The sequence below is a fragment of the Streptomyces blastmyceticus genome (assembly GCF_039521185.1).
In the GTDB taxonomy this organism is placed as follows: domain Bacteria; phylum Actinomycetota; class Actinomycetes; order Streptomycetales; family Streptomycetaceae; genus Streptomyces; species Streptomyces blastmyceticus.
The window spans coordinates 115,343-172,359 of sequence record NZ_BAAABW010000022.1 but is presented as its reverse complement, the minus strand read 5'-3'; the positions used below and the strand labels follow the sequence as shown (position 1 = coordinate 172,359).

Below are 57,017 nucleotides of genomic sequence, written 5' to 3'. Positions count from 1 at the left end.
GACGACCTGCTCGGCCGTGCGCCGGTTCAGCTGGGCCTGGGCGGTGGGCAGCAGCCGGTGCGCGAGCACCGCCACGGCCAGGGCCTGCACGTCGTCGGGGAGGACGAACTCGCGGCCGGCCATGGCCGCCGCCGCCTTCGCCGCCCGCACCAGGTGCAGCGTCGCTCTCGGCGAGGCGCCGAGTCTCAGATCGGGGTGGTGCCGGGTCGCGGTGACCAGATCCACCGCATACCGCCGCACGGGGTCGGAGACGTGCATGCCGCGGACCGCGTCGACGAGCTTGACGATGTCGTGGGCGTGCGCGACGGGCTGGAGGTCGTCGAGCGGGGGCACCACGCCGTGCGTGTCGAGCATCCGCAGCTCGGCCTCCGGGCTCGGATAACCCATCGAGACCCGGGCCATGAAGCGGTCGCGCTGCGCCTCGGGCAGCGGATAGGTGCCCTCCATCTCGACCGGGTTCTGCGTGGCCACCACCATGAAGGGGCTGGGCAGCTCATAGGTGTGCCCGTCGACGGTGACCTGCCGCTCCTCCATCGACTCCAGCAGCGCCGACTGGGTCTTGGGGGAGGCGCGGTTGATCTCGTCGCCGATCACGATCTGCGCGAAGATCGCGCCCGGCTTGAACTCGAAGTCCCGCCGCTGCTGGTCGAAGACGCTCACGCCCGTGATGTCGGACGGGAGCAGGTCCGGCGTGAACTGGATGCGCCGCACCGAGCAGTCGATCGACCGGGCCAGCGCCTTGGCGAGCATGGTCTTGCCCACCCCCGGCACATCCTCGATCAGCAGATGCCCCTCGGCGAGCAGCACGGTCAGCGAGAGCCGTACGACCTCGGGCTTGCCCTCGATCACACCCTCGACCGCCCGGTGCACCCGCTCGGCGGTGGCGGTCAGATCGCTGAGGCTCGCTCGCTCTTCATAGGTCGTCACCCGGCCCTCCTCGGCCCGTCCCGTGGGCCGCGTCCGACCACGGACCCGGCCCACCCCGACATACGGACACCGCGCCCCGCGGTGGCGGAGGCGGCTTCCACCTACGCATTCTCGCCGCCCGGGCGGCGATCCGTCACCGCCTGTGGATAACTCAGTGCCGTGGGTCGATCTCGCGCAGCAGACCCGTCGTCACATCGAAGACGAAGCCCCGCACGTCGTCGGTGTGGGGGAGGAACGGCGAGGTCCGTACCCGTTGCATGGACTGGCGGACGTCCTGGTCCAGGTCCTTGAACGCCTCCACCGCCCACGCCGGACGCTGGCCGACCTCGGCCTCGATCTCGTGCCGGAAGTCCTCGGTGAGGGTCAGCAGGCCGCAGCCGGTGTGGTGGATCAGCACCACCGAGCGGGTGCCGAGCGCCCGCTGGCTGATCGTCAGCGAGCGGATGATGTCGTCGGTGACCACGCCGCCGGCGTTGCGGATGGTGTGGCAGTCGCCGAGCTCCAGGCCGAGCGCGGCGTGCAGGTCGAGGCGGGCGTCCATGCAGGCGACGACGGCGACCTTGAGGACGGGACGGGCGTCCATCCCGGGATCGGTGAAGGCGGAGGCGTACTCGGCGTTGGCCTGAACGAGACGGTCGGTGACGGTGCCCGGTTCGAGGGCACGGGCCCCGGTGGAGCTCCGGGGCGTCGGCTGGGACGCGGATATCGACATATGAACGAAGGTAGTCGGCCGGGGGCCCGACGGCCCGTCCCGCCATGGTAAAAACGCCGCTGACATGCCCTTCTGTGAGGTAAGCCACAAGGTCGCGGCCCATGCCGCCATACGGGTGAGAGGGGCGTGGTCCATGATCGGCCGGCCCCTCCCCGCCGCCCGCGCACCGCTGCCGGGACGCGCTGGCCGGTTGGTTGACCAGGGGGACGAGTGGACTAAAGTGGCGCGAAGTGGGAGGCCTGACGCTCCCCTTGGAACCGAATACCCGCAACGGCGCGACGCGTACGTACCTCTCGGCCTCCTCCCGCTCCCCGGTCGCCCGGCGCCACTTCCCCGGTGCCGGATCCGGCCGCTTCCCCTTGGGGCGGGCGGGGACCCGGCGGTGCGTACGCCCGTGCCCGCACCCGGGCCCGCCGAATTTTCAGAAGGGCGCATGAGCAGCAACGCGCGACACGTCCCCGTCATGCTCCAGCGCTGCCTGGACATGCTCGCTCCCGCCCTCACCGAGCCCGGCGCCGTCGTCGTCGACTGCACCCTGGGCGCCGGCGGGCACAGCGAGGCGCTGCTCGCGCGGTTCCCCGGGGCCCGGCTCGTCGCCCTCGACCGCGACCCCACCGCCCTCGCCCTCGCCGGGGAGCGGCTGGCCCCCTACGGCGACCGCGCCACCCTGGTCCGCGCCGTCTACCACGAGCTGCCCGACGTGCTGGAACGGCTCGGCATCCCCAAGGTCCAGGGCGTCCTCTTCGACCTCGGCGTCTCCTCCATGCAGCTCGACGAGGCCGACCGCGGCTTCGCCTACGCGCAGGACGCGCCGCTGGACATGCGCATGGACCAGACGGCCGGCATCAGCGCCGCCGAGGTCCTCAACACCTACGCGCCCGGCGAACTGGTGCGCATCCTGCGCGCGTACGGCGAGGAGAAGCAGGCCAAGCGGATCGTCTCGGCCATCGTCCGGGAGCGTGAGAAGGAGCCGTTCAGCAACAGCGCCCGGCTCGTCGAGCTGATCCGCGACTCGCTGCCGCAGGCCGCCAAGCGCACCGGCGGCAACCCCGCCAAGCGCACCTTCCAGGCCCTGCGGATCGAGGTCAACGCCGAGCTGGCCAGCGTCGAACAGGCCATCCCGGCCGCCGTCGCGGCCCTCGCGGTCGGCGGCCGGATCGCCGTGCTCTCCTACCAGTCGCTGGAGGACCGGATCGTCAAGCAGGTCTTCGCGGCCGGCGCCGCCAACACTGCGCCCCCCGGGCTGCCCGTGGTCCCCGAGCGCTACCAGCCCCGCCTGAAGCTGCTCACCCGCGGCGCGGAGCTGCCGACCGAGGAGGAGGTCGCCGAGAACCGGCGGGCCGCCCCCGCCCGGCTGCGGGGCGCCGAACGCATCCGGGAGGACGCCCCGTGACGCCCGCCGCCCGCGGCCGGGGCACCCGGCTCGGCCGGCTGCGGGCAGCGGGCCCGGCCGGGGCGAAGCGCACCCCGTTCGTCTTCCTCGTGGTGGTGCTGCTCGGCTCCGGGCTGATCTCGCTGCTGGTGCTCAACTCCGCGCTCAACCAGGGCTCCTTCGAGCTCACCAAGCTCCAGCGCAAGACCACCGAGCTCACCGACGAGCAGCAGGCGCTCCAGCAGGAGGTCGACCGGCTCGCCGCCCCGGACGCCCTGGAGCGCCAGGCCCGCAAGCTCGGCTTGATCCCCGGCGGCACCCCCGCCTTCCTCAGCCCCGACGGCACCGTCCGCGGCTCGCCGGCCCCGGCCGGCCAGGAGGACACCGCGAACCTCGCCGCGCAGCTGGCCCCCGCGCCCCGGCCCGCACCGGCCGCCGTCCCCGCTCCCGGCCTGCCGCCCGGCCCCGGTGTCCCGGCCACCCCGGCCCCCGGCCCGGACGCGCTGCCGCACGTCCCGTATCCCCCCGGCACCGGGCCCCTGCTCGTGCCCCCCGCCCGTACGGCAGAGAAGACCGCTCCGACCACCGGCAGGTGACGCTGTGCCGCTTTCCTCCGGGGCCCTGCCCCCGAGCCTCCCGCGCCTCCCGCGGGCCCGAGCCGCGGCCGGTGCGTCATGACCGCCCCCAAGGCCCCCAGACCGCCCCGGCAGTCGGGCGCCGCCCGCCGCAGCGTGCCCGGCCCCGCCCGGCCCGCCGCCCGCCCCGGGGCGCAGTCCCTGCGGCTCGGCAGCCCGCGGCCCCGGCTGCGGCTGGTCGGCTTCGGGCTCACCCTCGTCCTGCTGGCCTTCACCGTCCGGCTCCTGCAGGTGCAGGCCGTCGACGCGAGCGCGTACGCGGCCCGGGCCAATGTCAATCGCTACATCCCGGTCACCCTCGCCGCCGAGCGCGGCACCATCACCGACCGCACCGGGGTGGACCTGGCCACCACCGTCGACGCGTACGACATCACCGCCGCCCCCGACCTGCTGACCCCCGAGCGGATCAAGGCCGACGGCGCCGCCCGGAAGGCCGCCGGGCTGCTCGCCCCCGTCCTCGACGAGCGGCCCGCCGTCCTGGAGCAGAAGCTCACCGCCAACCCCCGCTCGAAGTACGTCGTCCTCGCCCGCCAGCAGAGCCCCCAGGTCTGGAACCGGATCAAGGAGCTGAAGAAGACCTCCGCGCAGAAGGCGGCGAAGAAGAAGGGCGCCGACGTCCTCGCGGGCATCAACCGCGAACCCCACAGCAAGCGCGTCTACCCCAACGGCGACCTCGCCGCCGGGATACTGGGCTTCGTCAACTCCGAGGGCCGGGGCGGCGGCGGTGTCGAGGCACAGCTCGACAAGGCGCTCGCGGGCCGGGACGGCAAGCTCGTCTACGCCCAGTCCGGCGGCCGCCAGGTGCCCACCGGGGACGTCAAGGAACAGCCCGCCGTGCCCGGCTCCGACATCGAGCTGACCATCGACCGGGACATCCAGTGGGCCGCCCAGAGCGCCATCACCCAGCAGGTGCAGGAGTCGCAGGCGGACCGCGGCTACGTCGTCGTCCAGGACACCCGCACCGGCGAGGTCCTGGCCATGGCCAACGCCCCCGGCTACGACCCCAACGACCTCGCCCACGCCGACAGCGGCGCCCTCGGCAACGCCGCGCTCCAGGACGCCTACGAACCGGGCAGCGTCAGCAAGGTGATGACCATGGCGGCCGTCCTGGAGGAGGGCAAGGCCACCCCGGAGACCGGGGTGGAGGTCCCGAACCGGCTGCTGCGCGCCGACCGGTCCTTCGCCGACGACATCGACCACGCCACCTGGCACCTCACCCTCAACGGGGTGCTCGCCAAGTCCAGCAACATCGGCACGATCCTCGCCGCCGAGCGGCTCGGCGCCACCCGGCCGCAGGCCAACGAGGTCCTCGACTCCTACCTGCGGAAGTTCGGCATCGGGGCGCCCACCGGGCTCGGCTTCCCCGGCGAGACCCCGGGAATCCTGGCGAAGCCGGGCAAGTGGAGCGAATCCCAGCAGTACACGATCCCCTTCGGCCAGGGCCTGTCCCTGAACGCCGTGCAGGCCGCCTCCGTCTACTCCACGATCGCGGGCGGCGGCCAGCGCGTCCAGCCCACCCTCGTCCGCGGCACCAAGGGCCCCGACGGCCGCTTCGCCCCCGCACCGGCCCCGCAGCGGACCCGCGTCGTCAGCGAGAAGACCGCCCGGGAGCTCTCCACCATGCTGGAGTCCGTCGTCGACGACCGGGAGGGCACCGGAACCAAGGCGAAGATCCCCGGCTACCGCGTCGCGGGCAAGACCGGCACCTCCAACCGGGTGGACCCGCACACCGGCCGCTACCACGGCTACACCGCCTCCTTCGCCGGCTTCGCCCCCGCCGACCAGCCCCGGATCACCGTCTACTGCGCCATCCAGAACCCCACCAAGGGCAGTTACTTCGGCGGCCAGATCTGCGGCCCCGTCTTCAAGCAGGTCATGGAGTTCGCGCTCAAGACCCTCCAGGTACCGCCGTCCGGCACCGAGCCCCCTCGGCTGCCGGTGAGCTACGACGGCCAGTGACCCGGGGCAGGCCGTGACGACGATCACTCCGGATCCCGGGAACCGCGGCGCGGTGCGCCCCTCGCTTCGCGACGGGGCGGGTGCGCCCGGTACGCTCACGGCCGTGCCCCACGCTGATCAGTCCCACACCAGCCCCAAGGACGCCCCCGCCGTACAGCCCGTACAGCCGGGAGCGCCCCGCCCCACCCAGGTCCGCCCCGTGTCCCTCGCGGAGCTGGCCGGTCAGCTGGGCATCCCCGCTCCCGAGGTCCAGGGCGGCGCCGTCACCGGCATCACCCACGACTCGCGGGCCGTACGGCAGGGCGACGTCTACGCCGCCCTGCCCGGCGCCCGCTTCCACGGCGCGGACTTCGCCGTCCAGGCCGCCGGCCTCGGCGCCGCCGCGGTACTGACCGACCCGGCGGGCGCCGGGCGCGCCGCCGCCACCGGCCTGCCCGTCCTCACCGTGGACGACCCGCGCGGCCGGATGGGTGAGCTCGCGGCCACGATCTACGGACAACCCGGCCACGACCTGCTCCAGATCGGGATCACCGGCACCTCGGGCAAGACCACCACCGCGTACCTCATCGAGGGCGGCCTCAAGGCCCTCGGCGGCCTCACCGGCCTCATCGGCACGGTCGAGTCCCGCATCGGCGACGAGCGCATCAAGTCCGAGCGCACCACGCCCGAGGCCACCGACCTCCAGGCGCTCTTCGCGGTGATGCGCGAGCGCGGCGTCCGCTCGGTCGCCATGGAGGTCTCCAGCCACGCGCTGCGGCTCGGCCGGGTCGACGGCTGCGTCTTCGACGTCGCGGTCTTCAACAACCTCAGCCCGGAGCACATGGAGTTCCACTCCGGCATGGAGGACTACTTCCAGGCCAAGGCGGAGCTCTTCACCAAGGCCCGCAGCCGCGCCGGCGTCGTCAACCTCGACGACGAGTACGGCCGCAGGCTCGCCGAGGGCGCCTCCGAGGTGCCCGTCGTCACCTTCTCCGCCGAGGGCCACCCTGACGCCGACTGGCGCGCGGCGGACGTCGAGATCGGCCCCTTCGACTCGGTCTTCACCGTCCTCGGCCCGAACGGCGAGTCCGTACGGGCCCGGTCCCCGCTGGCCGGCCCGTTCAACGTCGCCAACGCCCTCGCCGCCGTCACCGCCCTCGTCGCCGCCGGGGTCGGCCCGCAGGCCGCCGCCGACGGCGTCGCCGCCGTCCCCGGCGTCCCCGGCCGCCTGGAGCGCGTCGACGCGGGCCAGCCCTACCTCGCCGTCGTCGACTACGCGCACAAGACGGACGCCGTCGAATCGGTTCTCCGCGCCCTGCGCAAGGTCGGCACCGGCCGCGTCCACGCCGTGCTCGGCTGCGGCGGCGACCGCGACACCACCAAGCGCGCCCCCATGGGCGCCGCACTGGCCCGGCTCGCCGACACCGCCGTGCTGACCTCCGACAACCCCCGCTCCGAGGATCCCCTCGCGATCCTCGCCACCATGCTCGCGGGCGCCGCCGAGGTGCCCGCCCACGAGCGCGGCACGGTCCTCCTCGCGGAGGAGCGGGCCGACGCCATCGCCGCCGCGGTCGCCCGGGCCGAACCCGGCGACACCGTCGTCGTCCTCGGCAAGGGCCACGAACAGGGCCAGGACATCGCCGGAGTCGTCCGCCCCTTCGACGACCGCCTGGTGCTGCGAGAGGCCATCGAGCGCCGCCACGCGGCCCCCACGCACCGGAACGACCAGGGATGACAGACCGCCATGCGCGCACAACCCTCCCCCCGGCAGCACTCCCGAACGGACGGAGGTAATTCCCAGTGATCGCTCTGTCCCTCGCCGAGATCGCCGCCATTGTCGGCGGGCAGCAGCACGACATACCGGACCCGGGCCGCACGGCCGACGGCCCGGTCGTGATCGACTCCCGTGAGGTACGGCCCGGCAGCCTCTTCGCCGCCCTGCCCGGGGACAACGTCGACGGCCACGACTTCGCCGAGCGCGCCGTCGCCGCGGGCGCCGCGGCCGTGCTGGCCGCCCGGCCCGTCGGCGTCCCCGCCATCGTCGTCGACGACGTGGTCGCCGCCCTGGGCACGCTCGCGCGCGCCGTCGTCGAGCGCCTCGACGCCACCGTCGTCGCGCTCACCGGCTCCGCGGGCAAGACCAGCACCAAGGACCTGATCGCACAGCTCCTGGAGCGCCTCGGCCCCACCATCGGCCCGCCCGGCAACTTCAACAACGAGATCGGCCTGCCCCTCACCGCGCTGCGCGCGGACGAGGACACCCGCCACCTCGTCCTGGAGATGGGCGCCCGCGGCATCGGCCACATCCGCTACCTCGCCGAGCTCACCCCGCCGCGCATCGGACTCGTCCTGAACGTCGGCACCGCCCACATCGGCGAGTTCGGCGGCCGCGAGCAGATCGCCCAGGCCAAGGGCGAGCTGGTCGAGGTGCTGCCGTCGGCCGAGGAGGGCGGCGTCGCCGTGCTCAACGCCGACGACCCGCTGGTGCGCGCCATGAGCAGCCGCACCAAGGCCCGCGTCGTCCTCTTCGGCGAGGCCGCCGACGCGGACATCCGCGCCGAGGACGTCCGCCTCACCGCCACCGGACAGCCCGCCTTCACGCTTCACACACCCACCGGGTGCGGGGACGTGACCATGCGGCTGTACGGTGAGCACCACGTGTCGAACGCGCTCGCCGCCGCCGCCGTCGCCCATGAGCTGGGCATGCCCGCACAGGAGATCGCCACCGCGCTCTCCGGGGCGGGCCAGCTCTCCCGCTGGCGGATGGAGGTCACCGAGCGTGCGGACGGCGTGACGATCGTCAACGACGCCTACAACGCGAACCCCGAATCCATGCGAGCCGCGCTGCGCGCGCTGGCCGCCATGGGGCAGGCCGCCACGGCGAAGGGGGGCCGCACGTGGGCCGTGCTCGGTCAGATGGCCGAGCTCGGTGACGACGCGCTCGCCGAGCACGACGCGGTCGGACGGCTCGCCGTCCGGCTCAACGTCAGCAAGCTCGTGGCAGTCGGGGGCAGGGAAGCGGCCTGGCTGCAGATGGGCGCCTATAACGAGGGTTCGTGGGGTGAGGAGTCGGTGCACGTGTCCGACGTGCAGGCGGCGGTCGACCTGTTGCGCAGCGAGCTGCGTCCGGGTGATGTCGTGCTGTTGAAGGCGTCCAGGTCGGCCGGACTGGAGCGGGTCGCCCAAGCGCTGCTCGCGGGCGACGGCGAGGGTGCCCGCTGATGAACCAGATCCTCTTCGCGGGTGTCATCGGTCTCGTCCTGACCCTGGTCGGCACCCCGCTGCTGATCAAGTTCCTGGCCCGCAAGGGCTACGGCCAGTTCATCCGTGACGACGGCCCGCGCGGCCACGCCGGGAAGAAGGGCACACCCACCATGGGTGGCATCGCCTTCATCCTGGCCACGCTCATCGCGTACGCCGTCACCAAGGTCATCACCAGCAAGGAGCCGACGACGTCGGGCCTGCTGGTGCTGTTCCTGACGGCGGGCATGGGCCTCGTCGGCTTCCTCGACGACTACATCAAGATCGTCAAGCAGCGGAGCCTGGGCCTGCGCGCCAAGGCGAAGATGGCCGGACAGCTGATCGTCGGCATCGCCTTCGCCGTGCTGGCGCTCCAGTTCGCGGACACCCGCGGCCAGACCCCGGCCTCCACCCGGCTCTCCTTCACCCAGGACTTCGGCTGGTCGGTCGGCCCGGTCATCTTCGTCGTCTGGGCGCTGTTCATGATCCTCGCGATGTCGAACGGCGTGAACCTCACCGACGGCCTCGACGGCCTCGCCACCGGCGCGTCCGTGATGGTCTTCGGCGCCTACGTCTTCATCGGCACCTGGCAGCACGGCCAGTCCTGCGGCAACCCGCTGACGGCAGGCGCCGCCTGCTACGAGGTGCGCGACCCGCTCGACCTCGCCGTGGTCGCCTCGGCCCTGATGGGCTCCTGCTTCGGCTTCCTGTGGTGGAACACCTCGCCCGCCAAGATCTTCATGGGCGACACCGGCTCGCTCGCCCTCGGCGGCGCGCTGGCGGGACTGGCCATCTGCTCCCGCACCGAGCTGCTGCTGGCCCTCCTCGGCGGCCTGTTCGTCCTGATCACCATGTCCGTGGTCATCCAGGTCGGCTCCTTCCGCATGACCGGTAAGCGTGTCTTCCGGATGGCCCCGCTCCAGCACCACTTCGAACTCAAGGGGTGGAGCGAGGTCCTTGTGGTGGTCCGGTTCTGGATCATCCAGGGCCTGTGCGTCGCCGTCGGACTCGGAATCTTCTACGCCGGATGGTTGGCCATCAAGTGACCCCCGCCCCGAACAGCACGGCCTGGACCGGCAGGCACATCACCGTCGCCGGCCTCGGCGTGAGCGGCGTCAGCGCCGCCCGCGCCCTGGCCGGCCTCGGCGCCCTGGTGACCGTCGTGGACGGCGGCGACAGCGAGGCGCTGCGCGAGCGCGCCGCCTCCCTCCGGGCGGAGGGCATCACCGTCCGCCTCGGCGACGCCACCACCCTGCCCGAGGGCACCGCACTGGTCGTCACCTCGCCCGGCTGGAAGCCCGACAGCCCGCTCTTCACGGCCGCGGCCGGGGCGGGCGTCGACGTGGTCGGCGACGTCGAGATCGCCTGGCGGCTGCGCGGCGAGGGCGCCGCGCCGTGGCTCGCCGTCACGGGCACCAACGGCAAGACCACGACCGTCCAGATGCTCGCCTCCATCCTGGAGGCCGCCGGACTGCGCACCGCCGCCGTCGGCAACATCGGCACGCCGATCATCGACGTCGTGCTCTCCGACGAGCCCTACGACGTCCTCGCCGTCGAGCTCTCCAGCTACCAGCTGCACTGGGCGCCCTCCGTGCGCGCCCACTCCGCGGTTGTCCTCAACCTCGCGCCCGACCACCTCGACTGGCACGGCTCCATGCAGGCGTACGCCGCCGACAAGGGCCGCATCTACGAGGGCAACCAGGTCGCCTGCGTCTACAACGTCTCCGACGCCCGCACCGAGCACCTGGTGCGCGAGGCGGATGTCGAGGAGGGCTGCCGCGCGATCGGCTTCACCCTCGGCCCGCCCGGTCTGTCCATGCTCGGCGTCGTCGACGGCATCCTCGTCGACCGGGCCTTCGTCGCGGACCGGCAGAAGAACGCCCAGGAGCTCGCCGAGGTCTCCGACATCAAGCCGGCGGCCCCGCACAACATCGCCAACGCCCTCGCGGCCGCCGCCCTCGCCCGCGCCTTCGGCGTCCAGCCCGCGGCCGTACGGGACGGGCTGCGCGCCTTCCGGCCGGACGCCCACCGCATCGCCCACGTCGCGGACGTCGACGGCGTCGCCTACGTGGACGACTCCAAGGCCACCAACACCCACGCCGCCCAGGCGTCCCTGGCGGCCTACGACTCGATCGTGTGGATCGCGGGCGGCCTCGCCAAGGGCGCCACCTTCGACGACCTCGTGGCCAAGTCCGCGAAGCGGCTGCGCGGAGTCGTCCTCATCGGCGCCGACCGGGCCCTGATCGCCCAAGCGCTGGCGCGACACGCCCCGGATGTCCCGGTGGTCGACCTCGACCGGACCGACACTGGGGCGATGGCCGCGGCGGTGCAGGAGGCCGCGCGGCTCGCCGGCCCGGGGGACACCGTACTCATGGCCCCGGCCTGCGCCTCGATGGATATGTTCGTCAACTACAACAAGCGCGGCGAGGCATTCGCCGAGGCGGTCCGGGCCCTGGCCGGGCCGGAGCCGGGCAGCGGCACGGACGAGTAGCCGCACGGTCCCCTCGGTCCTCGGCGATCTCCCGGACGTCACCGGAAGATCCCGGCGGCGCGACCGGGCGGCGCGGGAGACCAGCGAAGGGGACACCCGGATGCACGCGGATCACATCGCGAGGCCGCCCGGCGCGTGGACGGCGCTGCGCGGCCCCGTCGCGCGCTCCCGGCCCGCGGGGACGGCCCGCCCCCGCCCCTCGGCGGGCCGTGGGCGCACGGGCGGCCCCGGCGGACCCCGGCGGCCGCGGGGCACCCTGCTGGGCGGCCTGCGGACCCTCCACGGCCGCGCCAGGCGCGCCTGGGACCGCCCCCTGACGGCGTACTACCTCGTCCTGGGCGGCTCCCTGCTGATCATCGTCCTCGGCCTGGTGATGGTCTACTCCGCCTCCCAGATCAAGGCGCTGCAGAACGGCCTGCCCCCCAGCTTCTTCTTCCGCAAGCAGCTGCTCGCCGCCGCCATCGGCGCCGTGCTGCTGCTCGCGGCCGCGCGGATGCCCGTGCGGCTGCTGCGGGCCTTCGCCTACCCCGCGCTCGCCGGGTCGCTCTTCCTGCTCTGCCTGGTGCAGGTGCCCGGCATCGGGGAGACCATCAACGGCAACACCAACTGGATCGCCCTGGGCGGGCCCTTCCAGATGCAGCCCAGCGAGTTCGCCAAGCTGGCGCTGGTGCTGTGGGGCGCCGACCTGCTCGCCCGCAAACAGGCCAAGAAGCTGCTCACTCAGTGGAAGCACCTGCTCGTGCCCCTGGTGCCCGTCACCTTCGTGCTGCTCGGGCTCATCATGCTGGGCGGTGACATGGGGACCACCGTCGTCCTCACCGCGGTGCTGCTGGGTCTGCTGTGGATCGCGGGCGCCCCCACCCGGCTCTTCTCCGGGGTGTTCGGCGTCACCGCCCTGCTCGCGGTGCTGTTCATCAAGACCAGTGCCAACCGGATGTCCCGCCTCGCCTGCATCGGCGCCACCGACCCCGGCACCAACGACCAGTGCTGGCAGGCCGTGCACGGAATCTACGCGCTGGCCAACGGAGGCTGGTTCGGTGCCGGCCTCGGTGCGAGTGTGGAGAAATGGGGCGAACTACCGGAACCCCACACCGACTTCATCTTCGCGATCACCGGCGAGGAGCTCGGTCTGGCGGGGACGCTGTCCGTACTCGCCCTCTTCGCGGCTCTAGGCTATGCGGGTATCCGCGTGGCCGGACGCACGGAGGACCCCTTCGTGAGGTATGCCGCGGGAGGTGTGACCACCTGGATCATGGCTCAGGCCGTGGTCAACATCGGTGCGGTGCTCGGCCTGCTGCCGATCGCCGGTGTCCCCCTGCCGCTGTTCTCCTACGGAGGGTCCGCCCTGCTGCCGACCATGTTCGCCATCGGACTGCTGATCGCCTTCGCGCGCGACGAACCCGGTGCGCGGGCGGCACTGGCCATGCGGCAGCCTGGGGTGAGATGGAAGACGATGAGACGGCGCGTCAAGAAGCGACCGTCCGGAGAGCGGTGAATTTCGGTGCATGTCGTACTCGCCGGCGGGGGGACCGCCGGCCACATCGAGCCCGCGCTCGCCCTCGCGGACGCCCTGCGCAGGCAGGACCCGACCGTGGGGATCACGGCGCTCGGCACGGAGCGGGGTCTGGAGACCCGGCTCGTGCCCGAGCGGGGCTATGAGCTGGGCCTGATCCCCGCCGTACCCCTGCCGCGCAAGCCCACACCAGAGCTGATCACCGTCCCCGGGCGGCTGCGCGGCACGATCAAGGCCGCCGAGCAGATCCTCGAGCGCACCAAGGCGGACTGCGTGGTCGGCTTCGGCGGCTATGTGGCGCTGCCCGGCTACCTGGCCGCCAAGCGGCTCGGCGTGCCGATCATCGTGCACGAGGCCAACGCGCGCCCCGGCCTCGCCAACAAGATCGGCTCGCGCTACGCCGCCGGGGTCGCGGTGTCCACGCCGGACAGCAAGCTGCGCAACGCCCGCTATGTGGGCATCCCGCTGCGCCGCACCATCGCCACCCTCGACCGCGGCGCCGCCCGGCCGGAGGCGCGGGCGTACTTCGGCCTCGACCCCAGCCTGCCGACACTGCTGGTCTCCGGCGGTTCGCAGGGCGCCCGCAGGCTCAACGAGGTCGTCCAGGCCGTCGCCCCGGCGCTCCAGCGCTCCGGCATCCAGATCCTGCACGCGGTCGGTCCGAAGAACGACCTGCCGCATGTGGACAACATGCCCGGTATGCCGCCCTATGTCCCGGTACCGTACGTGGACCGGATGGATCTCGCGTACGCCGCGGCCGACATGATGCTCTGCCGCGCGGGTGCGATGACCGTCGCCGAGCTGTCCGCCGTCGGGCTCCCGGCCGCCTATGTCCCGCTGCCCATCGGCAACGGCGAACAGCGGCTCAACGCCCAGCCGGTGGTCAAGGCGGGCGGCGGCCTGCTGGTCGACGACGCCGAGCTGAGCCCCGAATGGGTGCAGAGCCAGGTGCTCCCGGTGCTCGCCGACCCGCACCGGCTGTACGAGATGTCCCGCGCCGCCTCCGAGTTCGGGCGGCGCGACGCCGACGAGCTGCTCGTCGGCATGGTCTATGAGGCGATTGCCGCACGCAGGGCGGGCTGAGGGCCCGCGGGAGCAGGAGGCTGGGGAGCGTGGCCGGACCGACGACCGCTCAGCGCGGTGGCTCGAAGAGCAAGAACGCGAAGAGCGGGAAATCGGCGCGGTCCGGCCCCTCCCGGCCCGCCGCCGGGCGCGCCCCGCGCCGCCCCCGGCCCACGCGCCGCCGCCGCATCGTCTTCTGGGTGGTCGTCATCACGCTCACCGGCTCAGCCGTCGGCTGGGCGTTCTACGGCTCCAGCTGGCTGCGCGCGACGCAGGTGGACGTCAGCGGCGCGCGCGTGCTGACCCCCGAAGAGGTACGGGCGGCGGCCGCCGCCCCCCTCGGCGAGCCCCTCGTCTCGGTGGACACCGACGCCATCGCGGACCGGCTGCGCAAGGCGCTGCCGAGGATCGACACCGTCTCCGTCGAACGGTCCTGGCCGCACACGATCGATCTGAAAGTGGTCGAGCGACAGCCCAGGGCGATCGTCGAAAAGGGCGGAAAGTTCATCGAAATCGACGGTACGGGCGTGCGGTTCGCCACAGTCGACCGCGCCCCGCAGAACGTCCCGCGGCTGTCCGTGGAGGCCGCCGACTCGCCGAGCCTGCGCCGCTTCGGCACCGGGCGCCTGGAGCGGGAGGGCGTACGGGTGGCCGAGTCGCTGCCCGACGGGGTGCGCGCGGACACCCGCGTCATCCACGTACGCTCGTACGACTCCATCACCCTCGATCTGACGGGTGGTCGGACGGTGGTCTGGGGGAGCGGTGAGCGGGGCGACGCGAAAGCCCGTACGCTCACGGCATTGCTGAAAGCGGCGCGGGGTGCCGATCGGTTCGATGTGAGCGCCCCCAGCGCTCCGGCGGTGTCGGGGAGTTGACGGGCCGAAGGGTCGGGCAGCACCCTGACTGGCTACGGCTATGGGTGATCACATAGGGTGAAAAGAAAAACGGGAGGTTCGGCGTGTTCGTTGAACACGCGCCACTTGTCGACTTAGTGTCCTGTTCGGAGAACCCCGGCGAACAGCGGCACCGGTAACCCTAAACTTCACGTTGAGGGTTCGGGTCGGCATGAGAACCGTCCCCCAGGCATACGTAACTCGAGGCGAGAGGCCTTCGACGTGGCAGCACCGCAGAACTACCTCGCAGTCATCAAGGTCGTCGGTATCGGCGGCGGTGGCGTGAACGCCATCAACCGGATGATCGAGGTCGGTCTCAAGGGCGTCGAGTTCATCGCGATCAATACCGATGCGCAGGCCCTGCTGATGAGCGACGCCGACGTCAAGCTGGACGTCGGCCGTGAGCTCACCCGCGGCCTCGGCGCCGGCGCCAACCCCGATGTCGGCCGCAAGGCGGCCGAAGACCACCGCGAGGAGATCGAGGAGGTCCTCAAGGGGGCCGACATGGTCTTCGTGACCGCGGGCGAGGGCGGCGGCACCGGCACCGGTGGCGCCCCCGTCGTCGCCAACATCGCCCGCTCGCTGGGCGCCCTGACGATCGGTGTGGTCACCCGGCCGTTCACCTTCGAGGGCCGCCGTCGGGCGAACCAGGCGGAGGACGGCATCGCGGGTCTGCGCGACGAGGTCGACACCCTCATCGTGATCCCGAACGACCGACTCCTGTCCATCTCGGACCGTCAGGTGAGCGTGCTCGACGCGTTCAAGTCCGCGGACCAGGTGCTGCTGTCGGGTGTCCAGGGCATCACCGACCTCATCACCACCCCCGGCCTGATCAACCTCGACTTCGCCGACGTCAAGTCCGTGATGTCCGAGGCCGGATCGGCGCTCATGGGGATCGGCTCCGCCCGCGGCGACGACCGCGCGGTGGCCGCCGCGGAGATGGCGATCTCCTCGCCGCTCCTGGAGGCGTCCATCGACGGCGCCCGTGGCGTGCTGCTCTCCATCTCCGGCGGCTCCGACCTCGGTCTCTTCGAGATCAACGAGGCGGCGCAGCTGGTCAGCGAGGCGGCTCACCCCGAAGCCAACATCATCTTCGGCGCCGTCATCGACGACGCCCTCGGTGACGAGGTCCGGGTCACGGTCATCGCGGCCGGCTTCGACGGCGGGCAGCCGCCGGCCAAGGGCAGCCGCGACAAGGTGCTCGGCTCCTCCTACGGCAACGGCCGCGAGGAGAGCACCGCGTCGGCCGCGGCCCCGCGCCAGACCCCCCAGGCCGAGCCGGTCCGCTCCTCCTTCGGCGGTCTCGGCAGCGTGACCCCGCGCACCGAGGAGCCCTCGGCCGCCGAGTCGCCGGTCGGCGAGGTCCCCCCGCCGCCGGTGTCCTCCCCGCAGGTCCCGCCGGCCCGGCCCTACCAGGACTCGACGGCCGAGGAGCTCGACGTCCCGGACTTCCTCAAGTAGGACCCGCGACCGAGCGGCCCAAAGTGATAGGGCATCAACACGCAGTGACATCCGAACAGCACGCGAGCGGCGCGCACTTCGCCTTCACCGACAGGTGGGGCGGGGTGAGCGCCGCTCCGTATGACGAGCTCAACCTGGGCGGCGCGGTCGGTGACGACCCCGCCGCCGTGCGCACCAACCGGGAGCGGACCGCGAAGTCGCTCGGCCTCGACCCGGCGGCGGTCGTCTGGATGAACCAGGTGCACGGCCGGGACGTGGCCGTGGTCGACGGACCGTGGGGCACCGGCGGCACCGAGGAAATTCCCGCGGTCGACGGAGTGGTGACGGCCCGTCGCGGCCTGGCCCTCGCGGTGCTCACCGCGGACTGCACCCCGGTCCTGCTCGCCGACCCGGTCGCCGGGATCACGGGCGCGGCCCACGCCGGCCGCCCGGGACTGGTCGCCGGAGTCGTCCCCGCCACCATCGAGGCGATGATCGCGCTGGGCGCCGACCCCGCCCGGATCGTCGCCCACACCGGCCCCTCCGTCTGCGGCTTCTGCTACGAGGTGCCCGAGACGATGCGCGCCGAGGTCACCGCGGCCGTGCCGGAGGCCTGGGCCACCACCCGCAAGGGCACCCCGGCGGTGGATGTCGCCGCGGGGGTTTGTGCCCAACTGCACCGACTTGGCGTGAATATCAGCGGACAATCTCACATTTGTACGCTGGAGTCGGCAGACCACTTCTCGTACCGACGCGAGCACGTCACCGGGCGGCTCGCGAGCTATGTCTGGTTGGACGCTGAGCTGTGACGGACCGCAGAACGGAACTGGCCGCCAATCTGGCGCGCGTGGAGGAACGTATCTCCGCAGCGTGCGCCGCGGCCGGACGCAAGCGTGAAGAAGTGACCCTCATCGTGGTCACCAAGACCTACCCCGCGAGCGATGTGCGCCTCCTCTCGGAACTGGGGGTCCGGCACGTCGCGGAGAACCGCGACCAGGACGCCGCCCCCAAGGCCGCCGAGTGCGCGGATCTGCCACTGACCTGGCACTTCGTCGGGCAATTGCAGACGAACAAGGTCCGCTCGGTGGTGAGTTATGCCGATGTGGTGCACTCTGTCGACCGAATCAGACTGGTCACCGCCCTCTCCGCCGCGGCTGTTCGAGCCGGACGCGAGCTGGACTGCCTGATCCAGGTGGCTCTTGACGCGGAGTCGGGAGAGCGGGGCGACCGGGGCGGCGTCGCGCCGGACGGGGTCGCCGTCCTCGCGGACGCGATCACCGCCGCCGAAGGCCTGCGCCCCGCCGGTCTGATGACGGTTGCTCCGCTCGCCGGCCCTTACGCGGGACGGCCCCGGGCGGCATTCGACCGGCTGATGGAAATCTCAACGGGCCTGCGCGCGGCCCATCCTGCTGCGAACATGGTGTCAGCAGGGATGAGCGCGGACCTGGATGACGCCGTGGCAGCCGGGGCGACACATGTACGTGTCGGATCGGCGGTACTCGGAGTCCGACCCGGGCTCGGGTAACGTCGCCAAGAAGTCGGACCACAGCAGAAAATATGGTCAATCCCACCAGAAGGTGGGCAGACCAAGTGGATCCAAGGCGCCGTTGACGGAGCCGATCCACCACAGAGCGGAGGACGCAGAGAATGGCCGGCGCGATGCGCAAGATGGCGGTCTACCTCGGCCTCGTGGAGGACGATGGGTACGACGGCCCGGGGTTCGACCCCGATGACGAGTTCGAGCCCGAGCCGGAGCCCGACCGACGCAGGCAGCAGCATCAGTCCCAACAGACGCAACCGGACGAACCGGTTCGAGTCGCCCAGCCGCCGGCACAGCGCGAACCCGCTCCGCTCGTAGCGGAAACGGGACGACCCGCCCGAATCGCCCCCGTGGCGTCCATCACACCCGAACGCCACTCTCTGGAGAAGAACGCACCGGTGATCATGCCCAAGGTTGTGTCCGAGCGGGAGCCCTACCGCATCACGACATTGCACCCCCGGACCTACAACGAGGCCCGTACCATCGGGGAACACTTCCGCGAGGGCACCCCCGTGATCATGAATCTCACGGAGATGGACGACACGGATGCGAAGCGACTTGTCGACTTTGCCGCCGGTCTGGTCTTCGGACTCCACGGCAGCATCGAGCGGGTGACGCAGAAGGTGTTCCTGCTGTCTCCTGCTAACGTCGATGTCACGGCGGAGGACAAGGCCCGCATCGCAGAGGGTGGGTTCTTCAATCAGAGCTGAGACGCAAAACCGGTCAATGCCGGATGAATGACGGCCCGACAGGCCGGGTACGAGCAAGGGGAGAGGGAAGCGCGAGATGGGCATCGCACTACAGGTGATCTACATCGCGTTGTACTGCTTCCTGTTCGTGCTGATCTTCCGGCTGGTGATGGATTACGTCTTCCAGTTCGCACGCTCATGGCAACCCGGTAAGGCGATGGTGGTCGTCCTTGAGGCCACCTACACTGTCACCGATCCGCCACTCAAGCTTCTGCGGCGGGTCATCCCGCCGCTGCGTCTCGGGGGCGTGGCGCTCGACCTGTCCTTCTTCGTACTGATGATCATCGTCTACATCCTGATCACCGTCGTGAGCCGGCTGTGAACGCGGCTGTGAACGATACGGTCTTGCCGATTGCCGACGACTACGTTGAGGTGAAGAAGAGATGCCGTTGACCCCCGAGGACGTGCGGAACAAGCAGTTCACGACCGTCCGTCTCCGAGAAGGCTATGACGAGGACGAGGTCGATGCCTTTCTGGACGAGGTCGAGGCCGAACTGACCCGACTGCTCCGGGAGAACGAGGACCTGCGCGCCAAGCTGGCCGCCGCCACGCGTGCCGCCGCGCAGAACCAGCAGCAGGGAATGCGCAAGCCCGAGCCGCAGGACCAACGGCCCGGCGCTCCGGTGCCCGCCGCCATATCCGGACCGCAGCCGGTGCCGCAGCAACAGCAGATGGGCGGCCCGCCGCAGCTGCCGGGCGGTGCCCCGCAGCTTCCGGCAGGCCCCGGCGGTCACGGCCACGGTCCCCAGGGCCCGCACGGTCCCGGCCCGATGGGACAGAACGGTCCGATGGGTGGCCCGATGGGCGGCCCCATGGGACAGAACGGCCCGATGGGCCAGAACGGCATGGGTCAGAACGGGATGGGGCAGAACGGCCCCATGGGTCAGAACGCCATGGGCCAGAACGGTCCGATGGGTGGCCCCGGCCCGCAGCTGCCCCAGCCGGGTCAGGGACCGGGCGGTGACAGCGCCGCTCGTGTGCTGTCGCTCGCTCAGCAGACCGCCGACCAGGCGATCGCGGAGGCCCGTTCCGAGGCCAACAAGATCGTCGGCGAGGCGCGCAGCCGGGCCGAGGGTCTGGAGCGGGACGCCCGCGCCAAGGCCGACGCCCTGGAGCGGGACGCGCAGGAGAAGCACCGTGTCGCGATGGGCTCCCTGGAGTCCGCCCGCGCCACGCTGGAGCGCAAGGTCGAGGACCTGCGCGGCTTCGAGCGTGAGTACCGCACGCGTCTGAAGTCCTACCTGGAGAGCCAGCTGCGTCAGCTGGAGAACCAGGCGGACGACTCGCTGGCCCCGCCGCGCAACCCCAACACCCCGTCGCTGCCCGCGGCCCCGTCGATGAGCGGGTCCATGGCCTCGGCAGGTGCGGGCATGGGTGGCCACAGCATGGGCGGCAACCCGTCCATGGGCGGTAACACCTCCATGGGTGGCAACACCTCGATGGGTGCCCCGTCGTACGGCGGTCAGCAGCAGATGTCCCCGGCGATGACCCAGCCGATGGCACCGGTCCGGCCGCAGGGCCAGCAGCCGATGCAGCAGGCGCCGTCGCCGATGCGCGGCTTCCTGATCGACGAGGACGACAACTAAGCCGCGGCGCCGCCGTCGGCAATCAGCGGGCCGGGCCCGGGACATCTGTCCCGGGCCCGGCCCGTTTTCCCGTATGTCCCCCATTGGGTGGAACAAACCGGTGGAAGACAGCAAAGAGCCGGTTGTCCGGGAGTGTGCAACTCCCGGACGACCGGCTCTTGTGGGTTCGTTACGCCTTGCGGAGGCGGAACGTCAGACCGAGACCCTCGTCCTCGAACGACTCGCCGTAGGAGCCGTCGGCCTCGCCGGATGCGCTGTGCTCGTTCAAGAAGTCCGTGGCGAGCACCTCGTCCGCGATGAGTCCGGAGTGCTCGACCAGCGCGGTGGTGGTCTCCTCCTCCGAGGAGACCCAGCGCAGGGCGATCCGGTCGGCGACGTCGAGGCCGCTGTTCTTGCGGGCCTCCTGGATCAGCCGGATCGCGTCACGGGCCAGGCCCGCGCGGCGCAGCTCCGGGGTGATCTCCAGGTCGAGGGCCACCGTCGCGCCCGAGTCGGAGGCCACCGACCAGCCCTCGCGCGGGGTTTCGGTGATGATGACCTCGTCGGGGGAGAGCGGCACGGTCTCGCCGTCCACGACCACGGACGCGGTGCCCTCGCGCAGGGCCAGCGACAGCGCCGCGGCGTCCGCCTCGGCGACGGCCTTGGCCACGGCCTGGACGCCCTTGCCGAACCGGCGGCCGAGCGCCCGGAAGTTGGCCTTCGCGGTGGTGTCGACCAGCGAACCCCCCACCTCCGAGAGGGAGGCGAGCGAGGAGACGTTCAGCTCCTCGGTGATCTGGGCGCGCAGCTCAGGGCCCAGGGCCTCGAAGCCGGCGGCCGCGACCAGCGCGCGGGACAGCGGCTGCCGGGTCTTGACGCCGGACTCCGCGCGGGTGGCGCGGCCCAGCTCGACCAGGCGGCGCACGAGCAGCATCTGCTGGGACAGCTCGGGGTCGATCAGGGCGGTGTCGGCCTGCGGCCAGGTCGCCAGGTGCACCGACTCGGGGGCCTCCGGGTCCACCGGGACCACGAGGTCCTGCCACACGCGCTCGGTGATGAACGGCACGAGAGGCGCCATCAGCCGGGTGACCGTCTCGATGACCTCGTGCAGGGTGCGCAGCGCGGCCGCGTCACCCTGCCAGAACCGGCGGCGGCAGCGCCGCACGTACCAGTTGGACAGGTCGTCCACGAAGGAGGACAGCAACTTGCCCGCGCGCTGGGTGTCGTAGGACTCCAGGGCCTGGGTGACCTGGTCGGTCAGCGCGTTGAGCTCGCTGAGCAGCCAGCGGTCGATCAGCGGTCGGTCGGCCGGGGCCGGGTCGGACGCGGAGGGCGCCCAGCCGGACGTACGGGCGTAGAGCGCCTGGAAGGCGACTGTGTTCCAGTAGGTGAGGAGCGTCTTGCGGACGACCTCCTGGATCGTGCCGTGCCCGACGCGGCGCGCGGCCCACGGGGAGCCGCCGGCGGCCATGAACCAGCGGACGGCGTCGGCGCCGTGCTGGTCCATCAGCGGGATCGGCTGGAGGATGTTGCCCAGGTGCTTGGACATCTTCCGGCCGTCCTCGGCGAGGATGTGGCCGAGGCAGACCACGTTCTCGTACGACGACTTGTCGAAGACGAGGGTGCCCACGGCCATCAGGGTGTAGAACCAGCCGCGGGTCTGGTCGATGGCCTCCGAGATGAACTGCGCCGGGTAGCGCTTCTCGAAGAGCTCCTTGTTCTTGTACGGGTAGCCCCACTGCGCGAAGGGCATGGAACCCGAGTCGTACCAGGCGTCGATGACCTCCGGCACGCGGACGGCGGTGTGCGAGCAGCCGTCGGCGGTGCAGGTGAAGGTGACGTCGTCGATGTACGGGCGGTGCGGGTCCAGCGCGCTCTGGTCGCTGCCGGTGAGCTCGGTCAGCTCGGCCAGCGAGCCGACACAGGTGAGGTGGTCGTCCTCGCAGCGCCAGATCGGCAGCGGGGTGCCCCAGTAGCGGTTGCGGGAGAGCGCCCAGTCGATGTTGTTGTTCAGCCAGTCGCCGAAGCGGCCGTGCTTGACCGACTCCGGGAACCAGTTGGTCTTCTCGTTCTCCTGGAGCAGCCGGTCCTTGACGGCCGTGGTGCGGATGTACCAGGAGGGCTGCGCGTAGTAGAGCAGCGCGGTGTGGCAGCGCCAGCAGTGCGGGTAGCTGTGCTCGTACGCCACGTGCTTGAAGAGCAGGCCGCGCGCGGACAGGTCCTCGACCAGCGCCTCGTCGGCCTTCTTGAAGAACTGCCCGCCGACGAGGGCGAGGCCCTCCTCGAAGGTGCCGTCCGGGCGGACGGGGTTGACGACCGGCAGGCCGTAACCGCGGCAGGTGCGGAGGTCGTCCTCACCGAAGGCGGGGGCCTGGTGGACCAGACCCGTGCCGTCCTCGGTCGTCACATACTCGGCGTTGACGACGAAGTTGGCGCCCTCCAGCTCGACCAGGTCGAACGGGCGGCGGTAGGCCCAGCGCTCCATCTCACGGCCGGTGAAGGACTCGCCGGTGGCCGTCCAGCCCTCGCCCAGGGCCTTCTCCAGCAGCGGCTCGGCGACGACGAGCTGCTCCGTGCCGTCCGTCGCGACGACGTAGCGGACGTCGGGGTGCGCGGCGACGGCGGTGTTGGAGACCAGGGTCCAGGGGGTGGTCGTCCAGACGACCAGCGCGGCCTCGCCCGCGAGCGGGCCCGAGGTCAGCGGCAGGCGGACGTAGACGGAGGGGTCGACGACCGTCTCGTAGCCCTGCGCGAGCTCGTGGTCCGACAGGCCGGTGCCGCAGCGGGGGCACCACGGGGCGACGCGGTGGTCCTGGACCAGCAGGCCCTTGTTGAAGATCTCCTTCAGCGACCACCACACGGACTGGACGTACTCGGGGTCCATCGTGCGGTACGCATCGTCGAGGTCGACCCAATAGCCCATGCGGGTGGTGAGCTCGGCGAAGGCGTCCGTGTGCCGGGTTACCGACTCGCGGCACTTGGCGTTGAACTCCGCGATGCCGTACTTCTCGATGTCCTGCTTGCCGTTGAAGCCCAGCTCCTTCTCGACCGCGAGCTCGACCGGCAGGCCGTGGCAGTCCCAGCCGGCCTTGCGGCCGACGTGGTAGCCCTGCATCGTGCGGAAGCGGGGGAAGACGTCCTTGAAGACGCGGGCCTCGATGTGGTGGGCACCGGGCATGCCGTTGGCGGTCGGGGGGCCCTCGTAGAACACCCACTCGGGGCGGCCCTCGGACTCTTCGAGGCTACGGGCGAAAACCTTGCTCTCGCGCCAGAAATCGAGCACGGCGTGCTCGAGCGCGGGCAGGTCCACCTGAGCGGGTACCTGGCGGTACTGCGGCTGCGGACTCATCGGGTGCTTCCTCCGGCGGGACGTCATTGCGCTGTCCGTCGGAGGGACGAGAGCCGTTGCACGGTGCTCCCGCGGTACCACCCTCCTTGGCCGCGGGCTGGCGCCCGTGGCCCCCTCATTGGGCCGCGATGCCGGTTCTACTGACCTGCCGGGCAGGACCCGGGGCGTTCTTCCGGCGGCTCAGGGCTGATCTTCACACCGCGCACGCCCCCGGGCTCCCACCGTCCCCGAGTCGCTCCTGGCTGCGTGCGGCGCTACTCGTCCCTTCCACGCCTCTCGCTGCGCCCAGTGTACGGGCCCGCGACGACAACGGCCCACCGGATATCGGCGGGGGCCGTGCGGGCGCCGATTACAGGGCCGGGGGCGGGGCACAACGGTGGAGACCGGCGTGCCCCGTTGCCGCGTGCCCGATGGAGACTTATCGTTCCGGCACGATTCGCGCGCTAGATCATAAAATGTGAAGGGGTCGCGGCCATGGTGGCGAAGAAGACCGCTCCAGCTAAGAAGGCCGCCCCGGCGAAGGCGGCCGGGACCGCGCCCGCGGAGAAGGCCGCGTCGGCCGGGAAGACGGCATCGGCGAAGAAGGCGAAACCCAAGAAGACGACGGCGAAGAAGGCCGCGGTGGCGAAAAAGGCCGCACCGGCGAAGGCGGCGGCCAAGAAGACGGCACCCGCCAAGAAGGCCGGCGCTCCGGCGGCGGGCGCACCCGCCAAGAAGGCCGCCAAGGCCGCGCCCGCGCGGAAACCCGTCGCGCCGTCCGCCCCAGGGGAGCTCGCCGTACGGCCCGGGGAGGAGCCCTGGTCGCCCGCGGAGGTCGCGGAGGCGCGCTCGGAGCTGCAGAGCGAGGTGCTGCGGCTGCGGGCCGAGATCGCCGCCTCCGGGGAGGCGATCAGCGGGCTGATGCGCGACTCCGGCGACGGCGCCGGCGACGACCAGGCGGACACCGGCACCAAGAACATCACCCGGGAGCACGAGCTGGCCCTGGCCGCCAACGCCCAGGAGATGCTGGTGCAGACCGAGCACGCCCTGGAGCGGCTCGACGCCGGTACGTACGGGCTCTGCGACAACTGCGGCAAGCCCATCGGCAAGGCCCGCATGCAGGCGTTTCCGCGGGCCACCCTGTGTGTGGAGTGCAAGCAGCGCCAGGAACGCCGCTGACCCGCGCCCGCGCGCGTGCCGTACCCTCGTCCTCAGTCAGGGTGGCCCTGACAACCCCATCGAGCGCGGGACGACGTCGAAGGACTCACGTGACAGAGGCGGAACAGACCACCGGCACGCCCGGAAGTGGGGCGGCGGCCGACGCGCCCGGCGGGGTCAAGGGCGGGCGGCGCATCGGGGCGCTCCTCGTGGTGGCGGCCTTCGCCTACCTCCTCGATCTGGGCAGCAAGCTGCTCGTGGTCGCCAAGCTGGAGCACCACGACGCGATCGAGGTCTTCGGCACCTGGCTGCAGTTCGAGGTGATCCGCAACCGTGGCGCGGCCTTCGGCATCGGTGAGGCCATGACGATCGTCTTCACGGTCATCGCCTCCGCCGTGATCGTGGTCATCGCCCGCATCGCCCGCAAGCTCTACAGCCTGCCCTGGGCGATCGCGCTCGGCCTGCTGCTCGGCGGCGCGCTCGGCAACCTCACCGACCGGCTCTTCCGCTCGCCCGGCGGCTTCCAGGGCGGCGTGGTGGACTTCATCGCCCCCGCGCACTTCGCGGTCTTCAACCTCGCGGACTCCGCGATCGTCTGCGGCGGCTTCCTGATCGTGATCCTCTCCTTCCGCGGCCTGGACCCGGACGGCACGGTCCACACCGACTGAGAGCGTCCCCGCCGGGGTCCGTACGGATGCTGCCGTGCGGGCCTGTCGGACCCGTCCGTCATACTCGACGGGTGAGCACCATTCCCGAGATCCGCGCCCTGCCCGTACCCGATGGCCTCGAAGGTGAGCGTGTCGACGCCGCCATCGCCCGTATGTTCGGCTTCTCCCGCACCAAGGCGGCCGAGCTGGCGGCCGCGGGCAAGGTCCAGCTCGACGGGGCCGAGGCCGGGAAGTCCGACCGGGTGACCGGCGGTGCCTGGCTGGAGGTCGAGATGCCGGCTGCCCCCGCGCCCGTGCAGATCGTCGCCGAGCCCGTCGAGGGCATGGAGATCATCCATGACGACGACGACATCGTGGTGATCGTCAAGCCCGTCGGCGTGGCCGCGCACCCCAGCCCCGGCTGGACCGGCCCCACCGTCATCGGCGGCCTCGCCGCCGCGGGCTACCGCATCTCCACCTCGGGCGCGGCCGAGCGCCAGGGCATCGTGCACCGCCTGGACGTCGGCACCTCCGGCCTGATGGTCGTCGCCAAGTCCGAGCGCGCCTACACCCTGCTCAAGCAGCAGTTCCGCGAGCGCACGGTCGACAAGCGCTACCACACGCTGGTCCAGGGCCACCCGGACCCGATGAGCGGCACCATCGACGCCCCCATCGGCCGCCACCCCAACCACGACTACAAGTGGGCGGTCACCGCCGACGGCAAGCCGTCCGTGACGCACTACGACCTCATCGAGGCGTTCCGCGCCGCCAGCCTCCTCGACGTCAAGCTCGAGACCGGGCGCACGCACCAGATCCGCGTGCACATGGCCGCGCACCGGCACCCCTGCGTGGGCGACCTCACCTACGGCGCCGACCCCACGCTCGCCAAGCGGCTCAAGCTGACCCGCCAGTGGCTGCACGCCGTCCGGCTGGGCTTCGAGCACCCCGAGGACGGGCGCTGGGTGGAGTTCGAGAGCGAGTACCCGGAAGACCTGCGGCACGCCCTGGAGATCATCCGGGCCGAGAGCTCATGAGCGCGGCGGCGCCCGTGACCGTCCGCGTCGTCGCCCCCGACGACCTGGGCGGCTGCCACGCGGTGCGCCGTGAGGTCTTCGTGGCCGAGCAGGGCGTCCCGGAGGCCGAGGAGATGGACGCGTACGACGCGCACGCCGTCCACTTCCTGGCCTCCGGCCCGGCCGGGCCCGTCGGCACGGTCCGCTTCCTGCACGGTGCGCCCGCCCGGAAGAAGTACGGCCACGCGGGTGTGACCGACGACGCCACGGCCGTCCTCGGCCGGCTCGCGGTCGGCCGTGCGGCGCGCGGCACGGGGCTGGGGGCGATCCTCGTCCGGGCCGTGGAGGAGGAGGCCCGGCGGCTGGGGCTGACCCGGGTCTATCTGGAGGCGCAGACGCACGCGCTCGGCTTCTACGAGCGGTTGGGGTACGAGGCGTTCGGGCCCGTCTTCGACGAAGGCAGCGGGATTCCGCACCGGGCGATGGTGAAGGCGCTCTGACGCCTGGCGCCCGGCCGCCGGCCGCTCCCGTCGCAGGCGGCAATCGGCCTGCGCCGACCCTCCCGAGCCGCCTCACGGAGCCCATGACAGGCTGGGCCTGATCGAAATATGGTCATATCGCCCGGAGGGCCCCCGTGGATCAGCTCGCCCTGTTGTTCGTCCTGCTCATCGGGGCGGTCGTCATGGTGCCGCTCGCGGACCGGCTGGGGCTGCCCTCGCCGGTGCTGATGACGCTGGCCGGGATCGTCCTCGCGCTGCTGCCCTTCGTACCCAATGTGGACGTACCGCCGGAATTCATTCTTCCGCTGTTGCTGCCGCCCCTGCTCTACGCCTCGGTGCAGCGCACTTCGTGGCGGCAGTTCACGGCCAACGTGCGGCCCATCTTCCTGCTCGCCGTCGCGCTCGTGTTCGTCACCACAGCGGCCGTCGCCGTGGTGGCCAACGCCGTCGTCCCGGGGATCTCGGTGGCCGCGGCCGTCGCGCTCGGCGCGCTCGTCGCCCCGCCCGACCCGGTCGCCGCCACCGCCGTCGCGGGCTCACTCGGACTGCCGCGTCGCCTCGTGTCGATCCTGGAGGGCGAGGGCCTCTTCAACGACGTCACCGCCATCGTGCTCTACCACGTGGCCATCGCCGCGGCCGTGAGCGGCAGCTTCTCGATCCCTGGCGCGTTCGGCGAGTTCGTGCTGTCCGCCGTGGTCGCCGTGGCCGTCGGACTGGCGCTCGGCTGGGCGGCCAAGCGGCTGATGGACCTGCTCGGCGACGCCACGCTCCAGATCGGCCTGACCCTGCTGGTCCCCTTCGTCTCGTACGTCCTCGCCGAGGAGTTCAAGGGCTCCGGCGTTCTCGCGGTGCTCACCTCCGCGCTCTTCCTCGCCGAGTACGCCATGGACGCCGACGACGTCCTCGGACGGCTCGCCGGCCACACCTTCTGGGAAGTCGTCGACACCCTCGTCACCGGTGTCGCCTTCGGCCTCATCGGCCTCGAACTCCACCACGTCGTCGGCGTCGCCGCGGGCCGCTGGGGCGAGATGCTGAGCATCAGCGCCGCCGTCGTCGGGGTCGTCGTGGGCGTACGGCTGCTGTGGCTGCTGCCCGCCGCCTGGCTGGCGAAGAAGCTGCACAGCCGCCGGGACATCGACGAGGACATCCCGCTGAGCTGGCGCGAGACCGTGATCATGTGGTGGTCCGGGATGCGCGGGGTCGCGTCCGTCGCCCTGGCCCTCGCCATCCCGCTGACCATGGACGACGGCTCGCCCTTCCCCGCCCGCGACGAGATCCTCTTCATCGCCTTCGCCGTCATCATGGCCACCCTCGTCGTCCAGGGCCTGACCCTGCCCTGGCTGGTCCGGCTGCTGGGCGTGCAGTCGGACACCGACGCCGAGCGGGAATTCGCCCGTCGGCTCGCCGTCCGCGCCGCCAAGGCCGCAAAGCTCCGGCTCCTGGAGATCGAGCAGGGCGAGGAGCTCCCCGACGACCTCGTGGAGCAGCTCAAGCGGCGCGCGTACGACGTCGGCGCCCGCATCAGCCCCGACATGCTGGACGAGGAACGGCGCGAGGCCCACGCCCAGCGCGTCGAACGGATCCGCACCGTCCAGCGCATCCAGAGCGAGATGCTCTCCGCGGCCCGCCACGAGGTGCTCGCCGCCCGCAGCGAACCCGGAGCCGACCCCGAGGTGGTCGACCGGGTGCTGCGCCACCTGGACGTACGGAGCCTGCGCGGCGGCTGACGGTCAGGACGCCCCGGGGCCCTCCGGAGCGTCCGGCACGCCGGGCGCGGGCGCGGTGTTCACCCGCGGCAGCGCGTACGGGTGCTCCCGCCGCAGCCACGCGATCAGCTGCTCCCGCACCACACAGCGCAGGGCCCATATGTCGTCGGCGTCCTTCGCGGTCACCAGCGCCCGCACCTGGATCGTGGTCGGAGTGGTGTCGGTGACCACCAGGCTCCAGTTCCGCTCGTCCCACTCCAGGGACGCCTTGAGCACCTGGTGCAGGTGCTCGCGCATGAGGTCGATGGGGGCCGAGTGGTCGAGGTGGAGGAAGACCGTGCCGGTCATCCGGGGGTTGTTGCGCGACCAGTTCTCGAACGGCCTGCCCGTGAAGTACGACACCGGCATCGTGATGCGCCGCTCGTCCCAGGTGGTCACCACCAGATAGGTGAGCGTGATCTCCTCGACCTTGCCCCACTCGCCGCCGACCACGACCGTGTCGCCGATGCGCACCACGTCGCCGAAGGCGATCTGGAGCCCCGCGAAGATGTTCCCCAGCGTCGACTGGGCGGCCACACCGGCGACGATGCCGATCAGACCGGCCGAGGCCAGCATCGACGTCCCCACCGTCTTCATGTCGGGGAAGGTCAGCAGCATCGCCGCCACCGCCACCACACAGACGGCCGCGGTGACGATCCGCTGGATCAGCGTCACCTGCGTACGCACCCTGCGCACCCGGGCCGGGTCGGGCGCCGCGGCGGCGTAGCGCGCGTACATGGCCTCGACGACGGCCACCGCCAGCCGCACCACCAGCCAGGCGCACGCCCCGATCAGCACCAGGCTCAGCACCTGGCCGACCGCCTTCTGATGCCAGGCCGTGAGCCCGGCCGCGGGGTAACTGGCACGCAGCAGGGCCGCGCACAGCACCAGCCGGAACGGGAGCCGGGCGCGGCGCAGCAGGCCCCACAGCGGGGTGTCGGGTCTGCGCGCGTCGATCCGGCGCAGCACCTGGTCCGCGATCCACCCCACGATCACGGTGACGACCAGTGCACCGCCGATGACGGACAGCGGACGCAGTACGCCCTCCATGGACACCTCAGCTCCTTCCGGCCGGGCCGCGGCTCACCGGTGGGCGCTCGACTCCGACCGTAACTGGCACGATGGGGGCACGCGATCCACCTGTAAGGGAAGTGACTCCAGTGGCGTCCTCTACCACGATTGTCCTTTTTCATTCGGCCTACGGCCTCCGCCCGGCCGTGCACGCCGCCGCGGAGCGGCTGCGCGCCGCCGGGCACGAAGTGCACGTACCGGACCTCTACGACGGCCGGACGGCCGACACCGTCGAGGAGGGCATGGCGATCAAGGACGAGATCGGCAAGGAGGAGCTGCTGAAGCGTGCCATCACGGCGGTGGCGCCCCTGTCGGACCGCGGACTGGTCTACGCCGGGTTCTCGCTCGGCGGGTCGATCGCGCAGAACCTGGCCCTGGGCGACGAGAAGGCGCGGGGGCTGCTGCTCCTGCACGGCACGTCCGATCTCGCCGAGGACGCGTCCGTGGACGAGCTGCCCGTGCAGTTGCATGTGGCGGACCCGGATCCGTTCGAGCCGCATGACTGGCTGAACGCTTGGTATCTGCGGATGCGGCGGGCGGGGGCGGAGGTTGAGGTGCATCGCTATGCGGGGGCGGGGCATCTCTTCACGGACCCGGAGCTGCCGGATTACGACGCGGAAGCGGCGGATTCGGCTTGGCGGGTCGTGCTGGGGTTCTTGGCGGAGGTCGCGGGCTAGGCTGCGGGCCGGTTGCCGCCTGCGGCGGGCTTGTTCCCCACCCCGCCCCTTCCCGAACTGGGGCTCCGCCCCAGACCCCGGTCCTCAAACGCCGGACGGGCTGGATTTCGCGGACCGTAGCCAGCGAAATCAGCCCGTCCTGAGTTCGAGGACCAAGCGTCAGCGCACCGGCGCCTTCACCCGTTCCACCTGCTGGGTCCCCGACAGGGTCCGGTACGAGCGGGCCCAGGACACCGTCGCGTCCCGCTTTCGTTTGTCGGACAGGACGTAGTAGTCCATCTGTGCCCGCTCGGCGGTGACGTCGAGGACGCCGTAGCCGTGCGAGTCCATGTCCAGCCACTTCACATGCCGGTTGGCGGCCTTGATCGCGCCGGCCGCGGGCAGCGAGACCGTGTGCGGCAGCACGTGGAGGGTCTCGTCGAGGTTGTCGGCGGTCACCGAGGTCACCACGAACTCGGTGGCGACGGAGGGGGAGAGGGGATAGGTGGCGGCCTGCTTCGGCACGTCGTTGGCCCAGGCCATGTGGATGTCGCCGGTCAGGAAGACGGTGTTGCGGACGGCGTGGCCGGAGAGGTGGTCCAGGAGCTCGCGCCGGTCGTGCGTATAGCCGTCCCACTGGTCGGTGTTGACGGTGATGCCGCCCGTCGGCAGGCCGAGCAGCTTGGCTATCGGCTCCAGGAGGTGCGCGGGCAGGGCGCCGAAGGCGACGGGGGCCATCATCACGGGGTTGCCGACGAGGCGCCATGTGGTGTCGGAGGAGGCCAGCCCCGCCTTGAGCCAGTCGAGCTGGGCGCGGCCGGTGAGCGTGCGCTCCGGGTCGTCGACCTTGCCGCTGCCCGCCTTGACCTGCTGCGAGCGGAAGGACCGCAGGTCCAGCAGGTGCAGATCGGCGAGCTTGCCGAAGCGCAGCTTCCGGTAGGTGGTGCCCTCGACCGAGGGCCGTACGGGCATCCACTCGAAGTACGCCTGCTTCGCCGCCGCCATCCGCTGCGACCAGTCGCCCTCGGCGCCCGGCGTGTGGTTCTCGGCGCCGCCCGACCAGGCGTCGTTCGCGAACTCGTGGTCGTCCCAGATGGCGACGATCGGGTGCGCGTGGTGCAGCGCCTGGAGGTCGGCGTCGGTCTTGTAACGGCCGTGCCGGGTGCGGTAGTCGGCGAGCGTGACGATCTCGTGGGCCGGCTCGTGCGGGCGCACGACGTACTTCGCGGCCGGGTACTCGCCGGACTTGTACTCGTAGATGTAGTCGCCGAGGTGCAGCACCGCGTCCAGGTCGCGGCGTGCGGCGAGGTGGCGGTACGCGGCGAACCAGCCCGACTCCCAGTTGGCGCAGGACACCACGCCGAAGCGGATGCCCGCGGTGGCCTCGTCGCGCGCGGGCGCCGTGCGCGTACGGGCGGCGGGGGAGCGCACCTCGCCCACGCCGAAGCGGAACCAGTAGGTGGTGGCCGGACGCAGGCCGCGCACATCGGCCTTGACGGTGTGGTCGCCCGCGGCCGAGGCCGTGGCGGTGCCCCGGGCGACGACCCGGCCGAACGACTCGTCCTCGGCGACCTCCCAGCCGACCTCGACGGCGGGCCCGCGCCCGGAGCCGGGGACGGCGTCCGGGGTGGGGGTGACGCGCGTCCACAGCAGGATGCCGTCGGGGAGCGGGTCTCCCGAGGCGACACCGTGCAGGAACGCGGGGCCGCCGGCCGCGGCGTGGGCCGAGGGGCCCGTGGCGAAGGGGAGCAGCGCGGCGGAGGCGGCGACGGCCGTGACGGCGGTGCGGCGCGATATCCGGTCGTTTTCGATCACGGGCGATCACCTTACCTCCGGGTAAGGCGCAGGACGTACGAAAGCTGACAGTTCGTCCGGGCTCTGGACTGTTGGCCGCGGGTCCGCTACGACCTAGGTGCGGGCCGCCGTACGCGCGCCCCGCGCCGGGAGGGACCATGTCGAAGCGCACCCGCAAGCGCCGCTGGCGCCTGAAGAAGAACAAGGCCAACCACGGCCGACGCCCCGCTTAATCAGGGGGCCGCGCCGGACGGGCCGCACGGACGACGACACGACCGGGCCCGTCCGGCACTCGGCAGCAGGCGGCCTTGCGTCAGTGCGGGTCGACGGCCGGGCCGGTGCCGGGGCCGGCGCTCGGCCAGTGCGGCTCCGGCTCTTCGTCACGCGGCCCGAACGCCGCCGTCAGACACAGGTGCACGGCCATCGCCGCCAGCGGCCACGCGAGCAGGACGCCCTTGGCGCCCAGCTTGAGCGGGGCGTCGAAGACCACGCCCTTGCCCACGGCCTTCGCGGTCGCGACGACGTCGGAGGACGGGCCGAGCCAGACGCCCAGCCGCCAGCCGATCAGCGAGGCGAGAAGGGAACCGGCCGCCAGCCCGGCGACCAGCGGGATGCCGCCCCGGCGGCGGAACCAGAACACCACCGCCGAGCTCAGCACGCCGAAGCCCAGCGCCAGCAGCGCGAACGTGCCGTCCGCACCGATCGCCTGCTCGCCCTCGGAGTTCTTCAGATAGACGGCCTTGCCGTCCGAGATCAGCGGGACGCGCGGCGCGATCCACACCCACAGCAGCCCCAGCAGCACCCCGGCCACCGCCACCACCGCGGCGACGACCGCGGCCTGCCGCAGCTCGGCGCGCAGCCCCGGATCCCGCTCGTCGGCGGGCGGCTCCGGGTCGAAGGGCCCGTGCACAGGCTCGTGCGGCGGCGGGTCGTGCGGCGTCAGCGGTGCGGTCACCCCGCCATCGTGCCAGGTGGACGGCGTGCCGTCGGCGGCAGGACGCTCGCTGCGGCGCGTCACCGGACGGCCGCCCGGCGGTACGCCCAGGTCGCCGCCGCCAGCGACACCACACCCACGGCCGCGCACACGCCCAGATCCGCGGCGATCAGCAGCCAGTCGGGCCGCGGGTCGAAGCTCCGGGCCAGCGCCTCCACGCCGTAGGTGGACGGCAGCAGGTCACGCGCGTACGCGATCAGGGCGGGCATCCGGGCCGCGGGCAGCACACCCAGCAGCAGCGCCGCGGACATGCCCAACTGGCCGCACAGCGTCGCCAGTTCCTGCCGGGGCGCGAGCAGCCCCAGCGCCGCGCCCAGCCCGGCGAGCGCCGCCCCGGACAGCGGCACGACCGCCGCGAGGACCCACAGGTGCCCCAGCGGCAGCTTGAACAGCACGCTGCCCACCACCGCCGTCACGGCCGTCCCGGGCACGGTGAACGACGCGTACGCCGCCGCCGCCCCCAGCACCACGGCCGCGGGCGGCACCGGCAGCGTCGCGTAGTGGTCGAGACCGCCGCTCGCGCGCAGCTGACCGAAGTACTGGGCGAGGAGGTTCAGCGCGACGAACGCGACGACCAGCACGCTGGACCCGGCCACGACGGCCCGCGCCTCGTCACCGCCGTCGACGACACCGCGCATCAGGATCATGATCCCGACGGACTGGAACGTCGCCACGAACAGCAGCGGTATCCGCGCCACCCGGGCCCGCGACAGCTGCGCGCGGTAGACCGCGGCCAGCGACGGCAGCAGCCGTGCCCTCGGCGCGAGCGGAGCGGCCGCCCCGCCGTCCGGCCGCGGGCGCGCCCGCCCTTCGGCCCGGGTCTGCCCGGGTGCCGCTTCTGCGGATACAGCAGTCACGCCGCGATGCTCCTCTTCGGTACGGACCGGCGCCCGGCCGCACGGCTCGGCCCCGTGGTGCGGGCGTTCACCCCTTGACCAGCCCTTCCGCACGGCCGCCCAGAGCCAGATAGACATCCTCCAGGCTCGGGGTGGCGAGGGTGAAGTCGTCCAGCGCGGCGAAGGCGGGACCGCCGGTGACGGCGGCGACGGCCGCTCGCGCCTCGGCGGGGCCGAGCCGCAGCGACCAGCGGCGGCCCGTCTCGGTCGCCGCGCTGCGCAGCGCGGCGACCTCGGGGACGTGCAGCGGCGGCTCGGAGCGCCACACCAGCTCGACGCGCACCTCGTCGCCGACCAGCTCCTTGAGCCCGGCGGGGGTGTCGCAGGCGATGATCCGGCCCCGCTCCAGCACCGCGACCCGGTCCAGGACCGTCTCGGCCTCGATGACGTTGTGGGTGACGAGCAGGACGGTCGCGCCGCGCTCGGCGCGGCGGCGGTCGACGGCCGCCCACACCGCGCGGCGCGCGACGGGGTCCATGCCGGTGGTGGGCTCGTCCAGGACGAGGACCGGCCGGTCGCCGACCAGCACGGCGGCGAAGCAGGCCAGCCGGCGCTGCCCGCCGGAAAGCTTCTTGAGCGGCCGCCCGGCGATCGGCCCCAGGCCGAGCTCCTCGATGACGGCGTCGCGCTCGGCACGGGCCGTGCGCAGGTCAAGACCGCGCAGCCGGCCGGTGGTCTCGGCGGCGAGGGCGACGGTCAGCTCGTCCAGGGCCGTCGACTCCTGGCCGAGGTAGCCGACGAGGCGCGAGGCGCGCTCGGGGTGGCGGACCAGGTCGTGGCCCAGGAGGTCGACGCTGCCCTCGTCGGGGCGGAGCAGCCCGGTGAGCTGGCGCACCAGCGTGGACTTCCCGGCGCCGTTGGGGCCGAGCAGTCCGAAGATCTCGCCGCGCAGGACATCGAGGTCGATGCCGTCGCTGGCCCGTACGGCGGCCGTTCCGGGCGCTCCGCGGCGGCCGCGCGCGGCGGGATAGGTCTTGACCAGGCCGCGCACGGTGCATACCGCGCTGCCCGTCGCCGCCTGTTGTGCACCCGTCCTCACGAGCTATGAGGGTACGCGGTTGGCCGTGCGCCCTCGCGCTTGGGGCCGCGCGGCACGGCGCCCGGTGGCGTCAGTCCCCGGCGGGCGCGTGCTCCGCGGCGGTCCGGGCGTCGATCTCGCGCCAGAAACCGGCCCTGATCGCATAGCGGTCGTGCTCGTCGATCTGGTCGTCCTTGTGCGCCAGCAGCCCGAACCGCGCCGCGTAGCGCAGCAGCTCGCCGTCGATGCGGTGCGGGATCCGCGGGTACTCGGTGGACAGGTGCTGCAGGTGCACGGAGTCGGTGAGCCGCTCCGTCCAGCGGCGGGCGAAGACCTGGCCCACCTCGAAGGGGTCGCCGCCGACGGTGGTGATGTCCTCCTCGCGGTCGGCCCAGCGCTGCTCGGCGCTGGTGAGCTGGGCGAGCATCGGCAGCGAGGCGGTTTCGGGCGGCTCGCCGATCCCCGCGCCCGCGCCGCGGTCGACCCAGCCCTTGTCGGAGGACCAGCGCAGGGTGGCGCTGGGGGCGAGGCCGGATGTGCCCTGGCCCGGCTGGCCCGGGGCGGCGGGCTGGCCGGAGGCGGGGCCCTGGGACTGCCCGGCGAGGCCGCGGGCGAGGCCCGCGAGGTCCTTCGGGGTGGGCACGCCGCGCGCCGCGGGCGTCTCGCCGTTCTCCTGCCCGCGCTCGGTGGTGCAGGGCGCGGCCGGGGCGGCGGGCCGGGTGCCGTTGCGCTCGGCGGGACGGGCGTCCGCGGGATGGGGCGCGGCCGCGGCCGCGGCGGCCGCCGCGGTCTCGGGCAGCGGTGCGGAGAGGATCGCGGCGATCTCGGGACGGGGCGCGGGGGAGGGCGCGCAGGCGCCGGTGAGCTCCTTGGCGCGGACGGCCCGGGTGATCCACGTACGGTCCAGGACGCGCCGCTCGTCGGCCTCGGCGACGAGGTCCTCGGACTGGTTGTAGTCGCCGTCGGCGGCCTGGACGGCCCAGAGGTGGACGGCGACGCCGTGCTCCTTGGCGGACATCAGGCCCGGCAGGAGGTCGCCGTCACCGGTCACGAGCACGATGTCCGAGCACGCGCGGTTGCGGGCGAGCTCGGTGAGCTCGGCGTGCATCGCGGCGTCGACGCCCTTCTGTGCCCAGCGGCCGTCGCTGCGGGTGAGGGCGCCCAGCCGGACGGTGACCCGGGGCATGACGCGCAGCCTGCGGTGCTCGGGCTGCGGCACGCGGTCCGGGGCGCCGTCGAACCAGTAGATCCGCAGCAGGGGCTGTTCCGTCTCGGCCTCGGCGCGTTCTCGGAGCCCCTGGATGAGGGTCGCGTGGTCCACGGTGATGCGGGACCGGGCGGGCTCCCCCGCCAGCAGGCTCGCGGCGGCGCCCAGCAGATAACCGGCGTCCACCAGGACGACGCAGCGGTCCACGTTCCACCCTCTTTCTGTCCGTCCAGAAGTGCGGTCGCCCCCCGGCACTGCCGTGCCCCGTTTTTCCTTGGCTTTCCTGGAGTCTGCCCGACCGTGCGGGGGTTATCAGTCCGAACTGGATCTTCGGCGTGGCGGATACGGGCTGACCGCGATAAGTGCACCTATCACGCACGGTAATTACCCGAAATGCACGGTTCGCCTGTGCGTGCGAGGGTGACGGCAGGGGGTCGCACGGAAGTGGAGGCACTTCAGCATGGCCAAGAACAAGAACCGGAAGCAGCCGCAGCAGTCGAGCGCGGCCGAGCGCGGGCAGCAGCAGGCCAAGAGCTCCTCGTTGGAGACTCAGAGCGAGCAGCGGCAGTCCCAGGTCACCCCGGGCGACATGGCCCGCAAGGGCAAGCAGAAGCGCTTCGGCCACAACTGACCGGCGCCCCGGCGGCATCCGGCCGGCAACGGACGGTGCCCACCGGCGCCTTGATGCAGCGAGGGGCGCGCCCGGGTGATCCGGGCGCGCCCCTCGTGCGCGATCGCGGGCCCGGCGGGCCCTCGGCGGTCTCCCGCCGGTGCTCAGCCGGCCAGGCAGGACGGGCCGAGCAGCACCTTGAGGTCGCCGAAGAGCGCCGGGTCGGGCGTGACCCGGTGCCGGTCCAGGCGCAGCACGGTGGTCTTCCGCGGCCCCTGGAGCTTGATCCGCACCTCGGTGGAGCCACGGTGGTGGGTGAGCACCTGGCCCAGCTTCTCCACCATGGGCGGGGTGACCTTCACGGTGGGGATGGTGATGATCACGGGGGCGTTGGTGCCCGCGTTGGAGAGGTCGGGGACCATCAGCTCCATGGCGACCAGGCGCGGAATGTCCTCGCGCTTGTCCAGGCGGCCCTTGACGAAGACGACGGCGTCCTCGACGAGCTGGGTGGAGACCAGCTGATAGGTGGCCGGGAAGAACATGCAGTCGATGGAACCGGCCAGATCCTCGACGGTGGCGATGGCCCAGGCGTTGCCCTGCTTGGTCATCTTGCGCTGGAGGCCCGAGATGATGCCGCCGATGGTGACGATCGCGCCGTCCGCGTGCTCGCCGCCGGTCAGCTGGGAGATGGCGGCGTCGGCCTTGTCGTTGAGGACGTGCTCGATACCGAAGAGCGGGTGGTCGGAGACATAGAGGCCGAGCATCTCGCGCTCCTGCGCGAGCAGATAGGCCTTCTCCCACTCGATGTCGGAGAACTCCACGTCCAGGCCGAAGCCGGGCCCGTCGTCGGCGGTCTCGTCGCCCATCCCGCCGAAGAGGTCGAACTGGCCCTCCGCCTCCTTGCGCTTGACCGCCACCACGTTGTCGATCATCGGTTCGTAGTGCGCGGTGAGGCCCTTGCGGGTGTGGCCCATCTCGTCGAAGGCGCCGGCCTTGATCAGCGATTCGACGGTGCGCTTGTTGCAGACGACGGCCTCGACCTTGTCGAGGAAGTCCGGGAAGGAGCTGTACTTCCCCTTGGACTTGCGGGAGCGGATGATCGAGTCCACCACGTTCTGCCCGACGTTGCGGACGGCGGTGAGGCCGAAGAGGATCACGTCGTCGCCCTGGGCCGCGAAGTTGGCCTCGGACTCGTTGACGTTCGGCGGGAGCACCTTGATGCCCATGCGCCGGCACTCGTTGAGATAGATCGCCGACTTGTCCTTGTCGTCGCGCACGGAGGTGAGCAGCGCCGACATGTACTCGGCCGGGTAGTTGGCCTTGAGGTAGGCGGTCCAGTAGGTGACCAGGCCGTACGCCGAGGAGTGGGCCTTGTTGAAGGCGTAGCCGGCGAAGGGCACCAGGACGTCCCACAGGGCCTGGATGGCCTGCTCGGAGAAGCCCTTCTTCTGCGCGCCCTCCTTGAAGAACACGAAGTTCTTCGCCAGCTCATCGGGCTTCTTCTTGCCCATCACCCGGCGGAGGATGTCGGCCTCGCCGAGGGAGTACCCGGCGATGATCTGGGCGGCCTTCTGCACCTGCTCCTGGTAGACGATCAGACCGTAGGTGACGCCGAGGACCTCCTTGAGGGGCTCCTCCAGCTCCGGGTGGATCGGCGTGATCTCCTGCTGGCCGTTCTTGCGCAGCGCGTAGTTGGTGTGCGAGTTCATGCCCATCGGGCCCGGCCGGTACAGGGCCGAGACGGCGGAAATGTCCTCGAAGTTGTCGGGCTTCATCAGGCGCAGCAGCGAGCGCATGGGCCCGCCGTCGAACTGGAAGACACCGAGCGTGTCACCGCGGCAGAGCAGTTCGTACGTCGTCGGGTCGTCCAGCGGGATCTTCAGCAGGTCCAGCTCGACGCCCTTGTTGGCCTTCACCATCTTGACGGCGTCGTCCATGATCGTGAGGTTGCGCAGGCCCAGGAAGTCCATCTTCAGCAGGCCGAGCGACTCACAGCTCGGGTAGTCCCACTGCGTGATGGTGACGCCGTCCGAGGCCCGGACCCAGACCGGGACGTGGTCGGTGATCGTCTCGCTGGACATGATCACGCCGGCCGCGTGCACACCCATCTGCCGCACGAGGCCCTCGACGCCGCGGGCGGTGTCGATGACCTTCTTCACATCCGGCTCGTTCTCGTACATCCCGCGGATCTCGCCGGCCTCGCCGTAGCGCGGGTGGGCGGGGTCGAGGATGCCGGAGAGCGGGATGCCCTTGCCGAGGACGTCGGCGGGCATCGCCTTGGTGAGGCGGTCGCCCATCGCGTACGGATAGCCCAGCACGCGGGCCGAGTCCTTGATGGCGTTCTTGGCCTTGATGGTGCCGTAGGTGCCGATCATGGCGACCTTGTCGGCGCCGTACTTCTCGGTCACATAGCGGATCACCTCGGCGCGCCTGCGCTCGTCGAAGTCGATGTCGACATCGGGCATGGAGATGCGCTCGGGGTTGAGGAACCGCTCGAAGATCAGGCCGTGCTCGATCGGGTCGAGGTCGGTGATGCCCATGGCGTAGGCGACGATCGAACCGGCCGCGGAGCCTCGGCCGGGGCCGACCGCGATGCCGTTGTTCTTCGCCCACATGATGAAGTCGGCGACCACGAGGAAGTAGGCCGGGAAGCCCATCGAGATGATGATGTCCATCTCGTACTCGACCTGCTTGAGCCGGTCCTCCGGGATGCCGCCGGGGTAGCGGCGGGCCATGCCGCGCATGGTCTCCTCGCGGAACCAGCTGGTCTCGGTGTGCCCCTCGGGCACATCGAACTTCGGCATCAGGTCGCGCTTCTCGAACCAGCCCGTGGTGTCGACCTGCTCGGCGACCAGGAGGGTGTTGGCGCAGCCCTCCTGCCAGGCGTCGGAGGAGTCGATGGCGTACATCTCGTCCGTCGACTTCAGGTAATAGCCGGTGCCGTCGAAGCGGAAGCGGTCCGGGTCGGAGAGGTTCTTGCCGGTCTGGATGCACAGCAGCGCGTCGTGGGCGGTCGCCTCGTGCGCATAGGTGTAGTGCGAGTCATTGGTGACCAGCGGCGGGATGCCGAGCTTCTTGCCGATCTCCAGCAGGCCGTCGCGGACCCGGCGCTCGATCTCGATGCCGTGGTCCATCAGCTCCAGGAAGTACTTCCCCTCGCCGAAGATGTCCTTGTAGTCGCTCGCGGCCTGCACGGCCTCGTCGAACTGGCCGAGCCGCAGCCGGGTCTGCACCTCGCCGGACGGGCAGCCGGTGGAGGCGATCAGGCCCTCGGACCACTGGGCGATCGTCTCCTTGTCCATGCGGGGCCACTTGGTCAGCCAGCCCTCGGCATAGGCGTCGGAGGACAGCCGGAAGAGGTTGTGCAGACCGGTCTTGTTCGACGCCCAGATCGTCTTATGTGTATAACCACCCGAACCGGACACATCGTCGCGCTTCTGGTGCGGCTGGCCCCACTGGATGCGCCGCTTGTTGCGCCGGGACTCCGGCGCGACATACGCCTCGATGCCGATGATCGGCGTGACGCCCGCCTTCTTGGCCTGATGGAAGAAGTCGTACGCGCCGTGGAGGTTGCCGTGGTCGGACATCGCGATATGGGTCATGCCCATCTCGTTGCACGCGTTGAACATGTCCTTGAGCCGCGCGGCACCGTCCAGCAGGGAGTACTGCGTGTGTACGTGCAGGTGCGTGAAGGGCGGCTTGGTCACGGTGGAAGACCTCCGGCGAACGGTCGGCGACAGCGGGGAGACAGCATTGAAGGTTACCGGCCCCCACTGACAGACGAGGGCGCGCTGCGACCTCCCGGGGCTTTAGTCGGCGTTTACCGGGGCCCATGACAGACTCGTCCCTCATGGACATTTCGGCGGCAGGACCGAGGACGGCGCGGGCGGTGCTCTTCACCGCGCTGTGCGTCCTGCTGTCCGCCGCCTCCCACGTGCTGCTGTCCGGCGTGGCCCTGCCCCTGCCGGTCGTCGCCGTGACCTCCGCGGCCGTCTTCGCGCTCGCCTACGCCCTGGCGGGCCGCGAGCGCCGCTTCGCGCACATCGCCGCCCTGCTCGTCCCGCTGGAACTGGCCGCCGACGCCGTGTTCACCACCGGGCAGCGCACCTGCTTCGGCACGGACGGCCACCCCGTCCCCGGAGCGCTCACCGCGCTCTGCGGCGGGGGCGCACTCCATGGCCCCTTCGCGCCCGTCACCGGACCGGACACCGCCTCCTGGCTGCTCCTCGCCGCGCACGTCACGGTGGCCCTGCTGGCCGCCGCCTGGCTGCGCCGCGGCGAGGCCGCGTTCGGCAGACTGCTGGCCGCGGCCGCGGCGGCCGCCTTCCGGCCCCTGCGCACGGCCGCCGCCTCCCCGGCCGTACGGCCGGGCAGCGCGCGCGTCCGCCCCGCGCGCCACGCGCGCGTGCCCGCCACCCCGCCCGCGCTGACGCACTCCGTCGTCCGCCGTGGCCCGCCGCCGCTCGGCACCGCCCTCGCCTGAGCAGTCACGGACCACAGCAGCACACACGGAGAAGTCACCCCATGAGCAAGCGCAACAGCCACGAGAACAAGCAGGCCGCCCGCGAGCGGCTGCGCGCCGAGCGGGAACGCCAGGCCAAGAAGGACAGGACGCGCCGCCAGCTCGTCGTCGGCGGGTCTGTCGTCGCGATCCTCGCGGTCGCCGCGGGCATCGGCGTGGCCGTCAGCCAGATGGGCAAGAGCGGCTCGGACTCCGCCTGGACGGCCGCCGCGAAGAAGGACCTCGTCAAGCCCGCCAACACCGCGGGCGACAAGGGCACCGAGATCGTCATCGGCGACAAGAAGGCCAAGCACACCCTGGACCTCTTCCAGGACATGCGCTGCCCGATCTGCTCGGTCTTCGAGCAGAACGTCGGCGGGACGATCGACAAGGACGTGAAGGACGGCAAGTACAAGGTCTCGTACCACGTCGCCACCTTCCTCGACCGCAACTTCGGCGGCGTCGGCTCCAAGAACGCCCTCAGCGCGCTCGGCGCCGCCCTGAACGTCAGCCCCGAGGCCTTCAGCGCCTACAACAAGGCCCTCTACGCCAAGGACAACCACCCGCAGGAGACGAAGGACGACTACGCCAAGGACGACGTCCTGCTGAAGATCGCGGACGGGATCCCGGCGCTCAAGGGCAACGCCGATTTCCGCAAGAACGTCGAGGACGGCACCTTCGACAAGTGGGCCCTGGAGGTGTCCGACGCCTTCGACACCAACAAGGACGTCACCGGCACCCCGACGGTCAAGCTCGACGGCAAGAAGCTGACCGCGCCGGACGGCAAGAACGCGCCGATCACCCCGGACCAGTACAACAAGGCCGTCGACGAACAGCTCAAGTCCTGACCTCTTCGTCCCCATCCGCACCGGGCGTCCCGTCCCCGCCACCGATGCCGAATCTTGACACGACACTTACCCGAGAGCGTGGCAAACTTCGGCCTCATGGAGGGGACGGGAGTTCGACTGAGGGCGTTGCGTGCGACGTTCTTCACGGCGCTCTGTGTCACGCTCTCCGCCGCCTCCCACGTCCTGCTCTCGCGGACGCCGCTGCCCGTCTCCACCGTCGCCGTGCTGTCCGCCGCGTTCTTCGCGATCGCCTACGCACTGGCCGACCGTGAGCGCGGATACGGACGGATCGCCTCCCTCCTCGTCCCGCTGGAGCTGACGGCCGACACCGTCTTCACCACCGGCCAGCACGCCTGTTACGGGCGGGCCGGCGGCCCGATAGCCGGCCCGCTGCACTCGATCGGCGTCGACCTGGTCTGCCACGGCGGCGGGTTCGGCACCCCGCTCGCCCGCATGGCCGCCCAGGGCGGCACCGCCCCCGCCGCGGACTCCGCCGCCCTGCCCTGGCTGCTCCTCGCCTGCCACATCACGGTGGGCCTGCTGGCCGCCGCCTGGCTGCGGCGCGGCGAGGTGGCCCTGGCCCGGCTGCTGCGCGCGGTGGCCGCGTTCGCCTTCCGGCCGCTGCTGCTGGCCGTCGCCGCACTGGCCGCCGCGGCCCGGGGGCCCCACCGGGCGCCCGTACGGCCCGCGCGCCGCGTCCCGCCCCCGCGCACCCTCCCGCTCCTCGTCCACTCCGTCGTACGGCGCGGACCGCCCCTCTGCCCGGCAGCTGCCTGACGCACTGCCCGCAGCAACAGCGGTCCCCCCATCCGTACTTCACCGGAGAAGACATCATGAGCAACCGCAACAACCCGCAGAACAAGCAGGCCGCCCGCGAGCGGCTGCGCGCCGAGCGCGAGCGCCAGGCCAAGAAGGACAAGACGCGCCGCCAGCTCGTCGTCGCCGGGTCGATCGTCGTCGTCCTCGCGATAGCCGGCGGCATCGGCGTCGCCGTCAGCAACATGAACGACGGCGGCTCCGGCAAGGGCGAGTGGGCCGCCGTGGCGAAGAAGGACCTCGTCAAGCCCGCCAACACCACCGGCGACAACGGCAACGAGATCGTCATCGGCGACCCGAAGGCCAAGGAGACCCTCACCGTCTACGAGGACGTGCGCTGCCCGGTGTGCGCCATGTTCGAGCAGAACTCCGGCGAGCAGCTGCGCAAGGACGTCAAGGACGGCCGCTACAAGGTCCGCTTCGTCATGGTCAACTTCATCGACGACGGCCCGGCCGGCGGCACCGGCTCCAAGAACGCCGTCAGCGCGCTCGGCGCCGCGCTGAACGTCGGCCCCGAGGCGTTCGTCGAGTACAAGGAAGCGCTCTACTCCAAGCAGAACCACCCCGACGAGCAGAACGACGCCTACTCCGACGACAAGAAGCTCATCGAGGTCGCCCAGCAGGTCCCGGCCCTCAAGGGCAACAAGGACTTCGAGAAGAACGTCACCGACCGCACCTACGCCAAGTGGGGCCTGGAGATGGGCAAGCTCTTCGGCAAGAACGGCATCAACGGCACGCCCACGCTGCTGCACGGCGACAAGAAGCTGACCAGCCCCGGCACGCAGAACCCGCCGATCGCCAAGGAGGACTTCGCCTCGGTGATCGACAAGGAGTTCGGCCCGAAGAAGTAGCGGACCGACGGCGGGCGGACGGGCCCCCGAGCCCCGTCCGCCCGCCCTCAGTCCCGGGCGATCGGCGCGACCACCGCGTCCGTGAGAGCCGCCAGGTCGGCGGGGGAGAGCTCGACCTCCAGGCCGCGGCGGCCCGCCGAGACGCAGATCGTGGGCTGCGAGCGCGCGGACGCGTCCAGCGCCGTCGGCAGCTTCTTCCGCTGCCCCAGCGGTGAGATGCCGCCCCGTACGTACCCCGTCGTGCGCTCCGCGGCCGCCGGGTCGGCCATCGCCGCGCGCTTGCCGCCCACCGCCGCCGCGAGGGCCTTGAGGTCGAGGGAACCGGCGACCGGCACCACCGCCACCGTCAGCGCGCCGTCCACCTCCGCCACCAGCGTCTTGAAGACCTGCCGGGGATCGACGCCCAGCGCCTCGGCCGCCTCCTGGCCGTACGAGGCGACGGCCGGATCGTGCTCGTAGGCGTGCACCGTGAACGAGGCGCCCGCCCGCTCCAGGGCGACGATCGCCGGGGTCGAACCGGACTGCTGCTTCTTCGGCTTCTTCACCGCGCCCTCCCGGCCGGGTTCAGTTGGGGCTGGTCGGCTGCTGGGTGAGGTCCACCGCGGGCAGCGACGGCAGCTTGGCGATCACTGCGGTCTCGGCGCGCAGCACCTTCAGCTCCTCCGCGAGCCTGCTCGCGGTGTCGGGGGCCTGGAGCAGCCGCTGCTTCGCGGGGGTGTCGAGCATCGCCGCCGCCGCGACCAGATAGGACAGCACGGACGGCTCCCCCGGCAGGTCGGCCTGCCCGGCCAGGGAGCTCTCGGCCGCGCCCGCCAGCCGCTTCTGGTACGCGCGGAACGCCCGCACGACCCCGGTGGCCAGCGCGCCCGCCTCGTCGCCCTGCTCCTCCTCCAGATACTCCACCTCGCCCGTCAGATACGGGCCCGAGGCGTCGACGGACAGCAGCCGGAAGCGGCTGGTCCCGGAGGAGAGGACCTCGTACGTGCCGTCCGGGCGCTCGCGGATCGTGGCCGCCTCCGCCACGCAGCCGACCGAATAGAACGACTTCAGCGGGTCGGCACCGAAACCGGACGCAGGTCCCGGCTCCGGCCGCGCCCCCTCCGGCAGGCCCGGGGCGGTGCGCGCGACCTCGTGGCCGTCGCGGATGGCGACGACCCCGAAGCGGCGCGGCTCCTCCTCCGGCAGCTCCGACAGATCGCGCATCAGAGCGCGGTAGCGCTGCTCGAAGACGTTCAGGGGGAGCACGAGGCCGGGGAACAGCACGGTGTTGAGGGGAAAGAGGGGGAGGCGTGCGGTGGTCACAGCCCGTAGCCTAATGGCCTGGGCGGTCGGCTGGTCGGGGGTTTTCCCCGGCCCGTACGGATGCGCCCGCCGCGGGCCGGCATGTGGTCACTGGCGGCGGAGCAGGCGGGACGCTCCCGCCGCCACCGTGGTCGCCAGTATCCAGCCCAGGAGGATCAGGGCCGCCACCACCCACTGCGCCACCCCCGTCGGTCTCCAGGCCTGCCCCTGGCCCAGGTCGATCACCGGCAGCAGCAGGTCCAGGGCGTACAGCTCGGGGTTCCACGCGGGACCCTCGTGGTCCTTGATCGGCGTCAGCGGGTGACAGGTGAAATAGACCGTGGCCGCCGCCCACAGCACCGCCATCCACACCGCCGCCCGCCCCGGGCGGTAGCCGTACGCCACCGTCCAGTCCTGGAGATACCCCCACGCCTTGCCCGCCAGCGGCAGCGTCTCGCGCCGCCTGCGCTGCTTGGCCAGCAGCACCTCCCGCGCCTCGGCGTCCTCCCCGCTGTCGCGCAGGGCGCCCGCCAGCTTTTCGTACGGCTCCGGCGCGTACTCCGGGGTCGCGGCGGCCACCCACTCCAGCCGTCTGCTCAGCGGGAAGGGGCCGAGCGGTATCAGGTTCTCGTAGGAGAAACCGGCCATCACCAGCCCGCCGGGGCCCGGCCAGCTCTCCGCCCGGTCGACGAGATTGACGATCCTGGCCCCCGACAGCACGACCCGCCCGCGCTGCCCCCACTCGCCGAGGAAGCGCAGCTCCGGCGTCTGGATCCGGCGCAGCGACAGCTCCTGGTCCGCCTCCAGGACGAACCGCGCCTGGCTGAAGTCCACCGCGTCACCGAACCGCCCGTCGTCCAGGCGCACCCCGCCCCGGCACTCGAAGCGCTGCACCCGCGTGCCCCGCTCGGGCGTGGTGACGATGCCGTACGGGGGAGTGAACCCGCTGGCGAAGGCGGCGCTGCTGTAACCGGCCGCCGTCAGATAGAGGGTGCGCTCGACCGTCATCTGCGGGGCGTTGAGGGCGCGCCGCCCGTACGGATTGCTCAGGGTGCTGCCGCGCAGGCTGAGCGAGACCCCTATGGTGGCGCCCCGCATGCTCAGCTCGCCGTACGACCGCATCAGCTCCGCCTGGAGGTCCTGCCCGACCGACATGCCGTCGGCGGCGACCGACAGGCCCCGCCGGTCCTGGCGCACCACCACCTGATTGAGCAGCAGGTCCGTCCCTATGTGGGCGTCGGTCAGGCGGATGCCGTTCTGCACGACGCAGCGCGGCAGGTGCAGATCGCCCTCCGTGCGCAGCCGGGCGGCCTCCAGCCGGGGGATGGCGCAGCCGACCAGCCGCAGCGTGGTGAAGTGGCACTCCGGCAGCAGCACCTGCTGGTCGAAGCGGCAGTTCAGCATCTCCACGTACGGGACGACGGTCCCGCCCGACAGGTCGAGCGAGCCCGTGATCCGTACGCCGTTGAGCTTGAGGGCCGACACCCTCCCCGGCTGGGCGGGCGGCCCGTCGAGGAGGAGCAGGGCGACGATCCGGGCGCGCACGCTGCGCTCGGGACCCCAGGGGTGCGGGCCGGAGGGGTCGTTCCACTCGGGCTGCGCCACGCGCAGATCGTGGGTGGCGCCCATCCGGAACGCCCGCCACATCCCCCATTCGGCGGTGGTGAGATCCAGCCCGGCGGGTGGTTCGCTGTCGTGCGGTTCGGTCACGGACCGTACCCCCTTCCGCCACGCATACCACTCGGTACCGTCCCCATTCCCGCCGTGTGACGGATTGAACACCCATGGTGAGAGGTTCGTGCGGCCCGGCGGCGCGTATCACCGGTTGGTACAGGGAGCCGTGTGCCGGGACGGGTCTGAGACAATTGACCCTGTGATCTCCCGAATCGATCTGCGCGGCACCGCCTCCGGCGTCGACCGCGACCTGCTGCCCCGAGCCGAACTCGACGTGGAGGCCGCCCTGGAGAAGGTGCGGCCCATCTGCGAGGACGTGCATCATCGTGGCACCGCGGCCCTGATCGACTACGCGGAGCGGTTCGACGGCGTCACCATCGACCGGGTGCGTGTCGCGCCCGAGGAGATCACCGGCGCCCTGCGGGAGCTGGACCCGGCCGTGCGCGCCGCGCTGGAGGAGTCCATCCGCCGCGCCCGCATCGTCCACCGCGAGCAGCGGCGCACCGACAAGACCGTCACCGTCGTGCCCGGCGGCACCGTCACCGAGCGCTGGGTCCCCGTCGACCGCGTCGGCCTCTACGTCCCCGGCGGCCGCTCGGTCTACCCCTCGTCCGTGATCATGAACGTGGTGCCGGCCCAGGAAGCGGGCGTCGGCTCGATGGCCGTCGCCTCCCCGCCCCAGGCCGACTTCGGCGGGCTGCCCCACCCCACGATCCTGGCGGCCTGCGCGCTGCTCGGCATCGACGAGGTCTACGCCGCCGGCGGCGCCCAGGCCATCGCGATGTTCGCCTACGGCACCGAGGACTGCCGCCCGGTCAACATGGTCACCGGCCCCGGCAACATCTGGGTCGCCGCCGCCAAGCGGCTGCTCAAGGGCCGCATCGGCATCGACGCCGAGGCCGGCCCCACCGAGATCGCCATCCTCGCCGACGCGAGTGCCGACCCCGTGCACGTCGCCGCCGACCTCATCAGCCAGGCCGAGCACGACCCGCTGGCCGCCGCCGTGCTCGTCACCGACTCCGAGGAGCTGGCGAAGGCCGTCGAGAAGGAGCTGGAGACCCAGGTCGCCGCGACCAAGCACATCGAGGACCGGATCGTCCCCGCCCTCGCGGGCCGCCAGTCCGGCATCGTGCTCGTCGACGACATCGAGCACGGCCTCGCCGTCGTGGACGCCTACGGCGCCGAGCACCTGGAGATCCAGACCGAGAACGCCTCCGAGGTCGCCGCCCGCGTCCGCAACGCCGGAGCGGTCTTCGTCGGCCCCTACGCCCCCGTCTCCCTCGGCGACTACTGCGCCGGCTCCAACCACGTCCTGCCCACCGGCGGCTGCGCCTGTCACTCCTCCGGCCTGTCCGTGCAGTCCTTCCTGCGCGGTATCCATGTCGTGGACTACACCCGCGACGCCCTCGCCGAGGTCACCCACCACGTGGTGACGCTCGCCGAGGCCGAGGACCTGCCCGCGCACGGAGCCGCGCTCAAGGCGAGGTTCGACTGGAAGGTGCCACAGAGCAAGTGACCGGGATCGACGACCTGCCCATCAGGGACGAGCTGCGCGGCAAGTCCCCGTACGGAGCGCCCCAGCTCGACGTGCCCGTACGCCTGAACACCAACGAGAACCCCTACCCGCTGCCCGAGCCCCTCGTCGCCCGCATCGCCGAGCGCGTCGCCGAGGCCGCCCGGCACCTCAACCGCTACCCCGACCGGGACGCGGTCGAGCTGCGCACCGAGCTCGCGAAGTACCTCACCCGCACCGCGGGCCACGAGGTCACCGCGGGCCAGGTCTGGGCGGCCAACGGCTCCAACGAGATCATCCAGCAGCTGCTCCAGACCTTCGGCGGGCCCGGCCGCACCGCGATCGGCTTCGAGCCCTCGTATTCGATGCACGCCCTGATCTCGCGCGGCACCGGCACCGGCTGGATCCCCGGCCCGCGCCGCGCCGACTTCACCATCGACGTCGACGCGGCCGTCACCGCCATCGCCGAGCAGCGGCCCCACGTGGTCTTCATCTGCTCGCCCAACAACCCCACCGGCACCGCCGTCGGGGCCGGCACCGTCCTGCGGCTGTACGAGGCGGCGCAGGCGGCCAGGCCCTGTCTGGTCGTCATCGACGAGGCGTACGGCGAGTTCAGCCATCGCCCCTCGCTGCTGCCGCTCATCGAGGGACGGCCGAACCTCGTCGTCTCCCGCACCATGTCCAAGGCCTTCGGCGCCGCCGGGCTGCGGCTGGGCTATCTGGCCGCGCACCCCGCGGTGGTCGACGCCGTCCAGCTCGTACGGCTGCCGTACCACCTGTCCTCCGTCACCCAGGCCACCGCGCTCGCGGCCCTGGAACACACGGACACGCTGCTCACCTATGTCGAACAGCTCAAGGCGGAGCGCGACCGCATCGTCGCCGAGCTGCGGGCCATGGACTTCGAGGTGACGGAGTCCGACGCGAACTTCGTCCAGTTCGGCCGCTTCGCGGACAGCCACGAGGCGTGGCAGGCCATCCTCGACCAGGGCGTCCTGGTCCGGGACAACGGCGTACCGGGATGGCTGCGGGTCACCGCGGGCACCCCCGCCGAGAACGACGCCTTCCTCGACGCGGTGCGCACCATTCGCAAGGAGAACAACTCATGAACCGCGTGGGCCGCATAGAGCGCACCACCAAGGAGACCTCCGTCCTCGTCGAGATCGATCTCGACGGCAGCGGGCAGGTCGACGTGTCGACCGGGGTCGGCTTCTACGACCACATGCTCGACCAGCTCGGCCGCCACGGGCTCTTCGACCTCACGGTCAAGACCGACGGCGATCTGCACATCGACACCCACCACACCATCGAGGACACCGCGCTCGCGCTCGGCGCCGCCTTCAGGCAGGCCCTCGGCGACAAGGTCGGCATCTACCGCTTCGGCAACTGCACGGTCCCCCTGGACGAGTCCCTCGCCCAGGTCACCGTGGACCTCTCCGGGCGCCCCTACCTCGTGCACACGGAGCCCGAGAACATGGCGCCCATGATCGGCTCGTACGACACGACGATGACCCGGCACATCCTGGAGTCCTTCGTCGCGCAGGCCCAGATCGCCCTGCACGTCCACGTCCCGTACGGGCGCAACGCCCACCACATCGTCGAGTGCCAGTTCAAGGCCCTCGCCCGCGCGCTGCGCTACGCCAGCGAGCGCGACCCGCGCGCGGCCGGAATCCTTCCCTCCACGAAGGGCGCGCTGTGACCGGCCTGTCCACCATCCTGATCGTCGTCGGTCTCTTCCTCCTCGGCGGGATGATCTCCTTCGCCAAGCAGGGCGTGCCCAAGGGCGTGATCGTGCTGCTCGGCATCGGCTGCGCGATGTGCCTCGTCGCCGGAGTGATGCGCCTGGAGGTCTGGGCATGAGCGACCGCAAGAAGGTCGTCGTCTTCGACTACGGCTTCGGCAACGTCCGCTCCGCGGAGCGCGCCCTCGCCCACGTCGGCGCGGACGTCGAGATCACCGGCGACTACGACGCGGCCATGAACGCCGACGGGCTGCTCGTCCCCGGCGTCGGCGCCTTCGAGGCCTGCATGAAGGGCCTGCGCGCCGCCCGCGGCGACTGGGTCGTCGGCCGCAGGCTCTCCGGCGGCCGCCCCGTCATGGGCATCTGCGTCGGCATGCAGATCCTCTTCGAGCGCGGCATCGAGCACGGAGTGGAGACCGAGGGCCTCGACGAGTGGCCCGGCACGGTCGAGCCGCTCAAGGCGCCCGTCGTCCCGCACATGGGCTGGAACACCGTCACCCCCGCCGAGGGCTCCCGGCTCTTCGCCGGCCTCGACGCCGACGCCCGCTACTACTTCGTGCACTCCTACGCGGTGCGCGAGTGGGGCTTCGAGATCACCGCGGACCACATCCGGCCGCCCCAGGTCACCTGGGCCACCCACGGCGAGCCGTTCGTCGCCGCCGTGGAGAACGGCCCGCTGTGCGCCACCCAGTTCCACCCCGAGAAGTCCGGCGACGCCGGCGCCCAGCTGCTGACCAACTGGATCGAGACCCTGTGAGCCCCGTGATGCCGAAGCTCGAACTCCTCCCCGCCGTCGACGTCCGCCACGGCCAGGCCGTCCGCCTCGTCCACGGCGCCTCCGGCTCCGAGACCTCCTACGGCGACCCGCTCTCCGCCGCCCTCGCCTGGCAGCGCTCCGGCGCCGAGTGGCTGCACCTCGTCGACCTCGACGCCGCCTTCGGCACCGGCGACAACCGGCCGCAGATCGCCGAGGTCGTCCGCTCCATGGACATCAAGGTCGAGCTGTCCGGCGGCATCCGCGACGACGCCTCGCTCGCCGCGGCCCTCGCCACCGGCTGCACCCGCGTCAACCTCGGCACCGCCGCCCTGGAGACCCCCGAGTGGGTCGCCAAGGTCATCGCCGAGCACGGCGACCGGATCGCCGTCGGCCTGGACGTCCAGGGCACCACCCTGCGCGGCCGCGGCTGGACCCGCGACGGCGGCGACCTCTACGAGACCCTCGCCCGCCTGGACGCCGAGGGCTGCGCCCGCTACGTCGTCACCGACATCGCCAAGGACGGCACGCTCCAGGGCCCCAACCTGGAGCTCCTGAAGAACGTCTGCGCCGCGACCGACCGGCCGGTAGTCGCCTCCGGCGGCGTCTCCTCCCTTGACGATCTGCGGGCGATCGCCAACCTGGTACCGGAGGGCGTCGAAGGCGCCATCGTGGGGAAGGCCCTCTACGCCAAGGCGTTCACCTTGGAAGAGGCCCTGGAGGCTGTTTCCGTATGAGCGAAGCCGTGCAGCGGGTGCAGAGCGACGACAGTCCCTGGGAAGAGACGTTCGGTTGTGCGCGCGCTGTCGCGGCGGGGGACCGGGTGCTGGTGGCCGGAACCCTGCCGTTCAACGGCTCCGTGCTGCACGGCGAGGGCGACCCCTACGAACAGGCCAGAGCGGCCTTCGGGAACGCCGTCGCCGCCCTGGCGGACTTCGGCCTCGGCCCCGAGGCCGTCATCCGCACCCGCATGTACCTGACCCACGCGCGGGACGTCGACGCGGTCGGCCGCGCCCACAAGGAGTTCTTCGAGGCGGTGCGGCCCGTGGCGACCCTGGTGGTCGTCTCCGGCTTCGTCGACTCGCGCGTGCTGGTCGAAGTAGAAGTAGAAGCGTACCGAGGAGCAACGAACACATGACCCTGGCGGTCCGAGTCATCCCCTGCCTGGACGTGGACAACGGCCGGGTCGTCAAGGGCGTCAACTTCCAGAACCTGCGCGACGCCGGCGACCCCGTCGAAATGGCCAGGATCTACGGTGCGGAAGGCGCGGACGAACTCACCTTCCTCGACATCACCGCCTCCTCCGGCGACCGTGAGACGACCTACGACGTGGTGCGCCGCACCGCGGAGCAGGTCTTCATCCCGCTGACCGTGGGCGGCGGCGTCCGCACCGCGGGCGACGTCGACAAGCTGCTGCGCGCCGGCGCCGACAAGGTCGGCGTCAACACCGCGGCCATCGCCCGGCCCGAGCTGATCCAGGAGATCGCCGAGCGCTTCGGCCGCCAGGTGCTGGTGCTCTCCGTGGACGCCCGGCGCACCGGATCCGGGAGCTTCGAGGTCACCACGCACGGCGGCCGCCGCGGCACCGGCATCGACGCCGTCGAGTGGGCCCACCGCGCGGCGGAGCTCGGCGCGGGCGAGATCCTGCTGAACTCCATGGACGCCGACGGCACGAAGGACGGCTACGACACGGAGATGATCGCGGCCGTGCGCAAGCACGTGACCGTGCCGGTGATCGCGAGCGGGGGCGCCGGGCGGCTGGAGCACTTCGCCCCGGCCGTCGAGGCGGGCGCGGACGCGGTGTTGGCCGCGTCCGTCTTCCACTTCGGCGACCTGAAGATCGCCGAAGTCAAGAGCAGCCTCCGCGAAGCGGGCCACCCGGTCCGCTGAGGGGCACCCGGGGGCCGGGGCGCCTAGAGGCCCAGCGCCGCTTCCTGGAGCTTGGCCACGGCATTCTCGTCGCCCGTCAGCTCCACCCGCGCCGCCGCCTGGCGGCCGAACGCGAACAGGGTCAGCTCACCCGGCTCGCCCGTCACCGTCACCACGGGCGCGCCCCGGTGGGCCACCGCCGTGCGGCCGTCGGGGCGGCGCAGGACCAGGCCCACCGGCGACTTCCGGCCGAGCATCCGCGCCACCCGCTCCAGCCGGGCCCACAGCGCGTCCGCGAACACCGGGTCCAGCTCGCGCGGCGCCCAGTCCGGCTGGGCGCGCCGTACGTCCTCCGTGTGCACGAAGAACTCGACGGTGTTGGCGGCCTCGTCGACCTGCTTGAGGGCGTACGGCGACAGGCGCGGCGGCCCGGTGCGGATGAGCTGGAGCAACTCCTCGTACGGCTTGGCGGCGAATTCGGCCTGCACCCGCTCGAGCCGCGGGGCCAGTGCCTTGATCACCAGACCCGCCGCCGCGTCGGAGCGGCGCTCCCGCACGACGACATGGGCGGCCAGGTCACGGGTCTGCCAGCCGGTGCAGAGCGTGGGGGCGCCGGGGCCCGCGGTCTCCAACAGATCGGCCAGGAGCAGGCGTTCGCGCTGTGCGTGGGTCGACATGCGGCCACCCTACGGCCGGGGACCGGTCCGTGCCACGGCGCCGCGACGGGCCGCGTCAGTCCGGCAGCGGCTCCGTCAGCTTCGAGCCGCCCGGTGTGATGCTGCGCGTGATCGTGCACGTGATCTGGTTCTGGCCACGGTCGTACGTCCGCTTCGCCGGATACAGCACATACGAGTAGTACGTACGGCCGTCGGATATGGAACCCACCCGCTTCCGCGCGGTGGACTCGCACATGTCCTTCGCCTTGTCCTGGATCGCCTGCTCGCTGTCGAACGAGCCCATCAGCGTCGCGTTGGATATCACCTCGCCGTCGTGCGTGCCGCTGCACAACATCGTGACGACCGTGGAGATGCCGGTGGTCAGGCTCGGGTGGTCGAAGCACTGGCCGGGCTTGAGCACCACATAAGGCACCTGCTGGTCCCCGGGCAGCGACGGGCCCGAGGACGCGGAGGGCCTGGGGTCAGCCAGGTCGGAACCGGGCCCGGAGGCATCCGCGGACGGCGCGGACGACGTCACCGACGGGCTCGGCGAGCTCTTCCCCTTCGCCTTCGTGTCACCGCCGCCGCCCTTCGCCGTGAGGATGATGCCGCCGACGACCAGCCCCGCCACCAGCACGACGGCGACCACGATCGCGGCGACCTTCGCGCCGTTGCCACCCGACGGCGGCGGGGGCGGCGGCACCGGCGGCGCGAACTGCTGCCCGTACTGCTGCTGTCCGTACTGGCCGAAACCCTGCGGCTGTCCATAACCCGGACCGCCGGCCGGCCCGCCCTGCGGCGGGCCGTAAGGCTGACCGTAGGGCTGCGCGGGCGGCTGGACGGGAGGCTGCGCGGGCGGCTGGGCCGACGGCGGCCCGAAACCCTGGGGCGGGCCGAACCCACCGCTGTCGCGGGGCGGTTCCGGGGAGTTCGGCGGCGGCGGAGACGTCATGGTCGAAGCATGCCGTACGCCACTGACAACCCGTCCGCCGGGCTCCTGATCAAGACCGTGACCAGGGACCCGGCCCCCGTCAATGCCACGGGCGCCACCCGGCCCGCCGCGCATGGCGGCAGAATGGACACCATGACCGGCACCACTCGCCCCGCCCCCGGGACCACCGCCCTCGACCCCGCCCTCGCCGCCCGCCTCAAGCGCAGCGCCGACGGGCTGGTTCCCGCCATCGCCCAGCAGTACGACACCGGCGAGGTGCTCATGCTCGGCTGGATGGACGACGAGGCCCTCCACCGCACTCTGACCACCGGCCGCTGCACCTACTGGAGCCGCAGCCGCCAGGAGTACTGGGTCAAGGGCGACACTTCCGGCCACTTCCAGCACGTGAAGTCCGTGGCCCTCGACTGCGACGGCGACACCCTCCTCGTCAAGGTCGACCAGGTCGGCGCGGCCTGCCACACCGGCGACCGCACCTGCTTCGATGCCGATGTCCTGCCGCTGGGCCAGTAGGCTCCGCTGCCATGGCTGCCACGACCACGGGTGACATCACGCCCGACGCCGATACCTTCCGTACGCTCGCGAAGGACCGCCGGGTCATCCCGGTCACGAGGCGATTCCTCGCCGACGGGGACACCCCCGTCGGCCTCTACCGCAAACTCGCGGCGGAACGCCCCGGCACCTTCCTGCTGGAGTCCGCCGAGAACGGCCGCACCTGGTCCCGCTACTCCTTCGTCGGCGTCCGCAGCTCCGCCACCCTCACCGTGCGCGACGGGCGGACCCACTGGCTCGGCACCCCGCCCGTGGGCGTCCCCACCGAAGGCGACCCGCTCCAGGCCCTGCGCGCCACCGTCGCCGCCCTCCACACCCCCCGCGACCTCATAGAGGGCACCGGACTGCCGCCCTTCACCGGCGGCATGGTGGGCTACCTCGGCTACGACATCGTCCGCCGCCTGGAGAAGATCGGCGAGCACGGCGAGGACACCCTGGGCCTGCCCGAACTGACCATGCTGCTCACCTCGGACCTCGCCGTCCTCGACCACTGGGACGGCACGGTCCTGCTGATCGCCAACGCGATCAACCACAACGACCTCGACACCGGCATCGACGAGGCCTACGCCGACGCCGTCGCCCGCCTCGACGCCATGGCCGCCGACCTCCGCAGGCCGGTCCCCACCGACCCCACCGCCCTGCCGCCCTCCGAACTCCCCGAGTACACCGCCCGCTGGGGCGGCCCGGACTACATGGCGGCCGTCGACGACATCAAGGAGCGCATCCGCGCGGGCGAGGCCTTCCAGGTCGTGCCCTCCCAGCGCTTCGAGACCCCCTGCACCGCCTCCGCGCTCGACGTCTACCGCGTCCTGCGGGCCACCAACCCCAGCCCGTACATGTACCTCCTGCGCTTCGACGGCTTCGACATCGTCGGCTCCAGCCCCGAGGCACTGGTCAAGGTCGAGGACGGGCACGCCATGGTGCACCCGATCGCCGGCACCCGCCCGCGCGGCGCCACCCCACAGGCCGACGCGGCCCTCGCCGAGGAGCTGATGGCCGACCCCAAGGAGCGCGCCGAGCACCTCATGCTCGTCGACCTCGGCCGCAACGACCTCGGCCGGGTCTGCGAACCCGGCAGCGTGGAGGTCGTCGACTTCATGTCCGTCGAGCGCTACAGCCACGTCATGCACATCGTCTCCACCGTCACCGGCCGCCTCGCCCCCGGCCGCACCGCCTTCGACGTGCTCACCGCCTGCTTCCCCGCCGGCACCCTCTCCGGCGCGCCCAAGCCCCGCGCCATGCAGATCATCGAGGAGCTGGAGCCCGCCCGCCGCGGCCTGTACGGCGGCTGCGTCGGCTACCTCGACTTTGCGGGCGACTCCGACACCGCCATCGCCATCCGCACCGCGGTGCTGCGCGGGGGCACCGCGTACGTCCAGGCGGGCGCCGGCGTCGTCGCCGACTCCGACCCGGCCGCCGAGGACGCCGAGTGCCGCAACAAGGCCGCGGCCGTCCTGCGCGCGGTGCACTCCGCCAACCGCCTTGCACCCCGCGCCTGACCCCGTACCCCGGCGCCCGGGAAGCCCCTGAGGGGACCCCCGGGCGCCGGGGCGGGCGGCACAAGAGATAGTGGTAACCGTGAGCGCAGCCGTACCCCACCCCCGTCCCCAGGCCGAGCCCGCCCCCCGCGCCGGTGGCGCCGGGCGGCGCAGCGTCGGCGCCGCCCTGCTGTTCGGCGCCGCCGGAGCCGCGCTCGTCCTCCTCGCCGGGGGACGCACCTGGGCCGAGGGCACGGCCGCGGCCGACATCGCCCAGAGCGCCGTCTCCAAGCAGGTCACCGGCCAGGACGTCAACGGCCTGCCCGGCGCCCTGGCCGTCGTCGGCCTCGCCACGCTCGTCGCCGTCTTCGCCGTCCGCGGCGTGTGGCGCACCGTCGTCGCCGCGGTCCTCGCACTCTGCGGCGCCGGGATCGTCGCCGGCGCCGCCACCGGCGCCTTCGACACCAGCGCGCTGGAGGAGAAGGCCGCCAAGGCCCAGGGCCTCACCAGCGCCGCCGTCGACCACGTCAGCCACACCCCCTGGCCGTGGGTCGCCCTCACCGGCGGAGTGCTGCTCTTCCTCGCCGGGCTGCTCGCCCTGCGCCACGGACGGCACTGGCCCGCGATGTCCGGCCGCTACGAGCGCGACGGCACCCCCCGCCCGCGCCGCCCCCGCACCGCCCCCGACCCCGAACGCCCCGAAGAGCTCTGGAAGGCCCTCGACCGCGGCGAGGACCCCACCGGCGAGCCCGGCGGAGCGCAGCCGACCGCCCCCGGCGACAGCCCGGGGAAGCGGCCGTGAAAGACGGCAGGGAACACGCCC

Annotated in this window: 54 protein-coding genes (1 of these 54 cut by a window edge); 39 read left to right on the top strand and 15 right to left on the bottom strand. The window is 71.9% G+C overall.

Annotated features, from left to right (window positions below):
- On the bottom strand, positions 1 to 927 hold the 5' portion of the coding sequence (locus tag ABD269_RS20415) for an AAA family ATPase (RefSeq protein WP_344119734.1). It extends 99 nt beyond the left edge of the window; only the first 927 of its 1,026 coding nucleotides appear in the window; it begins with the start codon at positions 925 to 927; its stop codon lies off the left edge, out of view.
- A gap of 151 nt (positions 928 to 1,078) precedes the next feature.
- Positions 1,079 to 1,639, bottom strand: a complete 561-nt coding sequence (locus ABD269_RS20410) for a beta-class carbonic anhydrase (RefSeq protein WP_301888008.1) — start codon at positions 1,637 to 1,639, stop codon at positions 1,079 to 1,081.
- Positions 1,640 to 2,072: 433 nt separating this feature from the next.
- On the opposite strand from ABD269_RS20410, the gene rsmH reads away from it, so the two are divergent.
- From rsmH to ABD269_RS20330, 16 genes are all read left to right on the top strand, one after another.
- Positions 2,073 to 3,032 carry a 16S rRNA (cytosine(1402)-N(4))-methyltransferase RsmH gene (gene rsmH, locus ABD269_RS20405; protein WP_301888011.1) on the top strand — a complete coding sequence of 320 codons (960 nt, stop codon included), beginning with the start codon at positions 2,073 to 2,075 and terminating at the stop codon, positions 3,030 to 3,032.
- Positions 3,029 to 3,607 carry a cell division protein FtsL gene (ftsL, locus tag ABD269_RS20400; protein WP_344119731.1) on the top strand — a complete coding sequence of 193 codons (579 nt, stop codon included), beginning with the start codon at positions 3,029 to 3,031 and terminating at the stop codon, positions 3,605 to 3,607. Before rsmH ends, ftsL begins: the two co-directional genes overlap by 4 nt.
- A gap of 78 nt (positions 3,608 to 3,685) precedes the next feature.
- Entirely contained in the window at positions 3,686 to 5,605 is a 1,920-nt protein-coding gene (locus tag ABD269_RS20395) for a peptidoglycan D,D-transpeptidase FtsI family protein (protein WP_301888016.1), read from the top strand.
- Positions 5,606 to 5,618: 13 nt separating this feature from the next.
- The gene (locus ABD269_RS20390; protein WP_344119728.1) at positions 5,619 to 7,319 is read left to right on the top strand and encodes a UDP-N-acetylmuramoyl-L-alanyl-D-glutamate--2,6-diaminopimelate ligase; all 1,701 of its coding nucleotides are present in this window, start codon (positions 5,619 to 5,621) and stop codon (positions 7,317 to 7,319) included.
- A 65-nt stretch (positions 7,320 to 7,384) separates the two neighbouring features.
- Positions 7,385 to 8,806 (top strand): UDP-N-acetylmuramoyl-tripeptide--D-alanyl-D-alanine ligase, encoded by a 1,422-nt coding sequence (locus tag ABD269_RS20385; protein WP_344119726.1) that lies wholly within the window; start codon positions 7,385 to 7,387, stop codon positions 8,804 to 8,806.
- Entirely contained in the window at positions 8,806 to 9,870 is a 1,065-nt protein-coding gene (gene mraY, locus ABD269_RS20380; RefSeq protein WP_116211250.1) for a phospho-N-acetylmuramoyl-pentapeptide-transferase, read from the top strand. The genes ABD269_RS20385 and mraY overlap by 1 nt, the downstream gene beginning before the upstream one ends.
- Positions 9,867 to 11,315, top strand: coding sequence for a UDP-N-acetylmuramoyl-L-alanine--D-glutamate ligase (murD, locus tag ABD269_RS20375; protein WP_344119723.1), 1,449 nt, complete (start codon positions 9,867 to 9,869; stop codon positions 11,313 to 11,315). The genes mraY and murD overlap by 4 nt, the downstream gene beginning before the upstream one ends.
- A gap of 100 nt (positions 11,316 to 11,415) precedes the next feature.
- Positions 11,416 to 12,810, top strand: a complete 1,395-nt coding sequence (gene ftsW, locus ABD269_RS20370) for a putative lipid II flippase FtsW (protein ID WP_301888028.1) — start codon at positions 11,416 to 11,418, stop codon at positions 12,808 to 12,810.
- 6 nt (positions 12,811 to 12,816) lie between these two features.
- The gene (gene murG, locus ABD269_RS20365) at positions 12,817 to 13,911 is read left to right on the top strand and encodes an undecaprenyldiphospho-muramoylpentapeptide beta-N-acetylglucosaminyltransferase (protein ID WP_116211247.1); all 1,095 of its coding nucleotides are present in this window, start codon (positions 12,817 to 12,819) and stop codon (positions 13,909 to 13,911) included.
- Positions 13,912 to 13,940: 29 nt separating this feature from the next.
- The gene (locus ABD269_RS20360) at positions 13,941 to 14,765 is read left to right on the top strand and encodes a cell division protein FtsQ/DivIB (protein WP_344119720.1); all 825 of its coding nucleotides are present in this window, start codon (positions 13,941 to 13,943) and stop codon (positions 14,763 to 14,765) included.
- A gap of 240 nt (positions 14,766 to 15,005) precedes the next feature.
- On the top strand, positions 15,006 to 16,244 hold the full coding sequence (gene ftsZ / locus ABD269_RS20355) for a cell division protein FtsZ (RefSeq protein WP_301888037.1): 1,239 nt from the start codon (positions 15,006 to 15,008) through the stop codon (positions 16,242 to 16,244).
- 23 nt (positions 16,245 to 16,267) lie between these two features.
- Positions 16,268 to 17,032 carry a peptidoglycan editing factor PgeF gene (gene pgeF / locus ABD269_RS20350; RefSeq protein ID WP_425572937.1) on the top strand — a complete coding sequence of 255 codons (765 nt, stop codon included), beginning with the start codon at positions 16,268 to 16,270 and terminating at the stop codon, positions 17,030 to 17,032.
- The gene (locus ABD269_RS20345; RefSeq protein WP_344119716.1) at positions 17,029 to 17,748 is read left to right on the top strand and encodes a YggS family pyridoxal phosphate-dependent enzyme; all 720 of its coding nucleotides are present in this window, start codon (positions 17,029 to 17,031) and stop codon (positions 17,746 to 17,748) included. The genes pgeF and ABD269_RS20345 overlap by 4 nt, the downstream gene beginning before the upstream one ends.
- Positions 17,749 to 17,870: 122 nt before the next feature.
- Positions 17,871 to 18,473 (top strand): cell division protein SepF, encoded by a 603-nt coding sequence (locus ABD269_RS20340; protein WP_087928499.1) that lies wholly within the window; start codon positions 17,871 to 17,873, stop codon positions 18,471 to 18,473.
- 76 nt (positions 18,474 to 18,549) lie between these two features.
- Positions 18,550 to 18,834, top strand: coding sequence for a YggT family protein (locus ABD269_RS20335; RefSeq protein WP_116211242.1), 285 nt, complete (start codon positions 18,550 to 18,552; stop codon positions 18,832 to 18,834).
- A 61-nt stretch (positions 18,835 to 18,895) separates the two neighbouring features.
- Positions 18,896 to 20,098, top strand: a complete 1,203-nt coding sequence (locus tag ABD269_RS20330; RefSeq protein WP_116211241.1) for a DivIVA domain-containing protein — start codon at positions 18,896 to 18,898, stop codon at positions 20,096 to 20,098.
- 169 nt (positions 20,099 to 20,267) lie between these two features.
- Here the strand turns inward: ABD269_RS20330 and ileS are convergent, their stop codons facing one another.
- On the bottom strand, positions 20,268 to 23,426 hold the full coding sequence (ileS, locus tag ABD269_RS20325) for an isoleucine--tRNA ligase (RefSeq protein WP_344119712.1): 3,159 nt from the start codon (positions 23,424 to 23,426) through the stop codon (positions 20,268 to 20,270).
- Positions 23,427 to 23,900: 474 nt separating this feature from the next.
- Between ileS and ABD269_RS20320 the strand changes: the two genes are divergently transcribed.
- From ABD269_RS20320 to ABD269_RS20300, 5 genes are all read left to right on the top strand, one after another.
- Positions 23,901 to 24,584: a TraR/DksA family transcriptional regulator gene (locus ABD269_RS20320; protein WP_344119710.1), complete on the top strand. Its 684-nt coding sequence runs from the start codon at positions 23,901 to 23,903 to the stop codon at positions 24,582 to 24,584.
- A gap of 89 nt (positions 24,585 to 24,673) precedes the next feature.
- On the top strand, positions 24,674 to 25,231 hold the full coding sequence (gene lspA, locus ABD269_RS20315) for a signal peptidase II (protein WP_301888057.1): 558 nt from the start codon (positions 24,674 to 24,676) through the stop codon (positions 25,229 to 25,231).
- A gap of 71 nt (positions 25,232 to 25,302) precedes the next feature.
- Positions 25,303 to 26,244 carry an RluA family pseudouridine synthase gene (locus ABD269_RS20310; RefSeq protein WP_116211237.1) on the top strand — a complete coding sequence of 314 codons (942 nt, stop codon included), beginning with the start codon at positions 25,303 to 25,305 and terminating at the stop codon, positions 26,242 to 26,244.
- Positions 26,241 to 26,723, top strand: coding sequence for a GNAT family N-acetyltransferase (locus tag ABD269_RS20305; RefSeq protein ID WP_344119708.1), 483 nt, complete (start codon positions 26,241 to 26,243; stop codon positions 26,721 to 26,723). The genes ABD269_RS20310 and ABD269_RS20305 overlap by 4 nt, the downstream gene beginning before the upstream one ends.
- Before the next feature lie 134 nt (positions 26,724 to 26,857).
- Complete coding sequence (locus tag ABD269_RS20300; RefSeq protein WP_344119706.1) at positions 26,858 to 28,450, top strand: Na+/H+ antiporter; 1,593 nt, start codon at positions 26,858 to 26,860, stop codon at positions 28,448 to 28,450.
- A gap of 3 nt (positions 28,451 to 28,453) precedes the next feature.
- Here ABD269_RS20300 and ABD269_RS20295 read toward each other — a convergent pair whose 3' ends face one another.
- Positions 28,454 to 29,518 (bottom strand): mechanosensitive ion channel family protein, encoded by a 1,065-nt coding sequence (locus ABD269_RS20295; RefSeq protein ID WP_301888064.1) that lies wholly within the window; start codon positions 29,516 to 29,518, stop codon positions 28,454 to 28,456.
- Positions 29,519 to 29,589: 71 nt separating this feature from the next.
- Between ABD269_RS20295 and ABD269_RS20290 the strand changes: the two genes are divergently transcribed.
- Complete coding sequence (locus tag ABD269_RS20290) at positions 29,590 to 30,216, top strand: dienelactone hydrolase family protein (RefSeq protein WP_301888067.1); 627 nt, start codon at positions 29,590 to 29,592, stop codon at positions 30,214 to 30,216.
- A gap of 159 nt (positions 30,217 to 30,375) precedes the next feature.
- Here the strand turns inward: ABD269_RS20290 and ABD269_RS20285 are convergent, their stop codons facing one another.
- On the bottom strand, positions 30,376 to 32,010 hold the full coding sequence (locus ABD269_RS20285; RefSeq protein ID WP_344119700.1) for an alkaline phosphatase D family protein: 1,635 nt from the start codon (positions 32,008 to 32,010) through the stop codon (positions 30,376 to 30,378).
- Positions 32,011 to 32,147: 137 nt separating this feature from the next.
- Here ABD269_RS20285 and ABD269_RS35395 point away from each other — a divergent pair, with 137 nt between their 5' ends.
- Complete coding sequence (locus tag ABD269_RS35395) at positions 32,148 to 32,222, top strand: 50S ribosomal protein bL37 (RefSeq protein ID WP_374223834.1); 75 nt, start codon at positions 32,148 to 32,150, stop codon at positions 32,220 to 32,222.
- An 80-nt stretch (positions 32,223 to 32,302) separates the two neighbouring features.
- On the opposite strand, the gene ABD269_RS20280 is transcribed toward ABD269_RS35395, so the two are convergent.
- From ABD269_RS20280 to ABD269_RS20265, 4 genes are all read right to left on the bottom strand, one after another.
- Positions 32,303 to 32,944 (bottom strand): hypothetical protein, encoded by a 642-nt coding sequence (locus ABD269_RS20280; RefSeq protein ID WP_344119698.1) that lies wholly within the window; start codon positions 32,942 to 32,944, stop codon positions 32,303 to 32,305.
- Positions 32,945 to 33,003: 59 nt separating this feature from the next.
- Positions 33,004 to 33,840, bottom strand: a complete 837-nt coding sequence (locus tag ABD269_RS20275) for an ABC transporter permease (RefSeq protein WP_344119696.1) — start codon at positions 33,838 to 33,840, stop codon at positions 33,004 to 33,006.
- A 67-nt stretch (positions 33,841 to 33,907) separates the two neighbouring features.
- Complete coding sequence (locus ABD269_RS20270) at positions 33,908 to 34,918, bottom strand: ABC transporter ATP-binding protein (protein WP_301888077.1); 1,011 nt, start codon at positions 34,916 to 34,918, stop codon at positions 33,908 to 33,910.
- Positions 34,919 to 34,988: 70 nt separating this feature from the next.
- Positions 34,989 to 36,311, bottom strand: coding sequence for an NYN domain-containing protein (locus tag ABD269_RS20265; RefSeq protein WP_344119694.1), 1,323 nt, complete (start codon positions 36,309 to 36,311; stop codon positions 34,989 to 34,991).
- Between the two features lie 253 nt (positions 36,312 to 36,564).
- Here ABD269_RS20265 and ABD269_RS20260 point away from each other — a divergent pair, with 253 nt between their 5' ends.
- On the top strand, positions 36,565 to 36,735 hold the full coding sequence (locus tag ABD269_RS20260) for a hypothetical protein (RefSeq protein ID WP_301888081.1): 171 nt from the start codon (positions 36,565 to 36,567) through the stop codon (positions 36,733 to 36,735).
- A 143-nt stretch (positions 36,736 to 36,878) separates the two neighbouring features.
- On the opposite strand, the gene dnaE is transcribed toward ABD269_RS20260, so the two are convergent.
- The gene (gene dnaE, locus ABD269_RS20255; RefSeq protein ID WP_301888082.1) at positions 36,879 to 40,421 is read right to left on the bottom strand and encodes a DNA polymerase III subunit alpha; all 3,543 of its coding nucleotides are present in this window, start codon (positions 40,419 to 40,421) and stop codon (positions 36,879 to 36,881) included.
- A gap of 125 nt (positions 40,422 to 40,546) precedes the next feature.
- Here dnaE and ABD269_RS20250 point away from each other — a divergent pair, with 125 nt between their 5' ends.
- The 4 genes from ABD269_RS20250 (at position 40,547) to ABD269_RS20235 (ending at position 43,730) form a co-directional block, all read left to right on the top strand.
- Complete coding sequence (locus ABD269_RS20250; protein ID WP_344119690.1) at positions 40,547 to 41,197, top strand: hypothetical protein; 651 nt, start codon at positions 40,547 to 40,549, stop codon at positions 41,195 to 41,197.
- A gap of 41 nt (positions 41,198 to 41,238) precedes the next feature.
- Positions 41,239 to 42,063, top strand: a complete 825-nt coding sequence (locus tag ABD269_RS20245; protein ID WP_344119688.1) for a thioredoxin domain-containing protein — start codon at positions 41,239 to 41,241, stop codon at positions 42,061 to 42,063.
- 96 nt (positions 42,064 to 42,159) lie between these two features.
- A complete protein-coding gene (locus tag ABD269_RS20240) occupies positions 42,160 to 42,840 on the top strand; it encodes a hypothetical protein (protein WP_344119686.1) in 681 nt (226 codons plus the stop codon).
- A gap of 56 nt (positions 42,841 to 42,896) precedes the next feature.
- Positions 42,897 to 43,730 (top strand): thioredoxin domain-containing protein, encoded by an 834-nt coding sequence (locus tag ABD269_RS20235; protein ID WP_301888089.1) that lies wholly within the window; start codon positions 42,897 to 42,899, stop codon positions 43,728 to 43,730.
- A gap of 47 nt (positions 43,731 to 43,777) precedes the next feature.
- Here the strand turns inward: ABD269_RS20235 and ybaK are convergent, their stop codons facing one another.
- The 3 genes from ybaK to ABD269_RS20220 all read right to left on the bottom strand — a co-directional run bounded on the left by ybaK (position 43,778) and on the right by ABD269_RS20220 (position 46,721).
- Positions 43,778 to 44,275: a Cys-tRNA(Pro) deacylase gene (gene ybaK, locus ABD269_RS20230; RefSeq protein WP_301888091.1), complete on the bottom strand. Its 498-nt coding sequence runs from the start codon at positions 44,273 to 44,275 to the stop codon at positions 43,778 to 43,780.
- Between the two features lie 19 nt (positions 44,276 to 44,294).
- Complete coding sequence (locus tag ABD269_RS20225) at positions 44,295 to 45,032, bottom strand: LON peptidase substrate-binding domain-containing protein (RefSeq protein ID WP_301888093.1); 738 nt, start codon at positions 45,030 to 45,032, stop codon at positions 44,295 to 44,297.
- Between the two features lie 87 nt (positions 45,033 to 45,119).
- The gene (locus tag ABD269_RS20220) at positions 45,120 to 46,721 is read right to left on the bottom strand and encodes an oxidoreductase (RefSeq protein ID WP_344119683.1); all 1,602 of its coding nucleotides are present in this window, start codon (positions 46,719 to 46,721) and stop codon (positions 45,120 to 45,122) included.
- Between the two features lie 163 nt (positions 46,722 to 46,884).
- Here ABD269_RS20220 and hisD point away from each other — a divergent pair, with 163 nt between their 5' ends.
- The 8 genes from hisD to hisF are packed head-to-tail and all read left to right on the top strand — an operon-like array spanning position 46,885 to position 52,580.
- On the top strand, positions 46,885 to 48,201 hold the full coding sequence (gene hisD, locus ABD269_RS20215) for a histidinol dehydrogenase (protein ID WP_344119681.1): 1,317 nt from the start codon (positions 46,885 to 46,887) through the stop codon (positions 48,199 to 48,201).
- Positions 48,198 to 49,304, top strand: a complete 1,107-nt coding sequence (locus ABD269_RS20210; protein ID WP_344119679.1) for a histidinol-phosphate transaminase — start codon at positions 48,198 to 48,200, stop codon at positions 49,302 to 49,304. The genes hisD and ABD269_RS20210 overlap by 4 nt, the downstream gene beginning before the upstream one ends.
- On the top strand, positions 49,301 to 49,894 hold the full coding sequence (hisB, locus tag ABD269_RS20205; protein ID WP_344119677.1) for an imidazoleglycerol-phosphate dehydratase HisB: 594 nt from the start codon (positions 49,301 to 49,303) through the stop codon (positions 49,892 to 49,894). The genes ABD269_RS20210 and hisB overlap by 4 nt, the downstream gene beginning before the upstream one ends.
- Entirely contained in the window at positions 49,891 to 50,055 is a 165-nt protein-coding gene (locus ABD269_RS20200; protein ID WP_301888104.1) for a hypothetical protein, read from the top strand. The genes hisB and ABD269_RS20200 overlap by 4 nt, the downstream gene beginning before the upstream one ends.
- The gene (hisH, locus tag ABD269_RS20195; RefSeq protein WP_344119673.1) at positions 50,052 to 50,693 is read left to right on the top strand and encodes an imidazole glycerol phosphate synthase subunit HisH; all 642 of its coding nucleotides are present in this window, start codon (positions 50,052 to 50,054) and stop codon (positions 50,691 to 50,693) included. Before ABD269_RS20200 ends, hisH begins: the two co-directional genes overlap by 4 nt.
- An 8-nt stretch (positions 50,694 to 50,701) precedes the next feature.
- The gene (priA, locus tag ABD269_RS20190; protein WP_344119765.1) at positions 50,702 to 51,427 is read left to right on the top strand and encodes a bifunctional 1-(5-phosphoribosyl)-5-((5-phosphoribosylamino)methylideneamino)imidazole-4-carboxamide isomerase/phosphoribosylanthranilate isomerase PriA; all 726 of its coding nucleotides are present in this window, start codon (positions 50,702 to 50,704) and stop codon (positions 51,425 to 51,427) included.
- Positions 51,424 to 51,828, top strand: coding sequence for a RidA family protein (locus ABD269_RS20185; protein ID WP_344119671.1), 405 nt, complete (start codon positions 51,424 to 51,426; stop codon positions 51,826 to 51,828). The genes priA and ABD269_RS20185 overlap by 4 nt, the downstream gene beginning before the upstream one ends.
- Entirely contained in the window at positions 51,825 to 52,580 is a 756-nt protein-coding gene (gene hisF / locus ABD269_RS20180; RefSeq protein ID WP_344119668.1) for an imidazole glycerol phosphate synthase subunit HisF, read from the top strand. Before ABD269_RS20185 ends, hisF begins: the two co-directional genes overlap by 4 nt.
- A 23-nt stretch (positions 52,581 to 52,603) precedes the next feature.
- On the opposite strand, the gene ABD269_RS20175 is transcribed toward hisF, so the two are convergent.
- A complete protein-coding gene (locus ABD269_RS20175; protein ID WP_301888112.1) occupies positions 52,604 to 53,236 on the bottom strand; it encodes a TIGR03085 family metal-binding protein in 633 nt (210 codons plus the stop codon).
- Between the two features lie 55 nt (positions 53,237 to 53,291).
- Positions 53,292 to 54,167: a hypothetical protein gene (locus ABD269_RS20170; protein ID WP_344119665.1), complete on the bottom strand. Its 876-nt coding sequence runs from the start codon at positions 54,165 to 54,167 to the stop codon at positions 53,292 to 53,294.
- Positions 54,168 to 54,299: 132 nt separating this feature from the next.
- Here ABD269_RS20170 and hisI point away from each other — a divergent pair, with 132 nt between their 5' ends.
- The 3 genes from hisI to ABD269_RS20155 all read left to right on the top strand — a co-directional run bounded on the left by hisI (position 54,300) and on the right by ABD269_RS20155 (position 56,996).
- On the top strand, positions 54,300 to 54,677 hold the full coding sequence (gene hisI / locus ABD269_RS20165; RefSeq protein WP_116215596.1) for a phosphoribosyl-AMP cyclohydrolase: 378 nt from the start codon (positions 54,300 to 54,302) through the stop codon (positions 54,675 to 54,677).
- An 11-nt stretch (positions 54,678 to 54,688) separates the two neighbouring features.
- Complete coding sequence (locus tag ABD269_RS20160) at positions 54,689 to 56,215, top strand: anthranilate synthase component I (protein WP_344119663.1); 1,527 nt, start codon at positions 54,689 to 54,691, stop codon at positions 56,213 to 56,215.
- Positions 56,216 to 56,294: 79 nt separating this feature from the next.
- Positions 56,295 to 56,996 carry a TIGR02234 family membrane protein gene (locus ABD269_RS20155; protein ID WP_344119661.1) on the top strand — a complete coding sequence of 234 codons (702 nt, stop codon included), beginning with the start codon at positions 56,295 to 56,297 and terminating at the stop codon, positions 56,994 to 56,996.
- The last annotated feature ends 21 nt before the right edge of the window (positions 56,997 to 57,017 follow it).

Bases quoted from the DNA above. Each gene is read 5' to 3' on its own strand.
- ABD269_RS20170 (WP_344119665.1), bottom strand. From the start codon at position 54,167: ATGACGTCTCCGCCGCCGCCGAACTCCCCGGAACCGCCCCGCGACAGC.
- ABD269_RS20185 (WP_344119671.1), top strand. From the start codon at position 51,424: ATGAGCGAAGCCGTGCAGCGGGTGCAGAGCGACGACAGTCCCTGGGAA.
- hisB (WP_344119677.1), top strand. From the start codon at position 49,301: ATGAACCGCGTGGGCCGCATAGAGCGCACCACCAAGGAGACCTCCGTC.
- ABD269_RS20335 (WP_116211242.1), top strand. From the start codon at position 18,550: ATGGGCATCGCACTACAGGTGATCTACATCGCGTTGTACTGCTTCCTG.
- ABD269_RS20395 (WP_301888016.1), top strand. From the start codon at position 3,686: ATGACCGCCCCCAAGGCCCCCAGACCGCCCCGGCAGTCGGGCGCCGCC.
- ABD269_RS20235 (WP_301888089.1), top strand. From the start codon at position 42,897: ATGAGCAACCGCAACAACCCGCAGAACAAGCAGGCCGCCCGCGAGCGG.
- ABD269_RS20305 (WP_344119708.1), top strand. From the start codon at position 26,241: ATGAGCGCGGCGGCGCCCGTGACCGTCCGCGTCGTCGCCCCCGACGAC.
- ftsW (WP_301888028.1), top strand. From the start codon at position 11,416: ATGCACGCGGATCACATCGCGAGGCCGCCCGGCGCGTGGACGGCGCTG.
- ABD269_RS20330 (WP_116211241.1), top strand. From the start codon at position 18,896: ATGCCGTTGACCCCCGAGGACGTGCGGAACAAGCAGTTCACGACCGTC.
- ABD269_RS20240 (WP_344119686.1), top strand. From the start codon at position 42,160: ATGGAGGGGACGGGAGTTCGACTGAGGGCGTTGCGTGCGACGTTCTTC.
- ABD269_RS20290 (WP_301888067.1), top strand. From the start codon at position 29,590: ATGGGGGCACGCGATCCACCTGTAAGGGAAGTGACTCCAGTGGCGTCC.
- mraY (WP_116211250.1), top strand. From the start codon at position 8,806: ATGAACCAGATCCTCTTCGCGGGTGTCATCGGTCTCGTCCTGACCCTG.
- ABD269_RS20320 (WP_344119710.1), top strand. From the start codon at position 23,901: ATGGTGGCGAAGAAGACCGCTCCAGCTAAGAAGGCCGCCCCGGCGAAG.
- ABD269_RS20410 (WP_301888008.1), bottom strand. From the start codon at position 1,639: ATGTCGATATCCGCGTCCCAGCCGACGCCCCGGAGCTCCACCGGGGCC.
- hisH (WP_344119673.1), top strand. From the start codon at position 50,052: ATGAGCGACCGCAAGAAGGTCGTCGTCTTCGACTACGGCTTCGGCAAC.
- ABD269_RS20260 (WP_301888081.1), top strand. From the start codon at position 36,565: ATGGCCAAGAACAAGAACCGGAAGCAGCCGCAGCAGTCGAGCGCGGCC.
- hisF (WP_344119668.1), top strand. From the start codon at position 51,825: ATGACCCTGGCGGTCCGAGTCATCCCCTGCCTGGACGTGGACAACGGC.
- ABD269_RS20175 (WP_301888112.1), bottom strand. From the start codon at position 53,236: ATGTCGACCCACGCACAGCGCGAACGCCTGCTCCTGGCCGATCTGTTG.
- ABD269_RS20245 (WP_344119688.1), top strand. From the start codon at position 41,239: ATGAGCAAGCGCAACAGCCACGAGAACAAGCAGGCCGCCCGCGAGCGG.
- priA (WP_344119765.1), top strand. From the start codon at position 50,702: ATGCCGAAGCTCGAACTCCTCCCCGCCGTCGACGTCCGCCACGGCCAG.
- hisI (WP_116215596.1), top strand. From the start codon at position 54,300: ATGACCGGCACCACTCGCCCCGCCCCCGGGACCACCGCCCTCGACCCC.
- rsmH (WP_301888011.1), top strand. From the start codon at position 2,073: ATGAGCAGCAACGCGCGACACGTCCCCGTCATGCTCCAGCGCTGCCTG.
- ABD269_RS20295 (WP_301888064.1), bottom strand. From the start codon at position 29,518: ATGGAGGGCGTACTGCGTCCGCTGTCCGTCATCGGCGGTGCACTGGTC.
- ileS (WP_344119712.1), bottom strand. From the start codon at position 23,426: ATGAGTCCGCAGCCGCAGTACCGCCAGGTACCCGCTCAGGTGGACCTG.
- ABD269_RS20340 (WP_087928499.1), top strand. From the start codon at position 17,871: ATGGCCGGCGCGATGCGCAAGATGGCGGTCTACCTCGGCCTCGTGGAG.
- ABD269_RS20160 (WP_344119663.1), top strand. From the start codon at position 54,689: ATGGCTGCCACGACCACGGGTGACATCACGCCCGACGCCGATACCTTC.
- ABD269_RS20250 (WP_344119690.1), top strand. From the start codon at position 40,547: ATGACAGACTCGTCCCTCATGGACATTTCGGCGGCAGGACCGAGGACG.